Source organism: Pseudomonas sp. 50_B (genome assembly GCF_017491625.1).
Taxonomy (GTDB): Bacteria; Pseudomonadota; Gammaproteobacteria; order Pseudomonadales; family Pseudomonadaceae; genus Aquipseudomonas; species Aquipseudomonas danubii.
In genome coordinates, this window is record NZ_JAFGYX010000006.1 from 1 (window position 1) to 57,671 (window position 57,671).

A 57,671-nucleotide genomic window follows, 5' to 3' on the forward strand; every position below is an offset into this window, starting at 1 on the left:
AGCCCCATGAGCGATATCCCAGAGAACGACCAACACATGCCGCTGGTGTCGCACCTCACCGAGCTGCGTACCCGCCTGCTGCGCTGCGTAGCGGCGATCTTCATCATCTTCGCCGGGTTGTTCGCCTTCACCCAGCAGATCTACACCATCGTCTCCACGCCACTGCGCCAGTACCTGCCGGTGGGTGCGACGATGATCGCCACCGACGTCGCCTCGCCATTTCTCACCCCGCTGAAACTGACCATGATGGTCTCGCTGTTCCTGGCGATCCCGGTGATCCTGCATCAGATCTGGGGCTTTATCGCCCCCGGGCTGTACAAGCATGAGAAGCGCATCGCCGTACCGCTGTTGGTGTCGAGCATCCTGCTGTTCTACATCGGCATGGCCTTCGCCTACTTCCTGGTGTTTCCGCTGATCTTCAAGTTCTTCGCTGCCGCCACCCCGGCCGGCGTGGAGATGATGACCGACATCACCAGCTACCTCGATTTCGTCATGACCCTGTTCTTCGCCTTCGGCGTGGCTTTCGAAATCCCGGTGGCGGTGGTGCTGCTGGTGTGGATCGGCGTGGTCAACGTGGCCTACCTGAGGAAGATCCGGCCTTACGTGATCATTGGCTGCTTTGTGGTGGGCATGATTCTCACCCCGCCGGATATCTTCTCCCAGACCCTGCTGGCCGTGCCCATGTGGCTGCTGTTCGAAATCGGCGTGCTGTTTGGCGGGCTGATCAGCAAGCGCGGCGACCACCCGGACGATGCCCCGGCTGACGATCACAACGACCAGCCGCCAGCGACCCAAGCGTGAACCTGCTGCTTCTGGAAGAGGCCGACTTTATCGCGGCCGACCTGGTGGTGCTGCGCGACCGGCGCCTGACCCATATGCAAGAAGTGCATCGGGTAGCGGTAGGCGACAGCCTGCGGGTCGGGCGTATTGGCGGGCTGATGGGTTCAGCCCGGGTGCTGCGCCTGGAAGCCACCGAAGCCGAGCTGCAAATCACCCTGGACCAGCCCCCCCCGGCCAAGCTGCCGCTGACCATGGTGCTGGCCCTGCCACGCCCGAAGATGCTTCGTCGAGTGCTGCAGACCGTCGCCGCCATGGGCGTGCCACGGCTGGTGCTGGTCAACAGCTACCGGGTGGAAAAGAGCTTCTGGCAAACCCCGTTCCTGGAACCCGGTGCCATTCGTGAACAGCTGATTCTCGGCCTGGAGCAGGCTCGCGACAGCGTGCTACCTGAAGTGGTCATCGAAAAACGCTTCAAGCCCTTCGTCGAGGATCGCCTGCCGGCCCTCAGCGCAGGCACCCTGGGCCTGGTGGGCCACCCCGGCCAGTACCCGCCCTGCCCCCGCGGCCTGGATGAACCGGTCACCCTGGCCATCGGCCCCGAAGGTGGCTGGATCCCCTACGAGATCGATCTGTTGGCCAAGGCCGGCCTGCAACCGGTGCAACTGGGTGAACGCATCCTGCGGGTCGAAACCGCCGTCACAGCCCTCCTCTCTCGCCTGTTTTGAGCAAAGGCTCCGTGCCAGCCGGAGCTTTCACCCGCAATATCAATTAGCCATCTACCTACAGAATCCACCGCTCCCGCCGATAGCCTATGGTTAAGCCCATCTTGCTAAAAGGGAGTTCGCAGCATGTACCGTTGGCTAGCCAGGAACCTGGGAAATGTAAGCGTCAGCCGCAAACTCGGTATCGGCTTCGGCCTGGTACTGCTTCTGACCCTGTTGATCACTGCCACTGGCTGGACCGGCCTGGGCCGAGTGATCGACCGTGGCGACAAACTCGGCAACATCTCCACGCTCTATGGCATGACCAAAGACCTGCGCATCGCCCGTCTCAACTACGAGATGCACCATGGCGAGCAAGGCCCGGCCGCCGTCAACGACATACTCAAACAACTCGACGAAGGTCTGCGGGCCGCCCGTGTGCAACTGCAGCAACCTGAAAGCATTGCCATGCTGGATCAGCAACTGAGCGCCGTGGCCGAGTACCAGAAAGCCTTTGCCGACATGACCCGCGCCACTACCAGCCGCGAGGCCGCCCGGGCCCAGCTCGGCGCCAGTGCCGACAATGCCGTGGCCCGTGTGACCGAGGTCGAGAAGTCGCTGCTGCAAGGCGACAGCGTGGCTCAGTTCAACAGCGTCATCGACCTCTCCAAACTGATCCAGCAGGCACGCTTCCAGGTGCGTGGCTACACCTATAGCGCCAAGCCGGCAGCCAAACAGCCGGCTCTGGATGCCATCGATAACGCGCTGAACAACCTCACCAGCCTGCCGACCCGCCTGCCGGAGCAGCACATTGCCAACCTGCAGCAGGCCAGCGACTCGCTTAAAGCCTACCGAGCGGCCGTCAGCAACTTCAGCGACGCCGAAGAGGCCAGTGCCGCGGCCCTCCTGCGCATGGCTGCCCAGGGCGACCGGCTGATGACACTGAGCAACCAATTGACCAGCGTACAGACCGCCAAGCGTGACAGCGATGCCAGCCAGGCCAAGAGCACCCTGCTGATTGCCACGGTACTGGCGTTGGTGTTTGGCCTGATTGCCTCGTGGGCCATCACTCGACAGATCATCCAGCCGCTGCAACAGACCCTCAAGGCCGCCGAACGCGTGGCTGCCGGCGATCTCAGCCAGAACCTGGCAGTGGATCGCCACGATGAACTTGGCCAACTGCAGAAAGCCATGCAACGCATGACCCTCGGCTTGCGGGAACTGATCGGTGGCATCAGCGACGGCGTGACCCAGATCGCCAGCGCCGCCGAACAGTTATCGGCCGTCACCGAGCAGACCAGCGCCGGGGTCAACAGCCAGAAGGTGGAAACCGACCAGGTGGCCACGGCCATGAACGAAATGGCTGCCACGGTGCAGGAAGTCGCGCGCAATGCCGAAGAAGCCTCAGAGGCCGCTGTAGCCGCCGATCAGCAGGCCCGCGAGGGTGATCGCGTGGTGAACGAGGCCATTGCCCAGATCGAGCGCCTGGCCAGCGAGGTAGGCCACTCCACCGAAGCCATGGGCCACCTCAAGCAGGAAAGTGACAAGATCGGCAGCGTACTGGATGTCATCAAGTCGGTGGCCCAGCAGACCAACCTGCTGGCCCTCAACGCCGCCATCGAAGCGGCCCGGGCCGGTGAAGCCGGACGTGGTTTCGCCGTGGTTGCCGACGAAGTGCGCAGTCTTGCCCAGCGCACCCAGCAATCCACCGAAGAGATTGCCGAGCTGATCGTCGGCCTGCAAAGCGGCACCCAGCAAGTGGCCAGCACCCTGGACACCAGCCGCAGTCTCACCGACAGCAGCGTTGAACTGACCCGCCGGGCCGGGGGGTCGCTGGAGAACATCACCCGCACCGTGTCGGCCATCCAGGCGATGAACCAGCAGATCGCCGCGGCAGCCGAGCAGCAGAGCGCGGTAGCGGAAGAGATCAACCGCAGCGTGTTGAATGTGCGTGATGTGTCTGAACAGACTTCATCGGCCAGCGAAGAAACAGCGGCCTCCAGCGCCGAGCTGGCGCGGCTGGGGATTCACCTGCAAAGCCTGGTGGGGCGCTTCCGGGTCTGACCCGCTTCGCCGGTAATTCGGCTCCTGCATCCCCTGCAGGAGCCGAATTACCGGCGAAAGCCTCACAGCACCTGACGCAGGAAAGCCTGGGCCCGAGGGTCTTTCGGCGCAGCGAAGAACACCTCCGGCGCCGCATCTTCCAGCAGCTTGCCGTGATCGAAAAACAGCACCCGATCCGCCACTTCCCGGGCAAAACCCATCTCGTGAGTGACGCAAACCATGGTCATGCCTTCCAGGGCCAGGGTCTTCATCACATCCAGCACCTCGCCGACCATTTCCGGGTCCAGGGCCGAGGTCGGCTCATCGAACAGCATCACCTTGGGCTCCATCGCCAGGGCCCGGGCAATCGCCACCCGCTGCTGCTGACCGCCGGAAAGCCGTGAAGGAAACTCATGGGCCTTCTGCGCGATACCGACCTTCTCCAGCAGCGCCAGGGCCTTGGCCTCGCGCTCCTGCTTGCCCCGCTTGCGCACCACCTTCTGCGCCAGGCAGAGGTTTTCCAGCACGGTCATGTGGGGGAACAGGTTGAAATGCTGGAACACCATGCCGACTTCCCGGCGATAGGCGTTCACATCGGTCTTTGGATCGGCCAGTTGCAGGCCGTCGATGCTCACCGAACCCGAGTCGAACTCTTCCAGGCCATTGAGGCAACGCAGGAAGGTCGACTTGCCGGAACCGGACGGACCGATCACCACCAGCACTTCGCCCTTGGCCACCTGGGTGGTGACGTTATCCACCGCACGCACCACCTGGCCGCGGGTGTCGAAGACTTTTACCAGATCGCGGACTTCAATCACTTTGCGCGAGCCTCCGCTCAAGCCGACTGGCCATCTTCGACAGCGGCAGGTTGATCAACAAATACAGGCCCGCCACACAGAACAGGATCTCGAACGGCGAGAACGAGGTGGTAATGACTTCCCGGCCGCTCTTGAGCAGCTCGGTAATGGCGATCACCGACACCAGCGAAGTGTCCTTGACCAGGCTGATGAACTGCCCGGCCAGGGGCGGCAGCACTCGTTTGAACGCCTGAGGCAGCACCACGTGACGCATCGACTGGCCGGCGCTGAGCCCCAGGGAGCGGGCCGCTTCGTTCTGCCCGCGGGTGATGGACTGCACCCCGGCACGGACGATTTCCGCCACATAAGCCCCGGTAAACAGCGACAACGCAGCGATCCCGGCGAACTCCCGGGACAGGTTGAGCACCGTGCCGATGAAGAAATAGAAAATGAAGATCTGCACCAGCAGCGGCGTCCCCCGCACCAGCTCGACATAAATCGTCGACAGGTCGCGCAGGGTCGGGTTGCTGGACAGCCGGCACAGGCCGGTGCCAAGGCCGATGAGCAGGCCCAATACGCCAGACACCACCGACAGCCACAAGGTGGTCCACAAGCCCCACAACAGGGGGCCCGCCGCCCAATGCCGGGTCACGCCAATCACGTCGCCTTCGGCCACGTCATCGCCGCTAGCCACCTGCAGGCTGCCTTCATCGACACTCAGATGCTGCTCGGCACCCGAGTCACCGCGCAGGGTGACTTGAGCCTTGCCGCCCTGGCGCACAACCTCGGCGACGGTGGAGATCTCCGCCGCCCGCTGGGATTCTTCGGCCTGGTAAACGAAGTATTGGGGGACACGGTTCCAGCGCCATTCGTAGGACATCAGCGAGGTGGCGTAGTAGAGAGCGCCGGCCAGGCCGATCAGCACCAGCACGGTCAATACATGCCAGGGCCATTGGGCTTTTTTCTGTTTCATTGCTGTGCAGGTTCCGGAGTGGGTATTGCGAAATCAGACGCTTTCGCCGGCCAGCCGGCGCCTACACATGCCCCCGTAGGAGCCGGCTGGCCGGCGAAGGAGAACGGTGCGCGGTCACTGAAACGACCCGCACCGCCCAAGCAGCGTTACTCCATGTCCTTGAGCCACTCGGTGCTCTTGAACCACTTGTCATGGATGCGATCGTAGGTGCCGTCTTCGCGGATCTGGTGCAGGAAGTTGTTGATGAAGTTGATGCTGTCGTAGTCACCCTTCTTCAGGCCAAAGGCCAGAGGCTCATAGGTGAACGGCTTGTCGAGGAACGTCAGCTTGCCGTTGCCCACCTTGTTCACCGCCACCACGTTGTACGGGGCGTCGTAGATAAAGGCGTCGGCCTTGCCGTTGACCACATCCAGCACCGCTTCCTGCTCGTTGTCGTAGCCGTGGTACTTGGCCTTGGCGATCAGCTTCTTGGCGACCATTTCCCCAGTGGTGCCCAGCTTGGAGGTGATGCGGTAGTCGGCGCTGTTCAGATCCTTGTAGGACTTGATGGTGCCTTCCAGGTCTTTGCGGATCAGCAGGGTCTGGCCGACCACGATGAAGGGCTCGCTGAAGTTCAGGCGCAGGTTGCGTTCCTGGGTCAGGGTCATGCCGCTGCCGATCATGTCGAACTTGTCGGTGAGCAGGGCCGGGATAATGCCGTCGTAGCCAGTGGAAACCAACTCCAGCTTGACTCCCATGGACTTGGCCATGGCCTTGAGCAGGTCGACTTCGAAACCGATGATTTCGCCGCGCTTGTTGGTCATCTCGAACGGCATGTAGGTCGGGTCCATGCCGACCTTCAGCGTACCGCGCTTGACCGCGTCATCGATGGCGCCGGCCTGGGCGGTAGTGACCGCCAGCATGGCGGCGGCGCCTGCCAGCAGCAGCGAAAGATACTTCTTCATCTCAAGTCCCCTGAAGCCATTTTATTGTGGTGTCTGCACGCGGCGGGCCTGGAATGAAAATCTTCGGATATCAAGCCATTGTCGATCACGCACAGAAATTTGCGGGAGCGATGCTAACGCACTCGGCCGTTTGCACAAGGATTTTTGTTGTTACAAAGGGGGGATACGGGGCTATTGGCCGCGCAAAGCAAAACGCCCTTGAGTGGAGGCTCAAGGGCGTTGGCTTCAGGCCGGTTGCGGTGCCGCCATCAGCGGCTGCAATGGCAGCAGCGGCGCATGGGGATCAGCATCCACCGACTGGCGCCAGGCATCCAGCCAATCGCTGTGGCCCTCGCTCCAGACTTGCTGGTGCAAGCGTCCCAGGGCCACCGGATCGCTCAACAGCGCCAGGCGCTCGCTGTTGTTCAAGGCCGCCGGGCCGACTTTCAGGGCATGGCGCACCCGCTCCTGGCGCAGCCACTCGATCGGCTCGGCCTGGGTGTGGCGGGAGGTGGCCAGGGCACAGGCCAGAGCGTTCTGCTGCGGGTCGACAACGGCGCGGATAAAGCCGTCGTTGAGCGCATGCCAGCGGTTCTCGTGGGTGTACTGGTCGGTGGCCAGCAGCGCCTGGGGCGGAGCGTATTCCTCGGGAATCAGGAACAGGCTCTCGTCACGGGACTTCAGGCCCAGACCGACACGACTGGAGATCACCGACACCGGGATCGACAGCATCAGCGAACCGACAATCGGCACCAGCCACCAGAGGAAGCTGGGGTTCAGCCAGATCACCAGCAAGGCCCAGCAGAAGCCCAGCAGGGTCTGCGGACCGTGACGGCGCACGGCTTCGCTCCATGGCGTGGAGTCGTCGTCACGTTGCGGCGAGTTCCAGGTCGCGGCCCAACCGAGGAACGCGGCCAGGACGAAACGGGTGTGGAAAATCATCCGCACCGGCGCCAGCAGCATAGAGAACAGCATCTCCAGAAGCATCGACAGGGTCACCTTGAACTTGCCGCCGAACTCTTTCGCACCCTTGGCCCAGATCAGGATGATGCTCAACAGCTTGGGCAAGAACAGCAGCACGATAGTCGTGGAGAACAGCGCGATGGCTTTGTCCGGGTGCCACTGCGGCCACAGCGGATACAGCTGCCGCGGTTCAAGAAAGTACTGCGGCTCCATCAGGGTATTGACCGCCAGCAGAGCCGTGGACAGCACCAGGAAGAAGAACCACAACGGCGCCGACAGGTAGGACATCACCCCGGTGAGGAACACCGCGCGGTGCACCGGGTGCATGCCCTTGACCAGGAACAGGCGGAAGTTCATCAGGTTGCCGTGGCACCAGCGCCGGTCACGCTTGAGTTCGTCCAGCAGGTTCGGCGGCAGCTCTTCGTAACTGCCAGGCAGATCGTAGGCAATCCACACGCCCCAGCCGGCACGGCGCATCAGTGCGGCTTCGACGAAGTCGTGGGACAGGATCGCACCGGCGAAGGCACCTTTACCGGGCAACGGCGCCAGGGCGCAGTGCTCGATGAACGGCTTCATGCGGATGATCGCGTTATGGCCCCAGTAGTGCGACTCGCCCAACTGCCAGAAGTGCAGGCCGGCAGTGAACAGCGGACCATAGACCCGGGTGGCGAACTGCTGCATGCGCGCATACAGCGTGTCCATGCCCGAGGCCCGCGGCGCGGTCTGGATGATCCCCGCATCCGGCGTGGCTTCCATCAGGCGCACCAGGCTGGTCAGGCATTCGCCGCTCATCACGCTGTCGGCGTCGAGCACCACCATGTACTTGTAGTCGCCGCCCCAGCGACGGCAGAAGTCGTCGAGGTTGCCACTCTTGCGCTTCACCCGGCGCCGGCGGCGGCGATAGAAGATCTTGCCGAAGCCCTTGGCTTCCCGGCAGACATCCAGCCAGGCCTGCTGCTCGGCGACGCAGATATCACTGTCGTTGCTGTCGCTCAAGACGAAGAAGTCGAAGCGATCCAGATCACCAGTAGCCGCCACTGACTCGAAGGTGGCGCGCAGGCCGGCAAACACCCGCGGCACGTCTTCGTTGCAGATCGGCATCACCAGTGCGGTACGCGCATCCTTGGGAATCGGCTCGTTGCCGGCGCTGGCCCCGGAAATGCGGTACTTGTCGTGACCGGTCAACAGCTCCAGGAAGCCCATCAACGCAGTCCAGAAACCCGCCGACACCCAGCAGAACAGGATGCCGAAGAGGATCAGGATGCTGGTCTGCAGAGCATAGGGCAGCACTTGCTGCGCGGTCTGCATCAGCGGCTGGTGCATCACCTCTTCCAGGTCGACGAAGGACCAGCCCTGATACGGCATGATGCCTTTCATGTACCAGCCGGCGACGATGGTCTGGCCGAGCATCAGCACCAGCAGGATGTAGCGGCGGATCGAACCCACGGTGCGCCAGCGGGCCGCCGGAAGCACACGCTCGTCCTTCTTCGGCGCCGGCGGGTTGGTGCGCCCGGTCAGGCGCCGCCAGCCGCGCACCAGGATATTGGTGCGCCACGGCTCCGGTACCACCTTGGTGCGGCGGATCGGCGGCGTGGCCTTGAGGCAGACCCGACCTTCGGCGTCGACCGCAAGCATCTCCGCTTCTTCGAGTTCCGCGGCGGTGCTCAGGGACAGACGCTGGCCCACCGATGCCTGGGCGGCATCGGTTGGAGCGTCGAAGGTCGTTGACGACAGACGTTGGTGCAGTTCGCTGAAGGACTGGCAGCCCGCGAGCTCCGCGCGCTGCGCATCCGACATCGGCAAGTGCGCCAGGTACTCGGCAAGAGTCTCTGGCTGTAGTTGAGAGTTACTCATCGGCAGGCAACTGATAGCTCCAGGTCTCGGTCAGGACTTGTTCAGTTTTAACCGGTTCCGGTGTGGCTGGGGCCGCCTCGGCAGCAGGCTGCTTGGCGTCTTTGTGGTCCTTGGCGTTCTTGGCGTCTTTGGCGTCTTTGGCGTCTTTGGCCGGCTTGGCGTCAGCCTGCTTGGCCGCTGCCGCAGCGGCTTCCTTCTCCTTCTTCTCCTGTTGCTTGGCGGCGATCTTGTCGGCCTTGGCAACGGAGGAGTTGGAGTTTGGCGTCGAGGCCTTGGCCGGCTCGGCTACCGGGATGTTGCGCACCAGCGCGGCCCGCATCTCGGTGGCCTTGCTCGCATCCTTGATCTTCATCCGCAGAGTCAGGCGCCAGCCTTTGGTTTCCGGGTTGTAGCGAACGCTGTTTTCCACCAGCTCGGCGTTGTCGCCAACACTGACCTGGCTGCGCACTTCGGCGTTTTCCGGCAATGCCGCCAGGGATGGGCCCTGGAAGTCCACCAGGTAGGCAACGCTGCCATCGGGTTGACGAATCAGGTTGGATTGCTTGACGTCACCGGTGGAGCGCAGGGTTTGCTGCACCCAGGCGCTGTCAGGCGAATGCAGGGCGGCTTCGTCGATGGTCCAGTGCATACGGTAGGCGAAGTCCAGCGGCTGGCCCGGTTCAGGCTGCTTTTCCGGGCTCCAGAAGGCCACGATGTTGTCGTTGGTTTCGTCCGCAGTCGGGATCTCTACCAGGTCGACGGTGCCTTTGCCCCAGTCGCCCTTGGGCTCGATCCAGGCGCTTGGGCGCTTGTCGTAGCGGTCGTCGAGGTCTTCATAGTGGCTGAAGTCGCGGCCACGCTGCAGCAGGCCGAAACCACGCGGGTTCTCTACCGAGAAGTTGCTCACGGCCAAGTGTTTCGGGTTGTTCAGAGGACGCCAGATCCACTCGCCGTTGCCGGCATGGATCGACAGGCCGCTGGAATCGTGCAGCTCGCGGCGGTAGTTGAGGACTTTCGAGGGCTGGTTGGCGCCGAACAGGTACATGCTGGTCAGCGGGGCCAGGCCCAGCTTGCCCACCTTGTCACGCAGGAACACCCGAGCCTTGACGTCGACGACGGTGTCGGCGCCCGGACGCAGGGTCAGGCGGTAGGCGCCAGTGGCCCGTGGCGAGTCCAGCAGGGCGTAGATCACCAGGTGCTTGTCGGTTGGCTTGGGTTGTTGGATCCAGAACTCGCTGAAACGCGGAAACTCTTCGCCGGACGGCAGGGCGGTGTCGATCGCCAGACCACGAGCGGACAGGCCATAAGTGTGGCCTTTGCCAATGACGCGGAAGTAGCTCGCGCCCAGCATGGTCATGATTTCGTCTTGCTTGTCAGCCTTGTTGATCGGGTACAGCACACGGAAACCGGCATAGCCGAGCTTTTCGGTGGCCTTGGGATCGAACTTGACGTCGCCGAAATCGAAGCGACTCGGGTCGTACTTGATCTCGGAAACAGTGTTGGCGCTGATCTCGTTGATCTTCACCGGCGTGTCGAAGTGCATGCCCTGGTGATAGAACGACAGCTTGAACGGGGTCTTCTGATTGGCCCATTCGGCTTTTTCGCTGAGGAAGCGGATTTTCTGGTAGTCCGCGAACTTCATCTCACGGAACTCGTTCGGCAGGTTACTGCGCGGGGCCTCATACTTTTGCCCGGCCAAGTCTTTGGCCTTGGCCGACACATCATCCAGGTTGAATGCCATGAGTTGACCGGCGCCGAACAGGCAGACCAGCGCAGAGCCCGTCACCAGTGCGTTTCGTAACCGTTTGGCAAACAAGTTTGGTGCATTACAGGGACTAACAATCACGAGCAACCCTCGCCGAAAACAGATCTAAGAACCAACGGCCAGCTATCTATATGCCAGGTTGGCGAGCATTGTTCCGACTCCGATGGGGCTAAATGATTCCCCAAACGGCCGTGGACAAGTCTCTACTAAAGTCAAAATGGACCAACGAACGCTGATCCCCGTAGCGCGCGATTATCTAGTAGCCCGCGTTACAACGCATCAGGGGTAACAAAGTATTTATCGTGAAAAACAGCAGTTTCCGGCTCAAATCGGCGGAAAAAGCTGTTTCAGGCGTTTTCAGGTCTGTAACAGGAAGGTTACCGGGCCATCGTTGACCAGATGCACCTGCATGTCCGCGCCAAAACGCCCTGATGCCACTTTGCCATGCAACTGTTGCGCCTTCGCTATCAGGTAATCAAAAAGCTCTTCGCCAAGGGCCGGTGGCGCAGCCGTGGAAAAGCTTGGGCGCAACCCGCTCTTGGTGTCTGCCGCCAAGGTGAACTGCGACACCAGCAGCAGCCCGCCCTGCACATCCGCCAGGGACAGGTTCATCTTGCCCTCAGCATCGCTGAACACCCGATAGTTAAGCAGCTTGTGCAGGAGTTTGTCGGCGCTGGCCCGAGTGTCCTCGGGCTCTACCGCCACCAGCACCAGCAAGCCCTGGTCCACCGCACCGACTATTTCCCCGGCCACTTCCACCCGCGCGCCGCGCACGCGCTGCAACAGGCCCTTCATGCTTCTTCAGGCGGCAGGTCAAGCAGGCGGCGCGCCATCTGATCAGTGGCGCGTACCAGAGCGTCGGTGATGCCGGGTTCCGAGGCGGCGTGACCGGCGTCGCGTATCACCTGCAGCTCGCTGTTGGGCCAGGCCTGATGCAGCTCCCAGGCGTTGTCCAGGGGGCAGATCACGTCGTAGCGACCGTGGATGATGACCCCGGGCAGATGGGCAATCTTGCCCATGTCGCGGATCAACTGGTCCGGTTCGAGGAACGCGTTGTTGATGAAGTAATGGCATTCGATCCGGGCAATCGACAGCGCCCGCTGCGGCTCGGAGAAGCGATCCACCACCAGCGGGTTCGGACGCAGGGTCGCGGTGCGCCCTTCCCAACCCGACCAGGCCTTGGCGGCATGCATCTGGGCGATCTGGTCATTGCCGGTCAGGCGCTTGTGGAAGGCGCTAACCAGGTCATGACGTTCCTCCAGGGGAATCGGTGCCACGTAGTCCTGCCAGTAATCCGGAAACAGGCGGCTGGCGCCGCACTGGTAGTACCACTGGATTTCCTGGGGACGGGCCAGGAAGACGCCCCGCACGATCAGGCCCAGCACCCGATCCGGGTGGGCCTGGGCATAGGCCAGGGCCAGGGTCGATCCCCAGGAGCCACCGAACAACACCCATTTGTCGATGCCCAGGTGCTGGCGAATCCGCTCCAGGTCCGCCACCAGGTCCCAGGTGGTGTTGTTCTCCAGGCTCGCGTGGGGGGTGGAACGCCCGCAACCGCGCTGGTCGAAGGTGACGATGCGGTACAGGTTCGGGTCGAAATAGCAGCGACTCGCCCCATCACAGCCCGCCCCCGGGCCACCGTGAATGAACACCACCGGCAAACCTTCCGGTGAACCACTTTCGTCGACATACAGCACATGGGGCTTGTCGACGGCCAGATCGTGCCGGGCATAGGGTTTGATCTGCGGGTACAAAGTCTGCATTACGCGCTCCGTGGAGGTCGGGTTCATCCCTGCTGGGGACTTCATTTATGCTGCCGTTCGGCATCATAAACCCGAATTACGCAATCAGCATGTCCTTGAAGAAAACAGGGTTGTTCAAGGGATTGCAACGAGTTGCGCAGGGCGCTTGGCGAGCAAGCTCGCCCCTACATAAAGGCGTGCATCCGCAATAGGAGCCAGCTTGCAGGCGCAAGCAATGTCAGCGGTAACGCTCCTGCCCCCAGGCCAGCAGTCCCTGCAGCAATGCCTTGAGCACCACCTGGGTCGGTGCAGCCAGGTCCTCGCGATAGCGGAATGGCTCGAACTCCTCCATATAGGCGCTCTGCGCCAGTTCCAGTTGCACCGCATGAATGTGCTCGGCCGGGTTGCCGTAATGCCGGGTGATATGACCGCCCTTGAAACGACCATTGAGCACATGGGTGTAATCGCCGTGGGCGGCGCAGATGCTCTCCAGACGGCCGGCCAGTTGCGGATCGCAGCTGGCGCCGTTGAAGGTGCCGAGGTTGAAGTCCGGCAGCTTGCCCTCGAACAGATGAGGGATCAGCGAACGGATGGAGTGGGCATCGAACAGCAAGGCATAGCCGAACTCGGCCTTGAGCCGTGCCAGCTCCCCCTGCAGGGTGCGGTGATAGGGCCCCCAGACTTGCTCCAGGTACTGTTGCCGCTCTTCTTTGGACGGCGCCTGCCCTTCAACGAACAACGGCTCGCCATCGAACAGCGTCGCCGGGTACAGCCCGGTGGTAGCACCGACGTACAGCGGCTTGTCATCGGACGGCCGATTCAGGTCGATGACGAAACGCGAGTATTCGGCCGCCAGGGTGCTGGCTCCCAGCTCCTCGGCGAACTGATACAGCCGCGGAATATGCCAGTCGGTGTCCGGCAGGCTTTGCGCCTGTGGAACCAGCCCGGCCATCACTGCCGGGGTCAAGCGCGTACCGGCGTGGGGCATGCTGATCAGCAGGGGCACCCGGCCTTGTTTGAATGTCAGAACCTTATCCACAACCTGTCTCCTAAACAGTCACTTCAACGCCGTGTCGCACGACGCGTTTTTCCAGGTCGCCGCCCAGCCAGTAAGCCAGGTCGGCGGGACGATCGATCTGCCAGGCGACAAAGTCCGCCACCTTACCCACCTCCAGTGAACCATGGGTCTGCTCCATGCCCAGGGCCTGGGCCGCGTGCAGGGTGACCCCGGCCAACGCCTCTTCCGGCGTCAACCGCAAACAGGTGCAGGCCATGTTCAGCATCAGGCGCAGCGACAACGCCGGCGAAGTCCCGGGATTGAGGTCGCTGGCCACGGCAATCTTCACCCCGTGCTTGCGCAGGGCTTCCATCGGCGGCAACTGGGTTTCCCGGAGGAAATAGAAAGCCCCCGGCAACAGCACTGCCACGGTTCCCGAAGCCGCCATGGCCATGGCATCGTCCTCGGTCATGAACTCCAGGTGATCGGCGGACAGCGCCCGGTAGCGCGCCGCCAGGCTCGAGCCATGCAAGGACGACAATTGTTCGGCATGCAGTTTCACCGGCAGGCCGAGCTTCTGCGCGGCAATGAATACCCGCTCCACCTGCGCCGGGGAGAACGCCAGGTACTCACAGAAGGCATCCACCGCATCCACCAGCCCCTCGGCCGCCAGGGCCGGGAGCATCTCGCTGCAGATGTGCTCGATGTAGTCGTCGCTGCGCTGGGCATATTCCGGCGGCAGAGCGTGAGCCGCCAGGCAGGTGCTGCGCACACTGACCGGCAACTCCTCGCCAAGACGGCGGATCACCCGCAGCATCTTGCGCTCGCTGGCCAGGTCCAGGCCGTAGCCGGACTTGATTTCGACGCTGGTGACACCGTCGCGCAACAGGCTCAGCAGACGCTTGCGAGCGCTGACGAACAGCTCCTCTTCAGTGGCCGCGCGGGTCGCCCTCACGGTGCTGGCGATACCACCACCGGCCGCGGCGATCTCAGCGTAGCTCACGCCCTGCAGGCGCTGCTCGAACTCGCCGCTGCGGTTGCCGCCGAACACCGTATGGGTGTGGCAATCGATCAGGCCCGGAGTCACCCAGGCGCCGCCCAGGTCCTGGACCTGGTGGTCATCGGCGACCGGCGCCTGCTGGCGCCGGCCAATCCACTCGATGTGCGCCCCTGACGTCACGATGGCCGCGTCCTCGATGATCGAGTAAGTGCCCTGGGCCATGCTGGCGACGTTGCAGTGTTGCCAAAGAGTTCTCATCCAAGGCCTCCGTTAATGATCAGTAGGTAAAGAAGAATCGACGCGGATCTGCTGAGCCTGTCCCGCCGCCGGCTTGACCCACAGCATATAGGCCACCACCAGCAGAATGATCCACACCACGCCCACCATCAGCGCCGCTTGAGTTTTCGGGAAATAGCCCAGCACGCCGAAGATGAACAGCATGAAGGCAATCGCCGCTGCCGGCGCCCAAGGCCAGAACGGCACCTTGAACTGCAACCGGGCCACTTGCTCGGCGGTCATGGAGCGGCGCATCGCCACATGGGTCAACAGAATCATCAGCCACACCCAGACCGTGGCGAAGGTGGCCAGGGAAGCGATCAGCAGGAAGATGTTTTCCGGGATCAGGTAGTTCAGCACCACGCCACCCAACAGCGTCACGGCCATCACTACCACGGTCATCCACGGCACGCCGGCCTTGGAAATCTGGGCAAATCCCTTGGGCGCCTGCCCTTGCTGGGCCAGGCCGTACATCATGCGCCCGGCACCAAAGATATCGCTGTTGATCGCCGACACCGCCGCCGAAATCACCACGATATTAAGGATGGTGGCCGCCGAGCTGATGCCCAGGCTGTCGAAGATCTGCACGAAGGGGCTGCCCTGGGTGCCGATCTGCGGCCAGGGGAAAATCGACATCAGCACGAACAGGGTCAGCACATAGAACAGCAGGATGCGCAGCGGCACCGCGTTGATCGCCTTGGGGATGACCCGCTGCGGGTCCTTGGCCTCACCGGCGGTGACACCGATGATCTCGATGCCGCCAAAGGCAAACATCACCACCGCAAAGGAGGCGATCACCCCGCTGATGCCATTGGGCATGAAGCCGCCATGGGCCCAGAGGTTGCTGGCGCCGGTGGCCTGCTCGGTGAGCGCGCTGCCAATGCCGAACAGCATGATGCCGAAACCACCGAGGATCATGGCGATGATCGCCCCGACCTTGAGCAGCGACAGCCAGAACTCCATCTCGCCGAAAACCTTGACGCTGCACAGGTTCAACCCGCCGATGAGCAGGACGATGCCCAGCACCCAGATCCAGCGTGCCACCTCGGGAAACCAGAAACCCATATAGATGCCAAAGGCGGTGACGTCTGCCAGGCAGACGATGAGCATCTCGAACGCGTAGGTCCAGCCCAGGATAAAGCCCGGCAAGGGCCCCAGGTACTGGCTGGCGTACTGCCCGAAGGAGCCGGACACCGGGTTGTGCACGGCCATCTCCCCCAGGGCGCGCATCACCATGAACACCGCTGCACCACCAATCAGGTAGGCCAGCAGCACCGCCGGGCCGGCCATCTGGATGGCGGAAGCCGAGCCGTAGAACAATCCGGTGCCAATGGCCGATCCCAAGGCCATGAAGCGTATATGGCGGGCTGTCAGCCCCCGACGTAATCCTGTTTCTTGCGATTGCATGTCATCGTCCCTTTTATTGTTATCGGACAAGTGCGTTCCGCGCAGAAGCGCGGGGCGGCAGAAACGGGCGCTCCGCGCCCGTTTAGCAGGTACAGCGAACCAACAGGGGCCACCGATCTCGGCCGAGCGCGGAGTCATCTGGCGGCCCGGCGTGCATTACAGGCTCGGCAACAACTGGGCTGGCAGCAGCCCATTCAGGCAGCGCGAAGCCAACAACTCGCTGGCCGCGTTGATATCCGGAGCAAAGAAACGGTCCTTCTCGTAGTACGCCACCTTCTCGCGCAGGGTGGCGCGGGCTTTTTCCAGGGTCGGCGAGGTTTTCAGGCCTTCGCGCAGGTCCAGGCCCTGACAGGCCGCCAGCCATTCCACGGCCAGCACACCGCGGGTGTTCTCGGCCATTTCCCACAAGCGCTTGCCGGCGGCCGGCGCCATGGAAACGTGGTCTTCCTGGTTGGCGGAAGTGGGAATGCTGTCCACCGAGTGCGGGTGGGCCAGGGCCTTGTTTTCACTGGCCAGGGCCGCAGCGGTGACCTGGGCAATCATGAAGCCGGAGTTGACCCCGCCATTGGCCACCAGGAACGGCGGCAGTTGGGACATGTGCTTGTCCATCATCAGCGAGATACGGCGCTCGCTCAGGGACGCGATCTCGGCGATGGCCAGGGCCATGTTGTCGGCCGCCATGGCCACGGGTTCGGCGTGGAAGTTGCCACCGGAAATCACATCGCCTTCGGCAGCGAACACCAGCGGGTTATCGGACACCGCGTTGGCTTCGACCACCAGCACTTCGGCGGCCTGGCGGAACTGAGTCAAGCAGGCGCCCATCACTTGTGGCTGGCAACGCAGGGAGTACGGGTCCTGGACCTTGTCGCAGTTCTGGTGCGAGGCGGACACCTCGGTGCTGTCCCCCAGCAAAACGCGATAGGCCGCAGCGGTGTCAATCTGCCCGCGCTGACCGCGAGCGGCGTGAATCCGTGGGTCGAACGGCGAGCGCGAACCCAGCACCGCTTCCACCGTCAGGCCGCCGCACACCAGAGCACCGGCAAACAGGTCTTCGCCTTCGAACAGCCCGCGCAAGGCGAACGCGGTGGACACCTGGGTGCCGTTGAGCAGCGCCAGGCCTTCCTTGGCGGCCAGGGTCAGCGGCTTGAGACCGGCGACTTCCAGGGCCGCGGTCGCTTCCAGCCACTGGCCCTTGTAGCGCGCCTTGCCCTCACCCAGCAGCACCAGGGACATGTGGGCCAAAGGCGCCAGGTCGCCGGAAGCGCCCACCGAACCCTTGAGCGGGATATGCGGATAGACCTCGGCGTTGATCAGGGCGATCAGGGCATCGATCACCTGACGGCGGATGCCGGAGAAACCGCGGCTCAGGCTGTTGACCTTGAGCACCATGATCAGGCGCACCAGATCGTCGCTGATGGGCTCACCGACGCCAGCGGCATGGGACAGCACCAGGGAGCGCTGCAGGTTTTCCAGGTCGGCGCTGGCGATGCGGGTCGAAGCCAGCAGGCCAAAACCGGTGTTGATCCCGTAGGCAGTGCGGTTCTCGGCGAGAATCTGCTCGACACAAGCGACGCTGGCGTCGATCTGCGCCGAGGCGCTGTCATCCAGGGTCAGGGTCAGCGGCTGCTGATAGATGGCCCGCAGTTGGGCCAGGGTCAGTTGGCCGGGAATCAGGTTAAGCGCAGTCACATTCATGCTCCTTTTGAGAGTTTTGTAATAACTACCAGTCGCTCCGGAAGCTTCCGTTATCCGTCGTCATTCGCGGTTTTGCACGAGTGACGCCTTGGCACGCTGGTGATGGAAAAAACGGTTTATTGCACCTTGGAAAAGCGTTTGTGCAGCAGCAAAGGGTCCTTGAGCAGGGCCGCAGCGCTGGCAATGTCCGGCGCCAGCCAGCGGTCCTGGTCATAGGCCGGGACCCGCTCGCGCAGCAGGCACCAGGCGATACCGGTGCCGGTGCCGAAACGCTGCTCCTTGAGAAACTCGAAGGCCTGGGCCGCCAGCAGGTACTCGATGGCCAGGATCTGGGTGCAGTTCTCCAGCACCTGATGCAGCTTCAGGGCGGAATTGGTGCCCAGGCTCAGGTGGTCTTCCTGCAGGCCCGAAGTCACGTAGTTGTCCAGCACCGCCGGCTGGGCCAGCTGACGGTTCTGTGCGCACAGCGAGGCGGCCACGTATTGCACGATCATCATTCCGGAGTTGACCCCGGGCTCGCTGACCAGGAACGCCGGCAAGCCACTGACATGGGGGTTGATCAAGCGGTCCAGGCGACGTTCGGCAATGGAGCCGATCTCGGCCATGGCGATGGCCAGCAGGTCCGCCGCCAGCGCCACCGATTGCCCGTGGGGGTTGGCCTGGGACACCACTCGATAGTGCTCCGGGGTGCCCAGCAGCAACGGATTGTCGGTCGCGCCATTGAGCTCGGTTTCCACTTGTTTGACCGCATGGGCCAGTTGATCCCGGGCGGCGCCATGCACCTGGGGAATGGAACGGATACTCAAGGCGTCCTGGGTGCGGATGCCGCGGCTGGCGGCGATGACTTCACTGCCATCGAGCAAGGCCCGCAGATTGCTGCCCACCACCTGCATGCCGGGGTGCGCCTTGAGGGCAATGATCTGGGCATCGAAGGCGTCGATCTGGCCCCGCTGGGCTTCGAAGCTCATGGCGCCGATGACGTCGGCCCACTGCAACAGGCGACTGGCATCGGCCAGGGCCAGGCAACTCAGGCCCGTCATGCACGGCGTGCCGTTGACCAGGCACAAGCCATCCTTGGCCCCCAGTTGCACCGGCTGCAGCCCTTCTTCGGCCAGGGCCTGTTCGGCGCTGACAATACGACCGCGATAGCTGACCTGACCGACGCCAAGCAAGGCGATGCCAATGTGGGCCATGTGGGTCAGGTAACCCACCGAGCCCTGGGACGGCACCTGCGGAGTGATGCCGCGATTGAGCAGGGTCAGCAGCGCCTCGACCACTTGCCGGTGGATGCCGGATTTGCCGTGGCTGTAGTTGATGATGGCGGCGCAAAGGATCGCCCGGGTCTGCTCATCGGCCAGCGCCGGCCCGACACCGCAGGCATGGCTGAGCAAGGTGTTGCGCGACAGCTGGCTGAGTTGCTCACCGGCCAGCACCACGTTGCACAAGGCGCCCAGGCCCGTGCTGATGCCATAGGCGCGCTCGCCACTGTCCACCACCTGGCGGACGATGGCCTGGGCATTGTCGATACGCGCCCAGGCCTGGGCCGAAAGCGCCAGCTGCGCGCCATGACGGGCGACAGCGACAACATCCTGCCAACCCAGAGGGGCGTCGGCGATAACGATTTTTTCAGCCTGGGACATCGGGGACCTCTTCTTGCAAACCTTGGGTTGTCTGCCGCTTTGCCGGACCTTTGGCCGGCAAGCCGGCTCCTACACGGTGGCGGCGCGGCGCTGGACGAAACGATCGACGTACTCATCCGCCGGCGAATGCAGGATCTCCTTCGGCGTACCCACCTGGATCAGGCGGCCGTCCTTGAGGATCGCGATGCGGTTGCCGATGCGTACCGCCTCGTCCAGATCGTGGGTGATGAAGACAATGGTCTTGTGCAGGGTCTTCTGCAGCTCCAGCAGCTGGTCCTGCATCTCAGCGCGGATCAACGGGTCCAGGGCGCTGAAGGCTTCATCCATGAGGATGATGTCGGTGTCCGCGGCCAGGGCCCGGGCCAAGCCGACCCGTTGGCGCATGCCGCCGGACAGCTGGTGCGGGTACTTCTTCTCGTAACCCTTGAGGCCCACGGTGTTGATCCAGTGCAGGGCCCGCTCGGCGCACAGCGACTTGCTCTCGCCACGCACCTTGAGGCCGTAGGCGACGTTGTCCTGAACATTGCGGTGGGGCAGCAGGCCGAAGCTCTGAAACACCATGCTGATCTTGTGCCGGCGGAATTGGCGCAAGGCTTCCATGTCGTATTGCAGGATATCTTCGCCGTCCACCAGGATCGCCCCGCTGGTGGGGTCGATCAGGCGGTTGAAGTGGCGCACCAGGGTCGACTTGCCGGAACCGGACAGGCCCATGATGACGAAGATCTCACCGGTGCCGATGCTCAAGGACAGATCATTGACCCCCACCACGCAGCCGGTCTGGGCCAGTACCTGATCCTTGCTCTGGCCCTGGCGGATCATCGCCAGGGCGTCAGAGGGGCGGTTGCCGAATACCTTGAAGACGTTCCTGACTTCGATCTTGCTCACGGCAGCGCTGCTCATTTGCTCACCTCATGACGTGGACGACCGTAGGCCTGGGTAATGCGGTCGATCACCACCGCCAGAATCACGATCGCCAACCCCGCTTCCAGGCCGCGCCCGACGTTGAGGGTCTGGATGCCCACCAGCACATCCTCGCCCAGGCCGCGGGCCCCGATCATCGAGGCGATCACCACCATCGACAGGGCCATCATGGTGGTCTGGTTGATCCCCGCCATGATGCTTGGCAGGGCCAGGGGCAGTTGCACGCCGAACAGCTGTTGCCAGCGGTTGGCGCCGAAGGCGTTGATCGCCTCCATCACTTCACCGTCCACCTGGCGGATGCCCAGGTCGGTGAGACGAATCAGCGGCGGTGCGGCGTAGATCACCGTGGCGAAGATCGCCGGCACCTTGCCCAGGCCGAACAGCATCAGCACCGGGATCAGGTACACGAAGCTGGGCATGGTCTGCATGATGTCCAGCAGCGGCATCAATACCGAACGCAAGCGGTTGCTGCGAGCCGAGAGAATCCCCAGGGGAATGCCGATCAGCACCGAGATCACGGTCGCCACCAGCATCAGCGCCAGGGTCTGCATCAGCTTGTCCCACAGGCCGACGGCGCCCACCAGGAACAGCAGGCCGACAATCACCGCCGTGGTCAGCAGCTTGCGGGTGGAGTGCCAGGCAATGCCGCCGACAATCGCCAGCATCAGCCACCAGGGCGCCATGCGCAGCAGGCCTTCAAGGTTGACGATGGCCCACAACAAGGTGTCGGAAATGTGCCGGAACACATCACCGTAATTGGTCACCAGGGAGTCGACCCAGCCGTTGACCCAGTCGGCGATGGAAAAGGTGAAGCTTTCTGGAAACATAAGAAACTCTCGATCAAAGGAGGTTGTGGTCCAGCCTCCGACGGCTCTTGTGAACCGTCGGAAAAGCCCGACCTACAAGGCCGCGTCGATTTTCCTGGCAGCGTCGTCGCTGACCCATGGGTGCCAGACTTCAGGATGTTCCTTGAGGAAGAGTTTCGCCAGTTTCGGCGACTCGATGCGTTCGCGGGTCATGCGCGCCAGATTCTGGTTGAGCAGGTCGATGGGCAGGTTGGCCTTGGCTAGTACCGCCACCAGTTCAGGAGCTTCGTCATGGAAGGTCTTGGACAGGCCGACCTTGATGCTCACGCTCTTGTCGACGCCGGGTTTCTCCTCCAGCTTGACCAGATCCACCTGGCCCATGAGCGGGGTCGGCGACCAGTAGTAGAAGAGAATCGGTTCGCCACGCTTGTAGCTCGACAACACCGCCGCATCCAGGGCCGGGCCGGTGCCCGGGCGGAAGTTGGTGTAGCGGCTTTCCAGGCCATAGCTCTTGAGCATCTCGCTGTTGTCCAGCTCACAGGTCCAACCGGCCGGGCAGTTGTAGAAGCGGCCCTTGCTCGGTTCTTCCGGGTCTTTGAACACGCTGGCGTACTGGCCCAGGTCGGCGATGTTTTTCAGGTTTGGCGCCTTGGCTTCGAGCTTGCGCTTGGCGTCGCCCTCGATCACATAGCGCGGCACGTACCAGCCTTCGACGGCGCCCACCACCGGCGCGCCGACGCCCACCACCTTGCCGGCCTTCTCGGCCTTGTTCCACACCTCGCTGCGGCCCACCCACTCTTCGGCGAAGACCTGGATGTCATTGCTGCCCAGGGCGTTCTCCATGGTGATGGAGTTGCCCGGCAGGCTATCGGTCTTGCAGTCGTAGCCCTTCTCCAGGACGAACTGCAGGACGTCGGTCAGCAACATGCCGCTTTCCCAATTCAGGCCGGCGAACTTCACCGGTTTGCCCGACTCGCACCAGCCGGCCGCCTGGGCGCCGGAAGCGGCCAGCAAGCCCATGGACAGCAACGTGGTCAGCAGGGTCTTATGCATTTTCATTGTGTGACGCTCCTAATCATGAGTTGGCTTACGGCAGTTAAGAGGCATCCAGCCCTGTCCACGTCCCGTCAAGACTCACACCGCTGCAGCGCGACGGGCCTGACTCAGCTTTTGTTCGTTGGGCGCGTCCTGCTCTACCGGCAGGATCAGGTGCTCGGGCACCGCGCCATGCCACTTCTTCGCGCAGACGTAGTACAACGCCGCGGGTACCACCAGGCCGATGATCCAGGAGATATCGGTATCGCCCAGACTCGCCACCAGGGGGCCGGTATAGAAGTGGGTGGAAATGAACGGCATCTGGATCAGCACGCCGAACACATAAATACTGATGCCCATGGCATTCCAGCGCCCGTAGCGGCCGTCCGGATTGGACAGCGCCGGGATGTCATAGCGCTCTTTGGTGATGCAGTAGAAATCCACCAGGTTGATCGCGCTCCAGGGCGTGAAGAACGCCAGCAGGAACAGGATGAAAGACTTGAATGCGCCGAGGAACGAGTGCTGGCCCAGCAGCGCGATCAGGGTCGCGGCACCGACAATCAGCAACACCGCGATCAACCGCTGCAAGCGCGTCACTTTCAGCTCGCCGCGAAAGCCGCTGATGATGGTGGCGATACACATGAAGCTGCCGTAGGAGTTCAGCGTCGAGATGGTCACCTTGCCGAAGGCGATGCTGAAATAGAGCAACGCCGCTATGGCGCCAGTGCCGCCCAGGCCGACGATGTAGGCCACCTCACGACCGGCGAACTGGCCCTGGGACAGGGACGCGGCGAACACCCCGAGCACCATCGCCACCTGGGCACCGATCACCGAACCGGCACCCGCGGCGAGGAAGGTCTTCAATGGCGACGTCTTGCTCGGCAGGTAGCGCGAATAGTCGGCGACATAAGGACCGAACGCGATCTGCCAGGATGCGGCCAACGACACCGCCAGGAGGAAGCTGCTCCAGCTGAAGTGCCGAATCGCCAGCAAGGCGCTGACGTCGGTCTGGCTCAGCAGCCGGCTGAACAGGTAGAAAAAGGCGATCACGCCGATCACGCTGGCAACCCGGCCGATGTAGTGAATCACCCGATAGCCAAGCACCGTGACCAGCACAATCACGCTGGCGAAGATCAGGATGCCGATGCTGTCACTGACGCCGAACATCTGGCCCAGCGCCTGCCCGGAAAGCACCGTGCCGGTTGCGGTGAAACCCAGGTACATCAGGCACACCAGCACCATCGGAATGGCCGCGCCATAGACCCCGAACTGCACCCGGCTGGAAATCATCTGCGGCAGGCCGAGCTTCGGTCCTTGCGCCGCATGCAGCGCCATCACTGCGCCGCCCAGCAGTTGCCCGATCAACAGCCCGATCAACGACCAGAACACATCGCCGCCCAACACCACCGCCAGAGCGCCGGTGACGATGGCCGTGATCTGCAGGTTGGCACCCAGCCACAGGGTGAACTGGCTCAGTAGACGACCGTGTCTTTCCGCTTCCGGGATGTAGTCGATCGAACGCCTTTCGATCAACGGCTTGCTGCTTGCACGATCATTCGCTAAGGCCATGGACGTCAAACCTCTATGGGCACTGCAGACGATTTCCACTGTAGGAGCGAGCTTGCTCGCGAGGTGGTGCAGCTGATGCACCGTGGTGCTTGCTTCGCCAGCAAGCTGGCTCCTACAGGGAGAGTGGGGTGAACCGATACTCCGGTTACTTGCCGGTGATCATCGGCAGGTTCAGGCCCTGTTCCTTGGCGCAGTCGATGGCGATCTGGTAGCCGGCGTCGGCATGACGCATGACCCCGGTGGCCGGATCGTTGTGCAGCACCCGGGCAATCCGCTCGGCCGCTTCGTCGGTACCGTCGCAGACGATGACCATCCCCGAATGCTGGGAGAAGCCCATGCCGACACCGCCACCGTGGTGCAGGGAAACCCAGGTCGCACCGCTGGCAGTGTTCAACAGGGCGTTGAGCAGCGGCCAGTCGGACACCGCGTCGGAGCCGTCCTGCATGGATTCGGTTTCACGGTTCGGGCTGGCCACCGAGCCGGAATCCAGGTGGTCGCGACCGATGACGATCGGCGCCGACAGCTCGCCGCTGCGGACCATTTCGTTGAACGCCAGGCCGAGCTTGGCGCGCTGGCCCAGGCCGACCCAGCAGATCCGCGCCGGCAGGCCCTGGAAGCTGATGCGCTCGCGGGCCATGTCCAGCCAGTTGTGCAGGTGGGCATCGTCAGGGATCAGCTCCTTGACCTTGGCGTCGGTCTTGTAGATGTCCTGCGGATCGCCAGACAGCGCCGCCCAGCGGAATGGACCAACGCCACGGCAGAACAGCGGACGGATGTAGGCGGGCACGAAACCCGGGAAGTCGAACGCGTTTTCCACGCCCTCTTCCTGGGCCATCTGGCGGATGTTGTTGCCGTAGTCGAAGGTCGGGACGCCCATCTTCTGGAAGGCCAACATGGCTTTGACGTGCTCGGCCATGGACTGCTTGGCGGCCTTGATCACGGCAGCGGGCTCGGTCTTGGCGCGGTCGCGGTACTGCTCCCAGGTCCAGCCCTTGGGCAGGTAGCCGTTGAGCGGGTCGTGGGCGCTGGTCTGGTCGGTGACCATGTCCGGACGCACACCACGGCGTACCAGTTCCGGCAGGATTTCTGCGGCGTTGCCACACAGGGCGATGGAGATCGCGCGGCCTTCGGCGGTGTATTTCTTGATGCGTGCCAGGGCGTCGTCCAGGTCGGTGGCCTGCTCGTCGACGTAGCGGGTCTTGAGGCGGAAGTCGATGCTGGTCTGCTGGCACTCGATGTTCAGCGAGCAGGCCCCGGCCAGGGTCGCGGCCAGCGGCTGCGCGCCGCCCATGCCACCCAGGCCGGCGGTCAGGACCCAGCGGCCCTTGAGGTTGGAGTCGTAATGCTGGCGACCGGCTTCAACGAAGGTTTCATAAGTGCCTTGGACGATGCCCTGGCTACCGATGTAGATCCAGCTGCCGGCGGTCATCTGGCCGTACATGGCCAGGCCCTTGGCGTCCAGTTCATTGAAGTGCTCCCAACTGGCCCAGTGCGGCACCAGGTTGGAGTTGGCGATCAGCACCCGCGGTGCGTTGCTGTGGGTCTTGAACACGCCCACCGGTTTGCCGGACTGCACCAGCAGGGTCTCGTCGTCATTCAGCTGGGTCAGGGCTTCGACGATCTTGTCATAGCACTCCCAGTTGCGCGCGGCGCGGCCAATGCCACCGTAGACCACCAGTTCCTTGGGATTCTCTGCAACTTCCGGGTCGAGGTTGTTCATCAGCATGCGCAGCGGCGCTTCGGTCAGCCAGCTCTTGGCGGTCAGCTTGTTGCCACGTGCAGCGCGGATTTCGACGTTGCGGAATTGGGTGGGTTTGCTGTCAGTCACGGAAAAACTCCTCGGCGATGAGTCCAAGGTGCGAAGAGGATTCCATCGACTCTTACGCACACATATTTACTTGTACATACAAGCATATGCAATCAAGCGGCCAACTCGCTTGAGATGTACCTGAAAAACCTTGAGAGCAAACCGCAAGCCTTGCTGGACAAGGCTTTCAACAGGGCGAGAATTTTCCAGAAGAGATTTTTGGCCGCAGCGAAGCTGTTACCAAAACCCGGTTTTGCGCTGTGCTGGGGCGTTCGGTAACAAACTGGTGCGCGAGAGAAACAGCAATTGCAGGGAGATGTGCGCCAGTTCTGCACGGCAGTTGCGGGCTGGGGTTCCGGCGCAGCGAGGGAACGAATAGAAGCCGGTAGCAGGCCGTATCCCGGCCTGCGTCCAGCCACAATGATCAGATGGCGGTGAGTTCGATGACGCAGCAGCGTCCATCGGTGGCGATTTCCATAACCCCGGCATTGTCATCCAGGCGCAGGCAGTCATAACGCCCCAATGCCTGCACCGGGATGCTGCCCGTGTCCACCCAGGTCTGCTCGGCGACACTGAACACCAGCACGGTGTGCGCCTGGGTGAAGAAGCGTTGCTGACCATCGAACCACTGCAAGCGGGCGACGTAACGCTCAGGGCAATAGATCAGGTTGAAATCGCGGATCGCGCCCTCCAGCAGGGTGCAATTCACCTGGCTGGCACCGCTGAAGGCAAAGGGGTCCAGGGGCAGCAAGGGCCGTACCTCTTCGCCATCGACCGTCAGTTGCATGCCCGCACCCTGCAGCACGGTGATGATCCGCTGATAACCGGCAAAGCTGGAAAAGCCGCCGGATTCGCCGATATCGGCAATCGACAAGCGCCAGCCAAAACCTTCCAGGCCAGTGCCGGCGTCACGGGTGATTTCTTCGGTGCTGCCGCCGCCGTTTTTCCATGGCATGCGCGGGTAGTCGGCGGCGCGTAACAGAGTGGACTGGATCATTTATGAAAACGCCCTTCCAGACGATGACGGGAACCGGGGTGGATCAAGCGGGCGGCGGTCACCGGCTGGCGCCCGGACCAGGTGCGACGCCGAATCAACAGGCACGGCTCGCCACGCTCGATCTGCAGCAGCTCGCACTCTTCGGGCTCGGCGAGAATCGCCTCCACCACATGCTCGCCCTCGGTCAGGGGGGCGACCTGGGACAGATAGGCGTAAGGGGTTTGCAGGGTGAAGTCCTGCTTGAGGTACTCCGGCGCCACCAGGGCGTTGACGAAGCGATCCTCGATCTGCACCGGGATATCGTTCTCGAAATGCACGATCAGCGAGTGGAAGACTCGCTGCCCTTCGCGCATGTCCAGGGCCAGGGCGCGCTCGGAACCGGCAGCCTCTTCGCCCAGGGTGACGACCCGGCAGGTGTGGCGATGACCGCGGGAGGCGATCTCGTCGGCAATGTTGTGCACTTCGAACAAGGCCGATTGGCTCTTGGGTTCGGCGACGAAGGTCCCCACGCCCTGCATGCGCACCAGCATGCCCTCAGCGGTCATCTCACGCAGTGCGCGGTTGATGGTCATGCGGCTGAAGCCCAGCTGATTGACCAGCTCGCTTTCCGAGGGAACGCGGTAATGCGGCGGCCAGTTTCCGCTCTCGATCTGCTGGGTGATCATCTGTTTGACGCGGGCATACAAGGGCGCCGGACTATCGCCCAGATGGGCAGCCAACGGCGATTTGGCAGGCGGAGTCGGCACGGGAAATCCTTGTTGAGCAAAAAAGGTGACTAGCTTGCCGGAGTTTACCGAGCAGGCAAACGTCTGTATATGTATATACAAATAACACACACGATGGGGTGCTTGAACCATGTCCGCCTTCTTCGCCGAACGCGCGCTGCTGCCTGATGGATGGGCCAACCATGTACGTCTTGAAGTCAGTGCCGACGGCCTGCTGACTCACATCCAGGCCAACGCCAGTGCAGAAGGTGCAGAACAGCTCAAGGGCCCGCTGCTACCCGGCATGCCCAACCTGCATTCCCACGCGTTCCAGCGAGCCATGGCCGGGCTGGCGGAAGTGGCCGGCAACCCCAACGACAGCTTCTGGACCTGGCGCGACCTGATGTACCGCCTGGTGGGCAAGATCAGCCCTGAACAGTTGGAGATCATCGCCCGCCAGCTGTACATCGAAATGCTCAAGGCCGGCTACACCTCAGTGGCGGAATTCCACTATGTGCATCACGACACGGACGGCCAGCCCTACGCCGACCCTGCCGAGCTGTCCCAACGCATCAGCCAGGCGGCCGCGGCCAGTGGCATCGGCCTGACCCTGCTACCCGTGCTCTACAGCCATTCGGGATTCGGCGGCCAGGCCCCCAATGACGGCCAACGCCGCTTTATCAACAGCACGGAAAACTACCTCCAACTGCAACAGCACTTGCAGCCCCTGCTGGCGCAACAGGCCAACCAGCAGCTGGGCCTGTGCTTTCACTCGTTGCGCGCGGTCACGCCACAGCAGATCAGCGAAGTCCTGGCCGCCAGCGACCGCCAATGCCCCGTTCACATCCACATCGCCGAACAGCAGAAGGAAGTCGACGACTGCCTGGCCTGGAGCGGACGCCGCCCGCTGCAATGGTTGCATGAGAACGTCGCGGTGGATCAACGCTGGTGCCTGGTCCACGCCACTCACGCCGATCCGGAAGAAGTCAGCCTCATGGCCAAAAGCCGGGCCATTGCCGGCCTGTGCCTGACCACCGAGGCCAACCTGGGCGACGGTATCTTCCCGGCGGTGGACTTCCTCTCCCAGGGCGGACGCCTGGGCATCGGCTCCGACAGCCACGTGTCTTTGAGCGTGGTGGAAGAACTGCGCTGGCTGGAGTACGGCCAACGCCTGCGGGACCAGCGTCGCAACCGTCTGTACCGCGCGGACCAGCCCATGGTTGGCCGCACTTTGTACGATGCCGCGCTCGCTGGCGGCGCTCAGGCGCTGGGGCAACCCATAGGTACATTGGCCGTGGGCAAGCGCGCCGATTGGCTGGTGCTGGATGGCAACGACCCTTACCTGGCCACCGCGGATGGCGACGGGATTCTCAACCGTTGGTTGTTTGCCGGCGGCGACCGCCAGGTCCGGGATGTGATGGTGGGTGGTCAGTGGGTTGTGCGTAACGGACGTCACGCCGCCGAAGAAGACAGTAGCCGGGCCTTCACCCAAGTCCTGCGCGAGCTGCTCAACTGACCCCAAGTTCGCAGGAGCCGACGTGCTGGCGAAAGCATTCTCACGAACGCCTTCGCCGGCCAGCCGGCTGCTACAGGGGATGAATCTATTTCGAGGTCTTGGCCATGGCCGAGTCCGACACCCGCCAGATCAGTCGCGTGGTGTCGTAGCCCTGCTGACGCGCCTTGCTCAGCAACTCTTCACGCACCGTCTCATTGACCTCCTTGGTCCGCGACAGCAACCACAGGTAACGGCGGTTGGGATTGCCGACAATCGCGGTCTTGTAGTCATCGCTGACATACAGCACCCAGTAGTCGCCCTTGGTCGCCCCCGGCAGCAGCCGCGAGAACCAGTTATCGAACTCGACCCACAGCTTGTCGGTCTTGCCCGGCACCTGAGGCGTTGCCGTACCACGAGCCTCCTCCCACTTCCACTCCGGGGTCAGGCAGCGGTTGAGCACCGCCACGTTGCCCTCCGGCAACAGGGTGTAGCGGGCCTCGGATTGCGCACAGTTACGCTGGAAATACATCGGCAACCGCGCCAGCTCGTACCAGGTCCCCTGGTAACGCTTGAGATCGACGTGGTTGACGGTCTTGGGCGCCAGCGAATCGTCCCGGGACGTGGCGCAGCCGGCCAAGAGCAGGCCGACCAGAAGAGTGAAAACAAAACGCATCATTATTTTTCTCCCGTGGGCCCGAAGCCCCGGTTTTTTTTACTTCAGGCCTTGCCCGGAAAACATCAGAACCTTGTCACCGGCATACTGCACGCTGATAAAGCTGTTCTTGTCGCCCCAGGTGCAGCTGGACATGCCCAGCGCGCCCGAACAGTCAGTCGGCTTGCCCAGGAGTTGTTCAACCTCGGCCTTGGGCATGCCCGCCGAGAGCTTGGAATAGTTTTCCTGATTGACCTTGCTGCACGCAGCCAGCAGCACGCAGAACGACAACAGAGCGAGAGAACGCAGGGACATGGTGAACTCCTGGACGAAAGGGGGAAGGCCTGTCAGCCAACCAGAAGCTTAGAAGAGAAAACCCCCTTCTGGTTCCCCGCTCGGCCGGGTATTTCTTGCCCGCTGCTCCGGGCATTTTCCCGGTAAATCAAACACCTTTTCGCCTTGCCCTGCTGTTCGTCGGTTTTTCTCCACGAGGCCTCATCTTCAGTAATAGCCAGTCGACATAACTGCAGCGCAAAGCCCTCCACTGTGGCAAATTGACGCCCCTCGTTGACCAGCCCATCGCGGTAGTTCACTTAATGACCAGCAATATGAAATTCAGCCACAAGATCCTGCTTGCCGCCGCCCTTGTGGTGGCCGTCGCGTTCGCCTGTTTTATTCTGTTCAATGACTACCGACAGCGTGAGGCCCTGCGCAGCAGCACCGAGTCCACCATGCAGGAACTGGGCAGCCTGACCACCAGCAATATCCAGACCTGGCTGGAAAGCCGCATCCAGCTCCTGCAGTCTCTGGCCCAGCAGATCGCCGTGGACGGCAACGGCGCCGAGAGCCTGAAACGCAGCGTCGGCCTGCCCGCCTATACCAGCAACTTCCAGCTCAGTTACTTCGGCGGCCAAGACGGCGTGATGTTTTCGGTGCCGGCCGGCAATCGCGCCGCCGACTACGACCCCCGCGCCCGCGGCTGGTACAAGGCGGCCACCGGCGCGCAACGGACCATCGTCACCGAACCCTACATCGCCGCTTCATCCGGCAAACTGGTGATCACCGTGGCCACCCCGGTGCAGCATCAGAACCAGATGATCGGCGTGGCCGGCGCCGATATCGACCTGTCGAGCATCAGCGCCATCATCAACTCGCTGAACTTCGACGGTCACGGCCAGGCCTTCATCGTCAGCGCCGACGGCAAGATCCTCATCCACCCCGACAGCAAACTGGTGCTCAAGAGCCTCGCCGAAGCCTATCCCGCGGGTGCCCCGAGCATCAGCCCCGGCCTGAAAGAAGTGCAACTGAACGGCAAGACCCAGTTCATCTCCTTCACCCACGTCAACGGCGTGCCCTCGGCCGACTGGTACGTGGCCCTGGTCCTGGACAAGGACACCGCCTTCGCCGTGCTCAGTGAATTTCGCACCTCGGCGATCATCGCCATGCTGATCGCGGTGGTGATCATCATCAGCCTGCTGGGCATGCTGATCCGCATCCTGATGCAGCCGCTGCACGTGATGGGCCGGGCCATGCACGACATCGCCGAAGGCGAAGGCGACCTGACCAAACGCCTGGTGATCCATGGCCACGACGAATTCGGCACCCTGGGGGTGTCGTTCAACCGTTTCGTCGAACGCATCCACAGTTCGATCCGCGAAGTGTCCTCGGCCACCGGTCAGGTCAATGAAGTGGCCCTGCGCGTAGTCGCCGCCTCCAACTCGTCGATGTTCAACTCCGACCAACAGGCTTCGCGCACCAGCAGCGTGGCCGCGGCCATCAACCAACTGGGCGCCGCTGCCCAGGAAATCGCCCAGAACGCTGCCCTCGCCTCGCAGCACTCCAGCGAGGCCCGCAGCCTGGCGCAAGACGGCCAGCAAGTGGTGGATCAGACCATCGCCGCCATGCATCAGCTGTCGGCAAAGATCAGCAGCTCCTGCGACAACATCGAGACCCTCAACAGCAACACGGTGAACATCGGGCAGATCCTCGAAGTCATCACCAGCATTTCTCAGCAGACCAACCTGCTGGCCCTCAACGCCGCCATCGAAGCGGCTCGCGCCGGTGAGGCCGGACGCGGTTTCGCGGTGGTAGCGGACGAGGTGCGTAACCTCGCCCACCGCACCCAGGATTCGGCGCAGCAAGTGCAGAAAATGATCGAGGAGCTGCAAGTGGGCGCCCGTGAAGCGGTGGGCACCATGACCGAGAGTCAGCGTGAGAGCGAAAGCAGCGTCGGCATCGCCAACCAGGCCGGCGAACGCCTGGGCAGCGTGACCCAGCGCATCGGCGAAATCGACGGCATGAACCAGTCGGTGGCCACCGCCACCGAGGAGCAGACCGCGGTGGTGGAGTCGATCAACGTCGACATCACCGAAATCAACACCCTGAATCAGGAAGGGGTGGAAAACCTGCAAGCCACCCTGCGCGCCTGCGCCGACCTGGAACAACAGGCCAAGCGCCTGCAGCACCTGGTGGGCAGCTTCCGTATCTGAGGAGCAGCTTCGCCGGCAAGCCGGCTCCTACCACTCTTCCGTAGGAGCCGGCTTGCCGGTCAAAGCGCGCTTAAAAACGCGAACCAGGCTCGCGCAGGAAAGCCAGCTCCTCGGCAGTGGACTCACGACCGAGGATGGCGTTGCGATGGGGAAAGCGCCCGAAGCGGGCAATGATTTTCTGGTGCCGTTCGGCGTAGTCCAGCTGATCGGCGAACACCGGGCGATCGTCCTCCGGTTGTTCGTCGTGCAGGGCAGCAAAGCGGGAAACCCCTTCGTTCTGCACCGCCAGATGCTCGCAATGCTCGAACACCAGGTAGATGAAGCAGCGCTGCATGGCCGGCAGGCGCCGGTCAAAATCCGCGGCAATGCCTTGCGCCACCAGTGCCTGGGCACGGGTATCGCCGGAGAACGCCTTGGGCGTATCGCGATAGATCATCCGCGGCAACTGATCGAGCAACAGCACCAGGGCCAGCCAACCTTGGGGACTTTGCGTCCACTCGGTCAATCCGCCAGCCAGTGCCTGCTCCACCAGACCACCAAAGCGCTGGCGCGCTTCGAGGTCCTGGCTGTCGCGTTTGCCAAACCACAGCCCGCCCTTGGCAGCGACCACCTCTGCCGGCTTTTCGGCTGAACCGAACCACCAATCAAGCAGAGGCTGCCAGGACTGGGCCATGTCTTATTCCTTGTGGTAGCCCGTCACACGAGCCACTTCTTCCTTGGAACCAAGGAATACAGCAACACGCTGGTGCAGGCCTTCAGGCTGAATGTCGAGGATGCGCTGGCGACCGTCGGTAGAAGAACCGCCAGCCTGTTCGATGAGGAAGGACATCGGATTGGCTTCGTACATCAGCCGCAGTTTGCCCGGCTTCTCCGGCTCGCGGCTGTCGCGTGGGTACATGAACAGGCCGCCACGGGTCAGGATACGGTGCACGTCGGCGACCATGGCCGCGACCCAGCGCATGTTGTAGTTCTTTTTCAGTGGCCCGGTGTCGCCGGCCAGCAGCTCACTCACGTAGCGCTTGACCGGGGCTTCCCAGTGACGCTCGTTGGACATGTTGATGGCGAATTCCTGGGTGGATTCCGGGATCTTGATGTCTTCGTGGGTCAGCACGAAGCTGCCCATTTCACGGTCCAGGGTGAAGCCCTTGACGCCATGCCCCAGGGTCAGGATCAGCATGGTCTGCGGGCCGTAGATGGCGTAACCGGCAGCAACCTGCTGGGTGCCCGGCTGCAGGAAGGCCTTTTCGTTCAAGGCTTCGTTCTGGCTCAGGTACTCGTTCGGGCAACGCAGCACCGAGAAGATGGTGCCAACGGGCGCGTTGATATCGATGTTCGACGAACCGTCCAGCGGGTCGAATACCAGCAGGTAGGCACCTTTCGGGTATTTGCCCGGGATCTGGTAGGCATTGTCCATTTCCTCGGACGCCATGCCGGCCAGGTGACCGCCCCATTCGTTGGCTTCCAGGAGGATCTCGTTGGAAATCACGTCGAGCTTCTTCTGCACTTCGCCCTGCACGTTTTCCGTGCCCATGCTGCCCAGAACACCACCCAGGGCGCCTTTGGACACAGCGTGGCTGATCTCCTTGCAAGCACGCGCCACCACTTCGATCAGGAAGCGCAGATCGGCAGGAGTGTTGTTGCTGCGGGTCTGCTCAATCAAATAGCGACTCAGGGTAACGCGGGACATGGAAGGCTCCGGAGGAATGGGGGACTAAAAACCCGCGCAGTTTAACGCGAGTCGGGGCGCATTTCCTCCTCTCAGACAGGGAACCGGCAGATAGAGTTCAGGCACCGGTTTCAGCGTAGCCACAAAACCTCAGGCATGACTGGCCACAGCGCCCTCTGCCACCCCCGCAACCGCTCAGGATTTGACCGCCGGCTTGCGCAGCAGACTGAAGGCCATGCCGGCCAATGCCAGCACCCCCAGGAGCAGCACCGCCCACAGGCCGATTTTTTTCCAGTCCGGCCCGCTGGCCACGGCGACGTCCGGCGACGCCGCAGTGGACGTCGTCAATTGCGCCGCGCCTTCGACCTTGGCCTGGCCCAGTTCCTTGAGACGCTGCGGACTGTAGTCAGGAATCAGGGTGGCCAACGGCAGGTTGGCCGCTGTTGCGGTCGGGTTGCCCAGCGCCAGGGTATAGGGCCCGGCGCCACGAGCCAGGAACACCAGTTGCGTGCCGCGTACGGCAAATTGCAGAGTCGGAGCCTCCGCGCCCAGGCCGCCGCCACGCTCATCCACTGTCAATTTGAGCTGCTGCACGGTCTGCCCCGGCAATTGCAGTTCGTTCTGCTGCACGTCCTGGCCGTTCTGGGTCAGGCGGTACAGCAGGCCATTGCTCAGGGGCTGCCAGGGCAGGCTGCTCTCACGGCGTCCGTACAATGTTGCGGGCGCCAGACTATTGGCCTGTTTGAGCTCGACCCGCACGCGCTCGACATTCAGCCCCTTGGGCAACTGCCAACTGTACTCACCGGCCTTGGCGGCCGTGCCGCCCAGCGGTTGCGACCACACCAGCGGCGACGGCAGACTGCTGGTGGTGCTGCTCTGCAACTGCACGGAAGTGAGCACCGGCGCCGCCTGTGGGGTGTTCCACAGCAAGCGCAGGTAACGTGCCGACTGCCCGGGCAAAGCCACCTCATGCTGCTCGACCCGCTCGTCGGCAAACGACAGCCGTGCCACCTGGCCTTCTCCCCAGGATTGCCAGTGCTGCAGATCGTCACTGGCCTCGATGCTGAAACGCTGGAAACCGTCGCGCTCACTGGTCCAGTCCAGCACCAGTTGTTGCAGCGGCGCCTTGATGGCGCTGGCATCCAGCAACCAGCCTCGCAGGACTTCTTCACCCGCCTCCAACTCAGTGGCCGGCTGCACTTGAACCAGCGTACCATTGGCGTTGGACTGCACCCGCACACTGGGGATGCTGTCACCAGCTTGCGCCGAGTTGTACAGCGGGAACCACTTCACATCAGCAAGGCTGCGCTGCTCGCGAGTCTGCGCCTGCTGACGGGCCACGGCATAGGCCTGGGGCTCGCCGGCGGCGTTGAACACGCGAATATCCCGCAGATCGATCTGGCTGGCCTGGAGCTGCACGGCGAGCGGCAGCTCCAGGCGGTACCAGGGGCCTTCTCCGCTCAGGGTCAAGGGCACCTGGGACTTGAAGTCCCCGGGCTTGTCCTGGGCCACGGCGGACAATGCCACACACAGGCCCGCAGCCCCCCACCAGCGCAGGTTCAACTTCTGACTCAAGACGACACTCCTTCATTCAAGGGCTTGCCGGCTTCAGGCTCGGCCTCGACCCGCTTGGGCGGCAAGGGGGCGAAATAGCCCACCACCAGCAACAACACACCGACCCCGATGAAAGAGACGATCCGCGCCAGCCCGCCACGATTGCTCAATTCCACCAGGAACAGCTTGGCCACCACCACCGCGATCAACGCCGCGCCGATCAGCCAGACTTCGCGGCGATGGCGCACATGCCCGCCGATCATCAAGCCCAGGGCAATCAGGGTCCAGACGATGGACAGCCCGGCCTGGACCATCATCGACTCAAGCAACGCATCCGCCTGGAACGGCACGCCGCTCCAATGGTGAGCCGCGCGCATGACCAGCACGGTGAAGAAGGCGAACAGGGAAACCCCCGCCACCAACTGGGCGCCGCGCTCGGCGTAATCGCTCCGAAGCGCCAGCACCTGCACCGCGCTGCGGGACCACACATACACCCCGAACAGGGCAAACAGCAGCCCCAGCTCCAGGGGATTGAGCAGCGGCAAGTAAGGCAACGGCTCGGCACGGCCGTCGCTGAAGGTATTGGCCAGCCAGAACCAGCCCAGCATCAACACCGCCAAGGGCAGCGCGGCATACAGGCGGTACTCCCTGGAATGCGCGGCAACCGGCCACGGCCAATGGCGCGGCGCGGCCATGGCCACCAGATACAGGCTCGGCAGGATCGCCCAGCCCAGCCAGCGCCAGGCGTTGTACTGCTCGGACAACAGCAGCAAGGCGTAGCGCAGTTCCAGCGCCAACACCCCCAGCAGCAGCCAGCAACCCAGCACATGGGCGATGCTCAGGACCCGCGTCGGCAGCCATGCCGCCAGGCGCCGCAGACTGAAGAAGTGCACGGCGAACAGCAGGGTCCAGGCCAGCCAGCCCAGGTCCGCCGCCGGGTGATAACGCGGTGCCCAAGCCGCCAGCAGCACCAGGGCTCCCGCCGGTATCAGCAGGCTGCACACCAGGCCCAGGGACTTCCACTGCAGGCGCACCGCCAGTAGCGCGCAGAGCAGCATGCTGGCTGCGGTGATCAGCAGCAACAGGCTCGCCTGCCAATGGGCCGGGGCGAAGCGCAGTACTTCCTTGAGCCAGGTAAAGGCCCACCAGCAAGCACCCCAGGCCAACAACAGGTCGGACAGGCGCCCCAGGCTCAAGGCATCGAACGCCGAGCCATGATGGCCCCGCTGCAAGCGCCAGGCCCCTACCAGCGCCGCCAGAGCCAGGACCATCGGCGTCCAGAAGTCGCCATTGGCCAGGGGCCGCGCAGCGTCCGCCACCGCCACGAAATACCAGTCCGAACCGGCCAGCAGGAAGGTGCTGCCGCCGATCACCTGGAGCACCAGGCCAAAGACAAAACTGGCCCGCTGCTGCAAGTACAGGCTGAGCCAGATGATCAACAGCCCGCTGGCGGCCCAGACCCCGCTGGCAGTACGCCAAGGCAGCACAAACAGCACCGCCAGGTTGATCATCATCAAGCCTGCCAGCAGCACCACCGACAGCCCCCGCAACAAGCGCGGGTCCTTGCGCACCATGTCATTGCGGGCGGCCAGGAGCATGCCGCCAATGAGCGCCAGCCCAATCAGCGAGGCGCTCATCAGGCCGCTCCAGCCGGCGCTGAAGACTGCGCTGGCGTCGCCGTCCGCTCCTTGCAGGCGCATCAGGAACAAGGCCCCGCCGAACAACTGGATGCCGAATGCCGTGAACAGGAAGGCCCGCGATTGCAGGCGCAGGCCGACCCACAAGGTCGCCAGCCCGGCCAGGGCCCAACTGATGGCCGTGCCCTGGGTGAAGAAGAACAAGGGCGCCAGCAGATACAGGAAACCTAGCCCAAGCACCGCCAGGAGAGGCGCAATGCCCTGCTCCCAGGTCGAAGGCAAGGACTTATCGGCCCGTCGCAGTTGGTCGAAGCTGAACAGCAACGCGCCACCGAGCAGCAATGCCCCCAAAGGCGCACCGGCCAGCAGGCTGGTGTTCCCGGGACTCAATTCACTGAGGAAAGCCAGGGCCGAGCCCACCTGCAACAGCAAGGCGAAGGCCCGGGCCAATGGCCGCTGCTGACGCAGGCCGAGCCAGAAGATCCCCGCGCCCTCCACGGCCCAGGCCGCCGACGTCCAGCGCGCATCCAGGCCCAACGGAATGGCCAGGCTGGCGAAAATTACCCCCAGGGCCAGGCAGGTTTCCCCCAGCAACAGGGCGCGACCACCCATCAGCACCCGCGCCAGGACCATGTAGATCAAGCCCAGGGCCAGGGCACTGAAAGACGCCGCGAACTCCAGATGCCGGACCAGCGCCAGTTGCAAACCGAAAGCCACCAACGGCGGGCCGAAGAGCAGGCTGCCATCGACGTAGTCACCCTTGCGTGCGGACCAGTGCAGCAGCGCCTGACGATCGGCGTGCGCCGGAGCATCGGTCATTTCCAGCAGCTTGCGCCGGGTGAACAGCAGGCCAATGGCCAGGTACATGAGGAAGAACAGGATCAGGAACGGCTCGGTACTCCACAGCAGCTCCGGGGCATAGGAGCGCAGGCCCCAGGCGAAACCGATGCCGAAGGTGCCGACAAAGCCGATCAGGTTCAGCAGGCGCCAGGCCTTGAACCAGGCAATGCCGAGGATGCCGGCGTTGAGCAGGGCGAAGTAGCTGAACAGCGCCACATGGCTGCCGGCGCCGGTGGACGTCAGGATGGGCGCGGCAAAACCGCCCAGGGCGGCGGCCGCCGCCAGACCCAGGGCATCCTGGGTAATGGCCAGGATCGCCGAAAACACGGTCACGGCCACCAGCAGGCCCAAAGCCGCAGAAGGGTCGAGCAACGGGTGCAGGCGCATGGCCGCGAACACCGTCAGGTAGAGCACGGCGATGCCGGTGCCCTGCAGCATCAGCGCGTAGTTGCTGTTGCGTCGCCGCAGCCACCAACCCAGCCCCAAGAGGCCCAGGGAGCTGGCCGCCACTCCGGCATAACGCAATTCGATGGGCACCACCATGCCTTCTGTGGCATAGCGCAGGAGGAAGGCCAGGCCGAGGAACAACAGCACCACGCCGACCCGCAGCACGGTGTTGCCGCCAAACAGCCAGTTGCGTGCACCGCTGATGGCGCGTTCGATTAGGTTCGGTTGCAGGTCCACAGGGGCCGCAGCTGGCTCTGGCTCCCGGGACGACACCTGGGGCCCGGGTTGCCAGACCGACTCCGGCAGCGGCTGGCTGGCTTGGATTGCCGCGGCAGGGCGCACCGCAGCAGGCAGTTCCCAGACCAGCTCGGGGGCAGCCGGCTCCACAGGCTGGACTTCGTCAAGAATGAATTCAGGCAGGTCTTCGCGTTCCGCCGCGGCGCTCGTGCCTGCGCGAGCCTCGGCAAGCGGGGCATTGACCAGGGGCTCGGCCGCAGGTTCGGCGGCGGGGCTAGCGTTGCTTTCCAGCAGCGCAAGACGCTGGCCCAGGGTGGCCAGGGCCTTTTTCGCCTGTTCCAGCTCACGGTGCTGGTCGACAACCTGGCGATGCAGGGCGCCGAAGCGAATGGCCAGGCCGACAGCCAGGCCCAGCAGGGCACCGATCAGGGCATCACTGATGGACTCATCAACGATCCACCCCAGCACCAACCCCAACAGCATGAACATCCATTGCATGTGTCGATATCCCTAAGCGGTCCACTAAAGGACAGGTACAGCTGTGTTGACGCGTTCGCCGGCAAGCCGGCCCCTACGGAGATTGTAGGCGCCGGCTTGCCAGCGCAGGTCTGTCCCCGATTGGAAGCCGAGCGTGGCCCGAAAGACACCATCCGGGAGATAAAATCGGCGCTCAGTATATCGACCCGACCCAACAAACGTTGGGCCTTATGCACAGTTCGAGAATTCTCCCAAACGCCTCACTCCAGCGCCTTCCAGATCTGCGTGGCGTATTCACGAATGGTCCGGTCCGAAGAAAACCAGCCCATGCGCGCCGTGTTGAGCACCGCCGAACGCCACCATTCCTTGGCGTCGTGCCAACGCTCCTCGACCCGAGCCTGGGCACTCCAGTAGGCATCGAAATCGGCGCAGACCAGGAACCGGTCGTAGTCGATCAGCGAATCGATCAGCGCGGTGTAACGCGACGGATCATCCGGGGAGAACACCCCGCCACGAATCGCCTGCAGCACATCGCTGAGCCGATGGGAGGCGGCGATATCCGGCACCGCGCTGAATTCGCCATTGCGCTTGCGCGCCTCCACCTGCTGGGCGCTGAGACCGAAGATGAACATGTGTTCGGCGCCCACCTGCTCGCACATTTCGACGTTGGCACCATCCAGGGTGCCGATGGTCAGGGCGCCGTTGAGGCCGAACTTCATGTTGCTGGTGCCCGAAGCCTCGAAGCCGGCGGTGGAGATCTGCTCCGACAGGTCGGCGGCGGGAATGATGCTTTCCGCCAGGCTGACGTTGTAGTTGGGCAGGAACACCACTTTGAGCAAGCCACGTACAGTCGGGTCGCTGTTCACCGTACGGGCGATGTCGTTGGTCAATTTGATGATCAGCTTGGCCTGGTGATAACTGGCGGCCGCCTTGCCGGCAAAGATCTTCACCCGGGGCACCCAATCGGTTTCCGGCTCGGCGCGGATCGCCTGGTACAGCGCCACGGTATGCAGCAGGTTGAGCAACTGGCGCTTGTACTCGTGAATACGCTTGACCTGCACATCGAACAGCGCCGCCGGGTTGACCGCGATGCCCAGGCGCTCATGGATGATCGCCGCCAAAGCGCGCTTGCTGTGCAGCCGCTGTTCGGCGAACTGCTTGCGAAAGGCGGCTTTCTCGGCGAAGGGTTCCAGCCCCAGTAGCAGCGCCTCGGGATTGTCCAGCAGCTCGGGGCCCAGGACGTCCACCAGCATTTCGGTCAGTTGCGGGTTGGCCTGATACAGCCAGCGGCGGAAGGTGATGCCGTTGGTCTTGTTGTTGATCCGCTCCGGGTACAGTTTGTGCAGCTCGGAGAACACCGTGCTGCGCATCAACTGGGTGTGCAGGCCGGACACGCCATTGACGCTGTGGGAGCCGAGGAACGCCAGGTTGCCCATGCGCACCCGGCGGCCGTTGTCTTCCTCGATCAGCGACACGGCCCGCAGCACGTCGAAATCATGCAGGCCCTTGGCCCGCAATGAGTCGATGTGCTGGGCGTTGATCAGATAGATGATCTGCATGTGCCGCGGCAGCATGCGTTCCATCAGGCCCACCGGCCAGGTTTCCAGGGCCTCGGGTAACAGGGTGTGGTTGGTGTAGGCCAGGGTGTCCACGGTGATCTGCCACGCCGCATCCCAGGCGATGCCGTGCAGGTCCACCAATTGGCGCATCAGCTCGGCCACGGCAATCGACGGGTGGGTGTCATTGAGCTGGATGGCCGCGTGCTCGCCGAGGCTGAGCACCGAGTCGTGCATGTTCTTGTGGCGCCGCAGCAAATCCTGCAACGACGCCGAGACGAAAAAGTACTCCTGGCGCAGACGCAGTTCCTGGCCCGCCTCGGTGCTGTCGGCCGGGTACAGCACCCGGGAGATGCTCTCGGCCCGGGCCACTTCCGCCACCGCCCCCAGGTGGTCACCGGCGTTGAAACGCTCCAGGTGCAAATCCTCCATGGCCCGGGCCCGCCACAGACGCAAGGTGTTGACGCTGGCCCCACGCCAGCCCACCACTGGAGTGTCGTAGGCCACCGCCCTGACGATCTCCGCCGGCCGCCAGACCTGGCGAATGTTGCCCGCTTCGTCGGTCACGCTGTCGACGCTGCCGCCAAAGCCGATGGAGTAGATCACCTCGGGGCGCTCGAACTCCCAAGGATTGCCGAAATCCAGCCAGTGTTCGGTCTGCTCCTGCTGCCAGCCGTCGACAATCGCCTGGCGGAACAGGCCGTGCTCGTAACGGATACCGTAGCCGTGACCGGCCAGGCCCAGGGTCGACATGCTCTCCATGAAACACGCCGCCAGGCGCCCCAGGCCACCATTGCCCAGGGCCGCATCGGGCTCCAGCAGGCGGATGCGTTCCAGGTCCACCCCCAGATCGGTGAGGGCCTCGCGGGCCACGTCCAGCAGGCCAAGATTGCTCAGGCTGTCAAACAGCAAGCGACCGATCAGGAACTCCAGGGACAGGTAATACACCCGCTTCTGACCCTTGCGGTACATCTGTCGCGTGTGATCCATCCAGTGATCGACCATATGGTCCCGTGCCGCCAGGGCAATGGCCTCGAACCAGTCGTGGTCGAAGGCGTGATCCGGGTCTTTGCCAACCGCGTAGGTGAGTTTGGTCAAGACGGCTTCGCGAAAGGCGGCCACCTCAGCGTCACGAACAAGGGATTCCTGAGTCATCGATACGACCTCTGACGAGATACACAGTGAGCATGGAATGGTCTGAGCCTAGTCGGTCTGACACGGAGCGAAGGCTCTGGTTCGGCGCTGTCTCAAATGGCTCGACTCACGAGAGAGCCTTGCGCGCCTGCGGGGGAAAAAGATGCAGATGCCGTGCCGCCAGGGACTAATCGCAAGGCAGACAAGAAAAATCCGACCTAAAGTCGTTCAAAAATCCACCAGTCCCGGTATGATCGCGCGCCCTGGAACATGCCGGAAAAACCACCTTGATGAAGTCCAACCTGATCGCTGCCGCGGAAATCGACCGTCTCGATACCTGGGCCAAATACTCCGCGCCCATGTGCGGTTCCTGCATGTCCAGCTGCTGCACCCTGCCGGTGGAAGTGAAGATCAAGGACCTGATCCGCATTGGTATCGTCGACGAATTCGAGCGCGGCGAACCGGCGAAGAACATTGCCAAGCGCCTGCAGAAAGAAGGCATCGTCGAGCGCTACAACCAGAAGTCGGAAATCTTCACCTTGCAGCGCATGAGCAACAACGACTGCCTGTATCTGGATCGTAAAAGCCGCCTGTGCACCATTTATGACAAGCGCCCGGACACCTGCCGCAACCACCCGAAGATCGGCCCGCGCCCGGGCTACTGCGCCTACAAGCCCAAGCCCCAGGAGCGCCCGACCAATACCAGCAGTCGAACCCTGGAACGTTTCTGAGCCGCCGCGCCTCACCGCTACTACCACTGCTGTAGCCGCTGCCGAGCTTGCGAGGCTGCGACCGGCTGCGCAGCGGCCGTAAATCCAAGTGGCGCGTAATGCCTGAACGGCTGCAATGGCCGTCTTGCGGCTGCTTTGCAGCCGGTCGCAGCCTCGCGCTGCTCGGCAGCGGCTACATGAACAGGTTTTCTCCAGGCATAAAAAAACGCCCCCGGTCTCGCGACCGGGGGCGTTTTCATTCAGCCGGAACTAAAGACTCAGTTCTTGGCTTTCTTGGCAGCGCGGGTACGCTCGCCTTCGTCCAGGATCTTCTTGCGAAGACGGATGGACTTAGGAGTCACTTCACACAGCTCGTCGTCCTGGATGAATTCCAGAGCCTGTTCCAGGGTGAAGCGAACAGGTGGAACCAGGGCGATGGTTTCGTCTTTACCCGAAGCACGCATGTTGTCGAGCTTCTTGCCCTTGGTAGGGTTGACGCCCAGGTCGTTGTCACGGCTGTTCAGACCGACGATCTGACCGTTGTAGATTTCCTGGCCGTGCTCGACGAACAGCTTGCCGCGCGCCTGCAGGGTTTCCAGGGAGTAGGTCAGGGCCTTGCCGGTTTCTACCGATACCAGGACGCCGTTCTGACGGCCGGACATGTGGCCGGACTTCATCGGAGCGTAGCGATCGAAGATCGAGGTCAGGATGCCTGCGCCGTTGGTCAGGGTCAGGAACTGGTTACGGAAACCGATCAGACCACGGGCTGGAATGTTGTATTCCAGGCGTACACGGCCCTTGCCATCCGGAACCATGTTGCTCAGGTCGCCCTTACGCAGGCCCATTTCTTCCATGACCTTGCCCTGGGATTCTTCAGGGATGTCGATGGTGACGTTTTCGAACGGTTCCTGCTTCACGCCATCCACTTCACGGATGATCACTTCAGGACGGCCAACGCCCATCTCGAAGCCTTCGCGACGCATGGTTTCGATCAGTACCGACAGGTGCAGCTCACCACGGCCGGAGACCTTGAACTTGTCAGCCGAGTCGCCTTCTTCAACGCGCAGAGCAACGTTGTACAGCAGCTCTTTGTCCAGACGTTCCTTGATGTTACGGCTGGTCACGAACTTGCCTTCTTTACCGCAGAATGGCGAGTCGTTGACCTGGAAGGTCATGGAAACGGTTGGCTCGTCGACGCTCAGTGGCTTCATTGCTTCGACAACAGTCGGATCGCACAGGGTGTCGGAGATGAACAGCTCGTCGAAACCGCTGATGCAAACGATGTCGCCAGCAGCGGCTTCTTCAACGTCTACACGGTGCAGGCCGTGGTGACCCATCAGCTTGAGGATACGACCGTTACGGCGCTTGCCGTTGACGTCGATGGCCACAACCGGGGTGTTGGGCTTGACGCGACCGCGAGCGATACGGCCAACGCCGATCACACCCAGGAAGCTGTTGTAGTCCAGAGCGGAAACCTGCATCTGGAACGGACCGTCACGGTCAACGCTTGGCGCTGGCACGTTGTCGACGATCGACTGGTACAGCGGGGTCATGTCTTCAGCCATTTCGGTGTGGTCCAGACCGGCAATGCCGTTCAGGGCCGAGGCATAGACGACTTTGAAGTCCAGCTGTTCTTCGGTGGCACCCAGGTTGTCGAACAGGTCGAAGATCTGGTCCAGAACCCAGTCAGGACGCGCGCCCGGACGGTCAACCTTGTTGATCACCACGATTGGACGCAGGCCGGCTTCGAACGCCTTCTTGGTCACGAAACGGGTTTGCGGCATCGGGCCGTCTTGAGCGTCGACCAGCAGCAGTACGGAGTCGACCATGGACATTACGCGCTCAACTTCGCCGCCGAAGTCGGCGTGGCCCGGGGTGTCCACGATGTTGATGTGGTAGCCGTTCCAGTTGATGGCGGTGTTTTTCGCCAGGATGGTAATACCGCGTTCTTTTTCCTGGTCGTTGGAGTCCATCACGCGCTCGTCGTTGAGCTCGTTGCGCTCCAGGGTGCCGGATTGACGCAGGAGTTTGTCTACCAGGGTGGTCTTACCATGGTCAACGTGGGCAATGATGGCGATGTTGCGTAGATTTTCGATCACTTGTGTATCTCGATCAGAGGATTCGGTGTGCTGACAAATGCTGGCAGCGATTAACAATAGAGTCAGGCCTGGCCGTTACAGCTGGACGGCGGCGTCGGGGGGCCGGTGACGCAAGCCACAGGCGAACATCCCCGGGCACTTAGCTCGGTCTATAAACGCGCACATTGGCATGTCCCTCACTGAGCAGATGGTGAGCATGCAGGCGACTCATGACGCCTTTGTCGCAATACAGCAGGTACTGGCGCGTAGGGTCCAGTTCCTTGAAGCGGGCGTTCAATGCATAGAACGGCAGCGCTTGTACTTCGATGCCAGCAAGCTCCAGCGGGTCGTCTTCCTGGGCATCCGGGTGACGGATGTCGATGACGATCTGACCGGCCAGCGCCTCACTGACTTCTTCAATCTGCAAATCCTGGCCCAACTCGTCGATCACCCGATCGATCGGCACCAGCTTGGCCCGCTCGATCGCACGCTCGAGCACCGCCATATCGAATTCTTTCTCTTCATGCTCGACGCGATGGCGCTTGGCATGGGTCTTGGGGTTCACCGAGATGACCCCGCAGTACTCCGGCATGTGCTTGGCGAAGTCGGCAGTGCCGATCTCTTCGGCCAGGTCGATGATGTCCTGCTTGTGGCTGGCGATCAGCGGGCGCAGCACCAGCTTCTCGGTCACGCAGTCGATCACCGACAGGTTGGGCAACGTCTGGCTGGACACCTGGGAAATCGCCTCGCCGGTCACCAGCGCGTCGATGTGCAGACGGTCGGCGATGCTTGAGGCGGCACGCAACATCATACGCTTCAAAATGACGCCCATATGACTGTTGTCGACTTTGCCGAGAATTTCCCCGAGCACTTCCTCGAACGGCACGCTGACGAACAGCACCCGCTGGGAGCTGCCGTACTTCTTCCATATATAGTGCGCGACTTCCATCACGCCCAGTTCGTGGGCACGGCCGCCCAGATTGAAGAAGCAGAAGTGGCTCATCAGGCCACGGCGCATGACCTGATAAGCGGCGACCGTGGAGTCGAAGCCGCCGGACATCAGCACCAGGGTCTGTTCCAGGGCGCCCAGCGGGTAGCCACCGATACTGTTGTGCTGGCTGTGGATCACGAACAACCGTTGGTCGCGAATTTCCATCCGCACTTCGATTTCCGGCTCTTTGAGGGAAATGCCGGCGGCGCCGCACTGCCGACGCAGCTGGCTGCCGACGTACTTTTCCACGTCCATGGAGCTGAATTCATGCTTGCCGGCACGCTTGCAGCGCACCGAGAAAATCTTCCCGGGCAAGGCCTCGCCGAAGTGCTGCTTGCACTTGGCAACGATGTCGTCGAAGTCGCCCAGCGGGTACTCGTCAACCTGCAGGAAATGCGCGATGCCGGGCATGCAACTCAGGCGCTCGGTCAGCTCCTTCAGGGCCTTGGGCTCGCTGAGGGCGGTTTCCAGCTCGAGGTTGTCCCACACACCATTGACCACCACGGCCGGGTCCAGATCGCGGAGCACGGCACGGATGTTCTTGGCCAACTGACGGATGAAACGCATCCGTACCGGGCGGCTCTTGATGGTGATTTCCGGGAAAACTTTAACGATTAGTTTCATGAAAACTGCGCGCGCTGGGCCAGCCGAAAAAGGGGGGCGCGGATTATAGCGGAAATTGCTCAAGGTTTAACCAATTAATGTGCAGAAGGTTTTAGGTGCACCAAAACGGGTCATTTATCAAAGAAGACGCTACATTGCAGTGCGCCAAATGCCGGCATTACGCCAAATCCGCCGCACAAAGCGTGATTTTGGGGCAGAAAACCCATCTCGGGGCACTGGCATGCAATTTGCTCCCTTGTGAGGCAGGTTGCCATGGCAGAGTATTCGCGCCGGCATCACCCACATTCTAAGGGCACTCCAACACCAAGCCCGAAGCCACCCGGAGGACACTATGTCGAAGTCGGTTCAACTCATCAAAGATCATGACGTCAAATGGATTGATCTGCGCTTCACTGACACCAAGGGCACTCAACATCACGTGACCATGCCGGCCCGTGATGCGCTGGATGAAGACTTCTTCGAATCCGGCAAGATGTTCGACGGTTCCTCCATCGCTGGCTGGAAAGGCATCGAAGCCTCCGACATGATCCTGATGCCGGACGACGAAACCGCCGTGCTGGACCCGTTCACCGAAGAACCGACCCTGATCCTGGTCTGCGACATCATCGAACCTTCGAGCATGCAAGGTTACGACCGCGACCCACGCGCCATTGCCAAGCGCGCCGAAGAGCACCTGAAAGCCACCGGCATCGGCGACACCGTATTCGCCGGTCCAGAGCCAGAGTTCTTCATCTTCGACCAAGTGAAATTCAAGTCCGACATCTCCGGTTCCATGTTCAAGATCTACTCCGAACAAGGTTCCTGGATGTCCGACCAGGACATCGAAGGCGGCAACAAGGGCCACCGTCCAGGCGTCAAAGGCGGCTACTTCCCGGTTCCACCGTTCGACCACGACCACGAAATCCGTACCTCCATGTGCAACGCACTGGAAGAAATGGGCCTGACCGTCGAAGTTCACCACCACGAAGTGGCGACTGCCGGCCAGAACGAAATCGGCGTCAAGTTCAACACCCTGGTGAAGAAGGCCGACGAAACCCAGACCCTGAAATACGTCGTGCACAACGTGGCCGACGCCTACGGTCGTACTGCCACCTTCATGCCTAAGCCACTGTACGGCGACAACGGCTCGGGCATGCACGTGCACATGTCGATCTGGAAAGACGGCAAGAACACCTTCGCTGGCGAAGGCTATGCCGGCCTGTCCGACACCGCTCTGTACTTCATCGGCGGCATCATCAAGCACGGTAAGGCCCTGAACGGCTTCACCAACCCGGCCACCAACTCCTACAAGCGTCTGGTTCCAGGCTTCGAAGCCCCGGTCATGCTGGCCTACTCGGCACGCAACCGTTCCGCTTCGATCCGTATTCCTTACGTGTCGAGCCCTAAAGCCCGCCGTATCGAAGCCCGTTTCCCGGACCCGGCTGCCAACCCATACCTGGCCTTCGCTGCTCTGCTGATGGCCGGCCTGGACGGTATCCAGAACAAGATCCACCCTGGCGACGCCGCTGACAAAAACCTGTACGACCTGCCGCCTGAAGAGGCCAAAGAGATCCCACAAGTTTGCGGCAGCCTGAAGGAAGCCCTGGAAGAGCTGGACAAAGGTCGTGCGTTCCTGACCAAAGGCGGCGTTTTCAGCGACGACTTCATCGACGCTTACATCGCCCTGAAAAGCGAAGAAGAGATCAAGGTCCGTACCTTCGTGCACCCACTGGAATACGAGCTGTACTACAGCTGCTGATCCGGTAGCGCCGGCGCAAGCCGCGTGATCGAGAGGCCTCCTTCGGGAGGCCTTTTTTATGCCCGCGCATTTGCCCTGCCCGGGGTGGTTGCGTGCATCATGGGCGCCGCCCTTCTCTTATCTGCCGAGCCCGCCCATGACTTCGCGCCTCAACTTGTGCCTCGCCCTGACCTGCAGCCTGCTCACCACAGCCGCCTGCGCCACCGAAGCCCCCGCCGCTCTCGCCCCGTTGCTCGGCAGCATCGGCGAACGCCTGGCCATTGCCGATCAGGTGGCCCTGAGCAAATGGGACAGCCACAAGGCTGTCGAGGACCGTCCTCGGGAACAGCAGGTGATTGCCGGCGCCACGGCCCAGGCCGCCACCTATCACCTGAGCGAGGAAAGGGTTGGGCAGTTCTTCGCCGCCCAGATCGAAGCCAACAAACTGGTGCAGTACGCCAGGCTGTCCAGCTGGCACCTGCAAGGCCGGGCGCCAGACACCCCGCGCCAGGACCTGGCCGGACAGATCCGACCACAACTCGATCAGTTACAAAAACGTCTGCTGCAGCAACTGGCCGACTTCAGCCCCCATGCCGGCGATCGCCAATGCCCGCAATGGCTGGCCCAGGCCAATCAGGCCGCCAGCCGCGACCCGCTGCAGCGGCTGGCAATGGTCCGCGCCACCGCTGAGTTATGTGTGTTCAAAGGTTAACCGCGCCCGCGTCCAGCCTCGCGCCGCCCTATGCTGAGCCTTTCAACCGCGAACCTGTAAAGGGCTGGAATCACCGTGATGCGCGTCGCAGCTTTTTGCCTGCTGTGGATAACGGCGCTGCCCGCCAGCGCAGAACCTTACGCCCAACTGCAGTTGCAGGGCGTGCCAGAGCACGGCGCGCTGCGGGCCAACAACGGCAGCTTCAAGGTGCAGGTGGCGCTGGTGCCGGACTTGCAGCCGCAGCATCACCTGCGCCTGCTGCTGGACGATCAGGCGTATGGCGCCCCGAGCCGGGGCCCCGAGTTGCCGCTGGTGAATATTGACCGCGGCCAACATCGTCTGGCCGTGCAGGTCCTCGACGGCGCGAAGGTGCTGCAACAGAGTCCGAGCATCACCTTCACCCTACTGCGAGCCCATCGCCGCTGAGTGCAAACCTCAACCGCGCACCACCCCGCTGGCCAGCAGCTTGGCGATAGTCGGCTCATCCAGCCCCAGCCCCTGCAGTACCGCACGGGTATCCTGGCCCAGGGCCGGCGGAACCGTCCGATAGCTAGCCGGGGTTCGCGACAGCTTCACCGGCGAACCTATGCCGCGGTAACCATCGAGTTCCACCAGCAGACCGCGATGCCGGGCATGGGGATGAGTCACCACCTGATCCACCGTAGCAATCGAACCACAAGGCACTCCCAAGCCAATCAGCCGCGGTGCCAGCGAGGCCCCATCGTGGGCAACCAGATGCCGCTCCAAAGCCTGTTTCAAGGCTTGGCGATTGACCGAGCGCTGGCCGTTATCGGCAAAGCGCGGGTCTTCCAGCAACTCGCTGGCCCCCAGTTCCAGGCATAGCGTGGCGAACTGTCGATCATTGCCAACCGCGAGGAAAATCGGTTCGCCGGCAGTGCGATAGCTGTCGTAAGGGGCGATGTTGGGATGGGCATTTCCCGTGCGCTTCGGGGGCTTGCCGGAAGCGAAATAGTTCGGCAGATGGGGGTGCAGCAGGGAGACGCCGCAGTCATACAGGGAAATATCCAGGGACTGCCCAAGGCCGCTGCGCTGACGCTCGTTGAGGGCCAGGAGAATCCCCGCCAACGCATTCAGGCCAGTGACCATATCGACGATCGGCAAGCCGATGCGCAGTGGCCCGCCCTCGCCTTCGCCGTTGACACTCATCAAGCCGGCCATGGCCTGGATCACCGCGTCATAGCCGGGTAAGCCGCCCAAGGGACCATCGGCGCCAAAGCCAGAGATCGCGCAATGAATCAACCTCGGGAAACGCGGGCTCAGCACCTCCTGAAAACCGATGCCCCAGCGTTGCAGGGTGCCGGGCTTGAAGTTCTCCACCAACACATCGGCGCCTTCCAGCAATTGCATCAGCAGGGCCAGGCCCTCGGTGCGCGACAGGTCGACGGCAATCCCCCGCTTGTTACGGTTGATGCCGCGAAAGTATGAGGCGTCATCGCCTTCGAACGGTGGCCCCCAACCCCGGGTTTCATCGCCACTCAAAGGCTCCAGCTTGATGACTTCGGCGCCGTGGTCGGCCAGGGCCTGGGTACAGTAGGGACCGCCCAGCACGCGGCTCAGATCAATGACTTTCAGGCCCGCCAGGGCCCCTTGAGCAAGGTTCATCCAGATACTCCGCACATCGGAAAGGGCCGGCCAATCAGGCCGGCAGCAGTTGCATGGCCTCGGCTTGTGACAGCGGGCTCTCATTGGCCAGGCGCGCCAGCAGCTCGGCATCGATAGCCGACTCCAGGCTCAAGGGGTCCCGTGGCAGCACCTTGTGCGCCAGCACCAGATGAGCCAGGCCCAGGCGTCGATAATCCGGAGCCTGACGCACAGCTTCCCAGGCCATGAAAATCGCGCTGGTCAGGTGATACAGCACGCTGCCGAACTGACGCACCTGCTCATCCCGGCGTTGCTGCGCCACCGTATGGAAGCCTGTGACCGTGCGCAGCAGCGCCGAATCGAACAGCCTGCGGCTGGCGTCCGGCAGATCGGCCTCGGCCAGCAGTGCCGCCAGATAACCTTGCAAGGCTTCCAGCGCCTGCTCACGGGTCACCGCCCGGGCAATGTCCAGGGCGACGATATTGCTGGTGCCCTCCCAGATCGAACCCAGATGGGCGTCGCGCACCAGCCGGGCATCGCTCCACTCCTCGATGTAGCCAACCCCACCTCGCACCTCCATGGCATCGCCGGTGACCCGCCGAGCGTCGCGGCAGGCGCGGAACTTGATCAGTGGCGTAAGAATCCGCACACATTTACGCGCCGCCTCGTCACCGCGATCAGCCCGAGGCAGCAAACTGGCGATCTGCATGAACATCGAGCGCGCCTGCTCGGTGGGCAGCATCATCTTCAGCAACTGCCGCTGCATCAGCGGCATCTCGATCAGATGCTTGCCGAAGGCCCGGCGCTGGCGGGCGATGAACAGCGCTTCGTTGACCCCGCGGCGCATCAGCCCCGCTGCCCGCACGCCGTTGGACAGCCGCGACATGTTGACCATGTCGGCCATCTGCTGGAAGCCGCGGCCGACCTTACCGATCAGGTAGGCGCTGGCGCCTTCCAGGGTGATCTCGCCACTGGCCATGGAGCGACTGCCCAGCTTGTCCTTCAGGCGCTGGATCCGGTACTGGTTGCGCGAACCGTCGGCCAGGACTTTCGGCAGCAGGAACAGGGTGACCCCGGCCATGCCCGCGGGCGCCTGTTCCGGGCGCGCCAGGACCATGGCCAGGTCGGCATCCGGGTTGGAACAGAACCATTTCTCGCCGTACAACCGCCATTGGCCGTCTTCCAGCCGGGCGCGGGTTTCGGTGCGCGAAACATCGGAGCCAGCGGCCTGCTCGGTCATGAACATCGCCCCCTGGAACAACTCGTCGAAATCCTGGGACTGCAGTCGCGGCAGATAACGCTGCACCAGCTCAGGCGTGCCGAACTTGCGCAGGGTGCGGGCTAGGGAGTCGGTCATGCTCACCGGGCAGCACAGGCCGAACTCGGCCTGGACGAACAGATAGGTCAGGGCGTACTTGACCAGTGGCAGCGGGCCGTCAGGGCGATGGCTCATGGAGGCCAGGCCCAGCTCGGCGTAAGCCACCCGCTCCAGGGCGATGTAGTCCGGATGCTTGGCAATGCTCTGCAGGTTCTCGCCGCGGCGGGTGCGGGGCTGCAATACCGGCGGGTGCTTGTCGGCGGACAGGGCCAAGACATCGAGCTCGCCACCGGCCCGGGCCCCCAGGCGCTGCAAGGTCGGCAGCCACTGCTGATAGACCTCCGGCGGCAGGTAGACCTTGAGCAATGCGCCCAGGCCGGCGTCGCAGTCAAACAGGTTGAGGCCACGGCTATCAGGGATGTTCAGGCGGTCTTCAATAGGGCGGGGCTCGGCGGTCATGGCGCGTCTCCTGATTTTTGTAGGCCGAGACTAGAGCCGCCATCGATAAGTATCTAATACAAAATCCATCCACTACGATAAGAAAACCAGATCGTAGAAGGCAGGCTCCTCATGGACCTCAAACAACTGCGTTACTTCGTCGCCGTGGCCGAGGAGCTGCACTTCGGGCGCGCCGCGGAGCGTCTGTGCATTTCGCAACCGGCGCTGAGTTTCGACATCAAAAAGCTTGAAGGGCAACTGGATATCCAGTTGCTCAACCGCAACAACAAGTCCGTGAGCCTGACCAACGCCGGCCAGGTGCTGCTGGGCGAGGCGCGCTACCTGCTGCTGCGGGCCGACCAGGCACGACGCCTGACCCAGCGCTCGGCCGAAGGTTTTGCCGGGCGCCTGAGCGTGGGTTTCGTCAACTCGATCCTGCACCGCAGCCTGCCCCAGGCGGTCAAGGCCTTCGAGCGTGATCATCCGGACACCGAGATCGTGCTGATGGAAATGAACAGCGCCGCCCAGGCCCAGGCCCTGCAGCGGGGCCAGATCGATATCGGTTTCGTCCACGGTGGCACCTTCGCCGCCGGTATCCACAGCGAGATACTGCTGGCCGAACCCTTTCTCTGCTGCCTGCCCCAGGGCCACCGACTGGCCGGGCAGGCGCAGGTCGACCTGAGGCAATTGGCCCATGATGATTTCATCCTGTTTCCACGGGAGGTCTCGCCCCACTACCACGACCTGATCATCGCCCGCTGCGTGGCCGCCGGATTCAGTCCGCGCATTCGTCACGAGACTCGGCTCTGGCAAACCGTGGTGGCGATGGTGGCCCATGAGATGGGGGTGGCGCTGGTGCCCCAGACCCTGGCACTGCTCGGCCAGCCGGGGGTGAGTTACTGCGAAATCGAAGGCCGGGGGGCGCCTTCGGAGATTATGGCGATCCATCGGGCGGACAAACCTTCGGCCGCCGCCGACAGTTTCCTCGCCCTGTTCAGATCCCTGCTGCAAGCAGCCGCCACAGGGGCCTGAGCAGGGCGCGGCGATACGAAATCACGTATCAAACCATAAGATTTAATCATTATATTTTTCGATTCCTGCCTGTATAGGCTCCCAGCGGTCGGGTCTTGCATGAAGCCCACGCGCCCTGCACGGGTGCCCATAACAATAACAAGCAGGAGTTGCACATGACCGCCGCCCTGGAAGCTGCCGCCCACAAGAAAGCCCGCAAGGCGGGCATCGCCTCGTTCATCGGCACCACCATCGAGTGGTATGACTTCTACGCCTACGGAATCGCCGCCGCCCTGGTGTTCGGCAAAGTCTTCTTCCCCGCCGACCTGCCCCCGGGCACCGCTACCCTGTTGTCCTTCCTGACCCTGTGGGCCGGTTTTGTCGCACGCCCCATCGGCGGCATCATCTTCGGCCACATGGGCGACAAGATCGGCCGCAAGACCACCCTGGTGATCACCCTGATCATGATGGGCGTGGCCACCACCTGCATCGGCCTGCTACCCAGCTACCTGCAGATCGGCATCTGGGCGCCGATTGCCCTGGTGACCTTGCGCATCATCCAGGGCATCGCGGTGGGCGGCGAATGGGGCGGGGCGATCCTGATCGCCAGCGAGAGTGCGCCCAAGGGCAAGGGCATTCTCTATGCCGCCTTTGCCCAGCAGGGCTCACCGGCTGGCAACCTGCTGGCAACCCTGGTGTTCTTCGGCCTCAGCGCCCTGCCCGCGCCGGACTTCCTGCTCTGGGGCTGGCGCATTCCATTCCTGCTCTCGGCGCTGCTGGTGATCGTCGGCATGGTCATTCGCCTCAAGCTTGAAGAATCCGATGACATGCAGCGCCTGATCGCGCAGAAGAAGACCGTCAAGCTGCCGATTCTCGAAGTGCTGCGCAGTCACTGGCGCCTGGTGCTGCTGGGCGCCGGGGTGCTGCCGATCATCCACGTCACCTACTTCAAGAGCACCTTTGCCCTGTCCTGGGCCACCAGGGAGCTGGGCTACACCCAGAGCAGTTTTCTCAGCGTGATCGTCATTGCCCTGGTGGTGCAGTTCATCACCCAGCCCCTGGGGGCGGTGCTGGTGTCACGCATCGACATGCGCAAGGCCATGGTGCTGATGGTGGTGCCGGAGTTGCTGCTGATGCCGGCGATGTTCTTCGCCGTGGAAACCGGCAGCTACTGGATCGCCGTGCTCGGCATGTGCCTGGCCACGGTGCCGCATTCGATGTTCTATGGCGCGGTGGGCGGTATCCTGGCCCGGGCCTTTCCAACCCGGGTGCGCTACAGCGGGCTGTCGATTTCCTATCAGCTGTGCTCACTGCTGGTGGGCGGCGCCACCCCGGTGCTGGCCCAGAGCATCCTCAATGGCACCGGCAGCATCATCGGCGTGGCCATCGCCTCGGCCTGCTACGCCCTGGTTTCGCTGCTGTGCATGCTGGCGCTGCTCAAGCGCATCGGTCACAACGCTGCCGAGTTGTCCACAGCGGAGCAGGCGGATGCCGATGAACTGGCGCGCCAGACAGAGAACCAAAAACCGCCGCAAGGGCCTGTGGATAACTTTGCGCAAACCCGCCCGGGAACTTCAGGCAAGCCTCTACAGCCCGCTCACTGAATCGCCCCGGGGCTTGCCATGCGGCGCTCGTGCTCCAGCAGCCAGCGCTTGCGCCACAGTCCGCCGCCGTAGCCGGTCAGCGCGCCATCGCTACCAATGACCCGGTGACAGGCGATGACGATGGCGATCTGATTGGCGCCGTTGGCCCGGGCCACGGCACGCACCGCTGACGGCGAGCCGATCCGGCTCGCCACTTCGGCATAACTGCAGGTACTGCCCACAGGGATGGCGCGCAAGGCCTGCCACACCGTTCGGGTAAAGGGCGAGGCGTTCATCGCCAGGGGGGTGTGGAAACCGTCGGCTTCTCCGGCGAAGTAACGCTGCAACTCGGCCTCGATTTGATCGATAGGGGCGAAACGTCCGAACCCTATGCTGGAGCCGCTGCTCTTTTGCAGGTTTTGCAGCTCATTGGCCAGGGCCGGACGATCGAAAAACTCCAGCAGATGCAGGACCTGGGCGTCAGCCACCGCCAGCATCACGCCAATGGGGGTCTGCAGCCAGTCCACCTTGAGCAGCTCGCGCCCCCGCAGGTTCGACGGCGGCTGGCCGGCCAGGCGGGCAAAGGCACGGCGAAAGCCACTATCGGAGTCAAAGCCGGCGCTGATCTGCGCCTCGATCACCGACTCACCACAGGACAGCTGCTGCATGCCTTGGCCCATGCGTCGCAGGCGGGCCATTTCCAGGAAGGTCACCCCAAAGTAGCGCTTGAACGCGCGACGCACGGTGGACGGGTCCAGGCCCTGGCCGCTCAGGTCGTCTTCGTACCAGCGGCGTTCGGGATCGCTTTGCAACTGATCCAGCAGGGTTTGCACCCAGGGCTCCTGCACTCCGGCCCGCTCCAGGGGGCGACAACGCAGACAGGCGCGGAATCCCGCTTCGACGCAGCCCTTGATGGAGCTGAAAAACACCGTGTTCTCACGCTTGGGCTTGCGCGCGGCACAGGTCAGGCGACAGAACACACCGGTACTTTTCACCCCGACAAAGGCAAAGCCTTCATAGGCCGGGTCGCGATCCAGAAGGGCCTGGTAAAGGGTGTCGTCATCGGGGAGCTGGAACAGCAGAGGGACGTTTTCCATGGCCGCATCCTAAACCTTGAAGCATGGGGTTCGAGCACTTTAAACCCGCTCCCTGACAGCGACCGCTGAAAAACGGGCGTTGATTCCCACACCGTCGAGCACCGCGCAAGCACCATGCAGACTCATGCACTATATTGGTGCAGCAGGTTGCAACCGGAGACCATTCACAGCCCATTTTGGTTCGAAAGTACCCGCCTGGGCTGGCAAAGCGCCACGCAATCGAGCTTCAAACGGCTGTTTCAGGGCTTGGACGCTTCTTTTCGGAGCCTTGGTTTGGTTTTTGCATTTTCTCCACATCAGCGCCTTACCCGCGCGCGCAATTCGGGACCGGCCCCGGATTGTCTTGCTTCAAAAGAGGTCACCACTTACCCATGACCATCAGCGACCCACTGCACCGTCTGCTTCTGGACAACCTGACCACCGCCACCATCCTGCTCAACGCCGACCTGCGCCTTGAGTACATGAACCCGGCGGCGGAGATGCTCCTGGCCATCAGCGGCCAGCGCAGCCATGGGCAATTCATCAGCGAGCTGTTCACCGAATCCGCCGAGGCCCTGAGCTCCCTGCGCCAGGCGGTGGAACAGGCGCACCCCTTCACCAAGCGCGAGGCCATGCTCACCGCCCTGACTGGCCAGACCCTGACCGTCGACTACGCGGTGACGCCGATCCTCAGCAATGGCGATACCTTGCTGCTGCTGGAGGTCCACCCCCGCGACCGGCTGCTGCGCATCACCAAGGAAGAGGCCCAGCTGTCCAAGCAGGAAACCAGCAAGATGCTGGTGCGCGGCCTGGCCCACGAGATCAAGAACCCCTTGGGAGGGATTCGCGGCGCCGCACAATTGCTGGCCCGGGAGCTGCCCGAGGAAAGCCTCAAGGACTACACCAACGTCATCATCGAAGAGGCCGACCGCCTGCGGAACCTGGTGGACCGCATGCTGGGCTCGAACAAGCTGCCGTCCCTGGCGCTGACCAACATCCATGAAGTGCTGGAGCGGGTCAGCAGCCTGGTGGAAGCCGAAAGCCAGGGCTGCATCACCCTGGTACGCGATTACGACCCGAGCATTCCCGACGTTTTGATCGACCGCGAGCAGATGATCCAGGCGGTGCTCAACATCGTGCGCAACGCCATGCAAGCCATCAGCAGCCAGAACGAAATGCGCCTGGGGCGCATCACCCTGCGCAGCCGCACCATGCGCCAGTTCACCATCGGCCATGTGCGCCATCGCCTGGTGACCAAGATCGAGATCATCGACAACGGCCCGGGCATCCCTGCCGAGCTGCAGGACACCCTCTTCTTCCCCATGGTCAGCGGCCGCCCGGACGGCACCGGGCTGGGCCTGGCCATTACCCAGAACATCATCAGCCAGCACCAGGGCCTGATCGAATGTGACAGCCATCCCGGCCACACCACCTTCTCGATCTTTCTGCCTCTGGAACAAGGAGCCCATCGACATGAGCCGTAGTGAAACCGTGTGGATCGTCGATGACGACCGTTCTATCCGTTGGGTCCTGGAGAAAGCCTTGCAACAAGAAGGCATGACCACCCAGAGCTTCGACAGCGCCGACGGGGTGATGAGTCGCCTGGCACGCCAGCAGCCAGACGTGATCATCTCCGACATCCGTATGCCCGGTGCCAGCGGCCTCGACCTGCTGGCGCGGATTCGCGAGCTGCACCCGCGCCTGCCGGTGATCATCATGACCGCGCATTCGGACCTGGACAGCGCTGTCGCCTCCTACCAGGGCGGGGCCTTCGAGTACCTGCCCAAGCCATTCGATGTGGATGAGGCGGTGTCCCTGGTCAAGCGCGCCAACCAGCATGCCCAGGAGCAGCAGGGCCTGGAAGTGGCCCCGACCCTGGCCCGCACCCCGGAGATCATCGGCGAAGCGCCGGCGATGCAGGAGGTGTTCCGCGCCATCGGGCGCCTGAGTCACTCCAACATCACGGTGTTGATCAACGGCGAGTCCGGCACCGGCAAGGAACTGGTGGCCCACGCCCTGCATCGTCACAGCCCGCGGGCGGCTTCGCCGTTCATCGCCCTGAACATGGCGGCTATCCCTAAGGACCTGATGGAGTCCGAGCTGTTCGGCCATGAAAAAGGCGCCTTCACCGGCGCTGCCAACCTGCGCCGTGGACGTTTCGAGCAAGCCGATGGCGGCACCCTGTTCCTCGACGAAATCGGCGACATGCCGGCCGATACCCAGACTCGTCTGCTGCGGGTTCTGGCCGATGGC

45 protein-coding genes (1 of these 45 running past the window's edge) are annotated in these 57,671 nt (G+C 62.8%); 13 read left to right on the top strand and 32 right to left on the bottom strand.

The features are described from left to right. Window positions 1-6 precede the first annotated feature (6 nt). The 3 genes from tatC (at window position 7) to J5M73_RS10110 (ending at window position 3,545) form a co-directional block, all read left to right on the top strand. A complete protein-coding gene (gene tatC, locus J5M73_RS10100) occupies window positions 7-801 on the top strand; it encodes a twin-arginine translocase subunit TatC (RefSeq protein WP_102882096.1) in 795 nt (264 codons plus the stop codon). Continuing rightward, window positions 798-1,505 (top strand): 16S rRNA (uracil(1498)-N(3))-methyltransferase, encoded by a 708-nt coding sequence (locus tag J5M73_RS10105; RefSeq protein ID WP_102862779.1) that lies wholly within the window; start codon window positions 798-800, stop codon window positions 1,503-1,505. Before tatC ends, J5M73_RS10105 begins: the two co-directional genes overlap by 4 nt. A 123-nt stretch (window positions 1,506-1,628) precedes the next feature. After that, window positions 1,629-3,545, top strand: a complete 1,917-nt coding sequence (locus tag J5M73_RS10110; protein WP_102862778.1) for a methyl-accepting chemotaxis protein — start codon at window positions 1,629-1,631, stop codon at window positions 3,543-3,545. Between the two features lie 62 nt (window positions 3,546-3,607). Here J5M73_RS10110 and J5M73_RS10115 read toward each other — a convergent pair whose 3' ends face one another. The 19 genes from J5M73_RS10115 to hutC all read right to left on the bottom strand — a co-directional run bounded on the left by J5M73_RS10115 (window position 3,608) and on the right by hutC (window position 27,416). Then, window positions 3,608-4,342: an amino acid ABC transporter ATP-binding protein gene (locus J5M73_RS10115; protein ID WP_102862777.1), complete on the bottom strand. Its 735-nt coding sequence runs from the start codon at window positions 4,340-4,342 to the stop codon at window positions 3,608-3,610. After that, window positions 4,335-5,294, bottom strand: coding sequence for an amino acid ABC transporter permease (locus tag J5M73_RS10120; RefSeq protein WP_102862776.1), 960 nt, complete (start codon window positions 5,292-5,294; stop codon window positions 4,335-4,337). The genes J5M73_RS10115 and J5M73_RS10120 overlap by 8 nt, the downstream gene beginning before the upstream one ends. A gap of 146 nt (window positions 5,295-5,440) precedes the next feature. Beyond that, window positions 5,441-6,238, bottom strand: a complete 798-nt coding sequence (locus J5M73_RS10125) for a transporter substrate-binding domain-containing protein (RefSeq protein WP_102862775.1) — start codon at window positions 6,236-6,238, stop codon at window positions 5,441-5,443. A gap of 225 nt (window positions 6,239-6,463) precedes the next feature. Then, entirely contained in the window at window positions 6,464-9,034 is a 2,571-nt protein-coding gene (gene mdoH / locus J5M73_RS10130; protein ID WP_102862774.1) for a glucans biosynthesis glucosyltransferase MdoH, read from the bottom strand. After that, window positions 9,027-10,859, bottom strand: coding sequence for a glucan biosynthesis protein G (locus J5M73_RS10135; protein ID WP_207815525.1), 1,833 nt, complete (start codon window positions 10,857-10,859; stop codon window positions 9,027-9,029). Before J5M73_RS10135 ends, mdoH begins: the two co-directional genes overlap by 8 nt. A gap of 276 nt (window positions 10,860-11,135) precedes the next feature. Next, window positions 11,136-11,573 carry a D-aminoacyl-tRNA deacylase gene (gene dtd, locus J5M73_RS10140; RefSeq protein WP_102862773.1) on the bottom strand — a complete coding sequence of 146 codons (438 nt, stop codon included), beginning with the start codon at window positions 11,571-11,573 and terminating at the stop codon, window positions 11,136-11,138. After that, window positions 11,570-12,541, bottom strand: coding sequence for a prolyl aminopeptidase (gene pip / locus J5M73_RS10145; protein ID WP_102862772.1), 972 nt, complete (start codon window positions 12,539-12,541; stop codon window positions 11,570-11,572). The genes dtd and pip overlap by 4 nt, the downstream gene beginning before the upstream one ends. A gap of 217 nt (window positions 12,542-12,758) precedes the next feature. Beyond that, a complete protein-coding gene (gene hutG / locus J5M73_RS10150; protein ID WP_102862771.1) occupies window positions 12,759-13,559 on the bottom strand; it encodes an N-formylglutamate deformylase in 801 nt (266 codons plus the stop codon). A 10-nt stretch (window positions 13,560-13,569) separates the two neighbouring features. Beyond that, entirely contained in the window at window positions 13,570-14,775 is a 1,206-nt protein-coding gene (gene hutI / locus J5M73_RS10155; protein ID WP_102862770.1) for an imidazolonepropionase, read from the bottom strand. Window positions 14,776-14,787: 12 nt separating this feature from the next. Next, complete coding sequence (locus tag J5M73_RS10160; RefSeq protein ID WP_102862769.1) at window positions 14,788-16,200, bottom strand: amino acid permease; 1,413 nt, start codon at window positions 16,198-16,200, stop codon at window positions 14,788-14,790. 156 nt (window positions 16,201-16,356) lie between these two features. Further along, a complete protein-coding gene (gene hutH, locus J5M73_RS10165; protein ID WP_207815526.1) occupies window positions 16,357-17,895 on the bottom strand; it encodes a histidine ammonia-lyase in 1,539 nt (512 codons plus the stop codon). A 116-nt stretch (window positions 17,896-18,011) separates the two neighbouring features. Next, a complete protein-coding gene (gene hutH / locus J5M73_RS10170) occupies window positions 18,012-19,535 on the bottom strand; it encodes a histidine ammonia-lyase (RefSeq protein ID WP_102862767.1) in 1,524 nt (507 codons plus the stop codon). A gap of 69 nt (window positions 19,536-19,604) precedes the next feature. Continuing rightward, window positions 19,605-20,435, bottom strand: coding sequence for a glycine betaine/L-proline ABC transporter ATP-binding protein (locus J5M73_RS10175; RefSeq protein ID WP_102862766.1), 831 nt, complete (start codon window positions 20,433-20,435; stop codon window positions 19,605-19,607). Further along, window positions 20,432-21,283 (bottom strand): proline/glycine betaine ABC transporter permease, encoded by an 852-nt coding sequence (locus tag J5M73_RS10180; protein WP_102862765.1) that lies wholly within the window; start codon window positions 21,281-21,283, stop codon window positions 20,432-20,434. The genes J5M73_RS10175 and J5M73_RS10180 overlap by 4 nt, the downstream gene beginning before the upstream one ends. 72 nt (window positions 21,284-21,355) lie before the next feature. Further along, window positions 21,356-22,321: an ABC transporter substrate-binding protein gene (locus J5M73_RS10185; protein WP_102862764.1), complete on the bottom strand. Its 966-nt coding sequence runs from the start codon at window positions 22,319-22,321 to the stop codon at window positions 21,356-21,358. A gap of 75 nt (window positions 22,322-22,396) precedes the next feature. Further along, a complete protein-coding gene (locus J5M73_RS10190) occupies window positions 22,397-23,866 on the bottom strand; it encodes a cytosine permease (protein ID WP_102862763.1) in 1,470 nt (489 codons plus the stop codon). 145 nt (window positions 23,867-24,011) lie between these two features. Continuing rightward, window positions 24,012-25,694, bottom strand: coding sequence for a urocanate hydratase (gene hutU, locus J5M73_RS10195; RefSeq protein ID WP_102862762.1), 1,683 nt, complete (start codon window positions 25,692-25,694; stop codon window positions 24,012-24,014). Window positions 25,695-26,097: 403 nt separating this feature from the next. Further along, window positions 26,098-26,670, bottom strand: a complete 573-nt coding sequence (locus J5M73_RS10200; RefSeq protein ID WP_102862761.1) for a HutD family protein — start codon at window positions 26,668-26,670, stop codon at window positions 26,098-26,100. Next, entirely contained in the window at window positions 26,667-27,416 is a 750-nt protein-coding gene (hutC, locus tag J5M73_RS10205) for a histidine utilization repressor (RefSeq protein WP_102862760.1), read from the bottom strand. Before hutC ends, J5M73_RS10200 begins: the two co-directional genes overlap by 4 nt. A 109-nt stretch (window positions 27,417-27,525) precedes the next feature. Here hutC and J5M73_RS10210 point away from each other — a divergent pair, with 109 nt between their 5' ends. Then, complete coding sequence (locus J5M73_RS10210) at window positions 27,526-28,890, top strand: formimidoylglutamate deiminase (RefSeq protein WP_102862759.1); 1,365 nt, start codon at window positions 27,526-27,528, stop codon at window positions 28,888-28,890. A gap of 85 nt (window positions 28,891-28,975) precedes the next feature. On the opposite strand, the gene J5M73_RS10215 is transcribed toward J5M73_RS10210, so the two are convergent. From J5M73_RS10215 to J5M73_RS10225, 3 genes are read right to left on the bottom strand one after another with little or no spacing between them, the layout of a single operon-like run. Beyond that, window positions 28,976-29,545 (bottom strand): lipocalin family protein, encoded by a 570-nt coding sequence (locus J5M73_RS10215; protein WP_102862758.1) that lies wholly within the window; start codon window positions 29,543-29,545, stop codon window positions 28,976-28,978. 36 nt (window positions 29,546-29,581) lie between these two features. After that, window positions 29,582-29,836, bottom strand: a complete 255-nt coding sequence (locus J5M73_RS10220) for a hypothetical protein (RefSeq protein ID WP_011058771.1) — start codon at window positions 29,834-29,836, stop codon at window positions 29,582-29,584. A 32-nt stretch (window positions 29,837-29,868) separates the two neighbouring features. Further along, window positions 29,869-30,114, bottom strand: coding sequence for a hypothetical protein (locus J5M73_RS10225; RefSeq protein ID WP_102862757.1), 246 nt, complete (start codon window positions 30,112-30,114; stop codon window positions 29,869-29,871). 3 nt (window positions 30,115-30,117) lie between these two features. Between J5M73_RS10225 and J5M73_RS10230 the strand changes: the two genes are divergently transcribed. After that, a complete protein-coding gene (locus J5M73_RS10230; protein ID WP_207815527.1) occupies window positions 30,118-32,010 on the top strand; it encodes a methyl-accepting chemotaxis protein in 1,893 nt (630 codons plus the stop codon). A gap of 70 nt (window positions 32,011-32,080) precedes the next feature. Here J5M73_RS10230 and J5M73_RS10235 read toward each other — a convergent pair whose 3' ends face one another. From J5M73_RS10235 to J5M73_RS10255, 5 genes are all read right to left on the bottom strand, one after another. Continuing rightward, window positions 32,081-32,683 (bottom strand): DUF924 family protein, encoded by a 603-nt coding sequence (locus tag J5M73_RS10235; RefSeq protein ID WP_102862755.1) that lies wholly within the window; start codon window positions 32,681-32,683, stop codon window positions 32,081-32,083. 3 nt (window positions 32,684-32,686) lie between these two features. Continuing rightward, on the bottom strand, window positions 32,687-33,697 hold the full coding sequence (locus J5M73_RS10240; protein WP_102862754.1) for a class 1 fructose-bisphosphatase: 1,011 nt from the start codon (window positions 33,695-33,697) through the stop codon (window positions 32,687-32,689). A 174-nt stretch (window positions 33,698-33,871) separates the two neighbouring features. After that, complete coding sequence (locus J5M73_RS10245) at window positions 33,872-35,251, bottom strand: DUF3999 domain-containing protein (protein ID WP_102862753.1); 1,380 nt, start codon at window positions 35,249-35,251, stop codon at window positions 33,872-33,874. Further along, window positions 35,248-38,889, bottom strand: coding sequence for a DUF2339 domain-containing protein (locus J5M73_RS10250; RefSeq protein ID WP_207815528.1), 3,642 nt, complete (start codon window positions 38,887-38,889; stop codon window positions 35,248-35,250). The genes J5M73_RS10245 and J5M73_RS10250 overlap by 4 nt, the downstream gene beginning before the upstream one ends. A gap of 239 nt (window positions 38,890-39,128) precedes the next feature. Beyond that, window positions 39,129-41,579 carry a glycogen/starch/alpha-glucan phosphorylase gene (locus J5M73_RS10255; RefSeq protein WP_102862751.1) on the bottom strand — a complete coding sequence of 817 codons (2,451 nt, stop codon included), beginning with the start codon at window positions 41,577-41,579 and terminating at the stop codon, window positions 39,129-39,131. Window positions 41,580-41,845: 266 nt separating this feature from the next. Between J5M73_RS10255 and J5M73_RS10260 the strand changes: the two genes are divergently transcribed. Beyond that, on the top strand, window positions 41,846-42,289 hold the full coding sequence (locus J5M73_RS10260; RefSeq protein ID WP_180988553.1) for a YkgJ family cysteine cluster protein: 444 nt from the start codon (window positions 41,846-41,848) through the stop codon (window positions 42,287-42,289). Between the two features lie 257 nt (window positions 42,290-42,546). On the opposite strand, the gene typA is transcribed toward J5M73_RS10260, so the two are convergent. Together typA and thiI are read right to left on the bottom strand one after the other, a co-directional pair. Further along, window positions 42,547-44,367 (bottom strand): translational GTPase TypA, encoded by a 1,821-nt coding sequence (gene typA / locus J5M73_RS10265; protein WP_025130242.1) that lies wholly within the window; start codon window positions 44,365-44,367, stop codon window positions 42,547-42,549. Window positions 44,368-44,506: 139 nt separating this feature from the next. Beyond that, on the bottom strand, window positions 44,507-45,961 hold the full coding sequence (gene thiI / locus J5M73_RS10270; protein ID WP_102862749.1) for a tRNA uracil 4-sulfurtransferase ThiI: 1,455 nt from the start codon (window positions 45,959-45,961) through the stop codon (window positions 44,507-44,509). A 331-nt stretch (window positions 45,962-46,292) separates the two neighbouring features. On the opposite strand from thiI, the gene glnA reads away from it, so the two are divergent. The 3 genes from glnA to J5M73_RS10285 all read left to right on the top strand — a co-directional run bounded on the left by glnA (window position 46,293) and on the right by J5M73_RS10285 (window position 48,816). Further along, the gene (glnA, locus tag J5M73_RS10275) at window positions 46,293-47,699 is read left to right on the top strand and encodes a glutamate--ammonia ligase (RefSeq protein ID WP_016965623.1); all 1,407 of its coding nucleotides are present in this window, start codon (window positions 46,293-46,295) and stop codon (window positions 47,697-47,699) included. A 136-nt stretch (window positions 47,700-47,835) separates the two neighbouring features. After that, window positions 47,836-48,390: a chorismate mutase gene (locus tag J5M73_RS10280; protein ID WP_102862748.1), complete on the top strand. Its 555-nt coding sequence runs from the start codon at window positions 47,836-47,838 to the stop codon at window positions 48,388-48,390. Window positions 48,391-48,468: 78 nt separating this feature from the next. Then, window positions 48,469-48,816 (top strand): hypothetical protein, encoded by a 348-nt coding sequence (locus J5M73_RS10285; protein WP_243433754.1) that lies wholly within the window; start codon window positions 48,469-48,471, stop codon window positions 48,814-48,816. A gap of 9 nt (window positions 48,817-48,825) precedes the next feature. Here J5M73_RS10285 and J5M73_RS10290 read toward each other — a convergent pair whose 3' ends face one another. Together J5M73_RS10290 and J5M73_RS10295 are read right to left on the bottom strand one after the other, a co-directional pair. Beyond that, complete coding sequence (locus J5M73_RS10290; RefSeq protein WP_102862747.1) at window positions 48,826-50,013, bottom strand: CaiB/BaiF CoA-transferase family protein; 1,188 nt, start codon at window positions 50,011-50,013, stop codon at window positions 48,826-48,828. A gap of 34 nt (window positions 50,014-50,047) precedes the next feature. Continuing rightward, window positions 50,048-51,769, bottom strand: a complete 1,722-nt coding sequence (locus J5M73_RS10295; protein WP_102862746.1) for an acyl-CoA dehydrogenase family protein — start codon at window positions 51,767-51,769, stop codon at window positions 50,048-50,050. A gap of 111 nt (window positions 51,770-51,880) precedes the next feature. On the opposite strand from J5M73_RS10295, the gene J5M73_RS10300 reads away from it, so the two are divergent. Together J5M73_RS10300 and J5M73_RS10305 are read left to right on the top strand one after the other, a co-directional pair. Next, window positions 51,881-52,780, top strand: coding sequence for a LysR family transcriptional regulator (locus tag J5M73_RS10300; RefSeq protein WP_102862745.1), 900 nt, complete (start codon window positions 51,881-51,883; stop codon window positions 52,778-52,780). 155 nt (window positions 52,781-52,935) lie between these two features. Beyond that, a complete protein-coding gene (locus J5M73_RS10305; RefSeq protein WP_243433755.1) occupies window positions 52,936-54,363 on the top strand; it encodes an MFS transporter in 1,428 nt (475 codons plus the stop codon). On the opposite strand, the gene J5M73_RS10310 is transcribed toward J5M73_RS10305, so the two are convergent. Next, window positions 54,357-55,439 (bottom strand): trifunctional transcriptional activator/DNA repair protein Ada/methylated-DNA--[protein]-cysteine S-methyltransferase, encoded by a 1,083-nt coding sequence (locus J5M73_RS10310; RefSeq protein WP_115581422.1) that lies wholly within the window; start codon window positions 55,437-55,439, stop codon window positions 54,357-54,359. The two genes, J5M73_RS10305 and J5M73_RS10310, sit on opposite strands and share 7 nt — an antisense overlap. A 371-nt stretch (window positions 55,440-55,810) precedes the next feature. On the opposite strand from J5M73_RS10310, the gene glnL reads away from it, so the two are divergent. Beyond that, window positions 55,811-56,902, top strand: coding sequence for a nitrogen regulation protein NR(II) (glnL, locus tag J5M73_RS10315; protein ID WP_102862743.1), 1,092 nt, complete (start codon window positions 55,811-55,813; stop codon window positions 56,900-56,902). After that, a protein-coding gene (gene ntrC / locus J5M73_RS10320) for a nitrogen regulation protein NR(I) (protein WP_060842227.1) crosses the window boundary here: on the top strand, window positions 56,892-57,671 show its 5' portion. It continues 657 nt past the right edge of the window; the window shows 780 of its 1,437 coding nt (coding positions 1-780); the start codon lies at window positions 56,892-56,894; the stop codon falls past the right edge of the window. Before glnL ends, ntrC begins: the two co-directional genes overlap by 11 nt.

What these genes read in the sequence shown, in the direction of transcription:
- J5M73_RS10240 (WP_102862754.1), bottom strand. Translation starts at nt 33,697, where the DNA reads ATGTCCCGCGTTACCCTGAGTCGCTATTTGATTGAGCAGACCCGCAGC.
- J5M73_RS10235 (WP_102862755.1), bottom strand. Translation starts at nt 32,683, where the DNA reads ATGGCCCAGTCCTGGCAGCCTCTGCTTGATTGGTGGTTCGGTTCAGCC.
- J5M73_RS10280 (WP_102862748.1), top strand. Translation starts at nt 47,836, where the DNA reads ATGACTTCGCGCCTCAACTTGTGCCTCGCCCTGACCTGCAGCCTGCTC.
- hutH (WP_207815526.1), bottom strand. Translation starts at nt 17,895, where the DNA reads ATGAATGTGACTGCGCTTAACCTGATTCCCGGCCAACTGACCCTGGCC.
- mdoH (WP_102862774.1), bottom strand. Translation starts at nt 9,034, where the DNA reads ATGAGTAACTCTCAACTACAGCCAGAGACTCTTGCCGAGTACCTGGCG.
- J5M73_RS10290 (WP_102862747.1), bottom strand. Translation starts at nt 50,013, where the DNA reads ATGAACCTTGCTCAAGGGGCCCTGGCGGGCCTGAAAGTCATTGATCTG.
- hutH (WP_102862767.1), bottom strand. Translation starts at nt 19,535, where the DNA reads ATGTCCCAGGCTGAAAAAATCGTTATCGCCGACGCCCCTCTGGGTTGG.
- J5M73_RS10125 (WP_102862775.1), bottom strand. Translation starts at nt 6,238, where the DNA reads ATGAAGAAGTATCTTTCGCTGCTGCTGGCAGGCGCCGCCGCCATGCTG.
- J5M73_RS10180 (WP_102862765.1), bottom strand. Translation starts at nt 21,283, where the DNA reads ATGTTTCCAGAAAGCTTCACCTTTTCCATCGCCGACTGGGTCAACGGC.
- J5M73_RS10255 (WP_102862751.1), bottom strand. Translation starts at nt 41,579, where the DNA reads ATGACTCAGGAATCCCTTGTTCGTGACGCTGAGGTGGCCGCCTTTCGC.
- glnA (WP_016965623.1), top strand. Translation starts at nt 46,293, where the DNA reads ATGTCGAAGTCGGTTCAACTCATCAAAGATCATGACGTCAAATGGATT.
- glnL (WP_102862743.1), top strand. Translation starts at nt 55,811, where the DNA reads ATGACCATCAGCGACCCACTGCACCGTCTGCTTCTGGACAACCTGACC.
- pip (WP_102862772.1), bottom strand. Translation starts at nt 12,541, where the DNA reads ATGCAGACTTTGTACCCGCAGATCAAACCCTATGCCCGGCACGATCTG.
- thiI (WP_102862749.1), bottom strand. Translation starts at nt 45,961, where the DNA reads ATGAAACTAATCGTTAAAGTTTTCCCGGAAATCACCATCAAGAGCCGC.
- J5M73_RS10120 (WP_102862776.1), bottom strand. Translation starts at nt 5,294, where the DNA reads ATGAAACAGAAAAAAGCCCAATGGCCCTGGCATGTATTGACCGTGCTG.
- J5M73_RS10310 (WP_115581422.1), bottom strand. Translation starts at nt 55,439, where the DNA reads ATGGAAAACGTCCCTCTGCTGTTCCAGCTCCCCGATGACGACACCCTT.
- J5M73_RS10200 (WP_102862761.1), bottom strand. Translation starts at nt 26,670, where the DNA reads ATGATCCAGTCCACTCTGTTACGCGCCGCCGACTACCCGCGCATGCCA.
- J5M73_RS10160 (WP_102862769.1), bottom strand. Translation starts at nt 16,200, where the DNA reads ATGCAATCGCAAGAAACAGGATTACGTCGGGGGCTGACAGCCCGCCAT.
- J5M73_RS10185 (WP_102862764.1), bottom strand. Translation starts at nt 22,321, where the DNA reads ATGAAAATGCATAAGACCCTGCTGACCACGTTGCTGTCCATGGGCTTG.
- J5M73_RS10110 (WP_102862778.1), top strand. Translation starts at nt 1,629, where the DNA reads ATGTACCGTTGGCTAGCCAGGAACCTGGGAAATGTAAGCGTCAGCCGC.
- J5M73_RS10210 (WP_102862759.1), top strand. Translation starts at nt 27,526, where the DNA reads ATGTCCGCCTTCTTCGCCGAACGCGCGCTGCTGCCTGATGGATGGGCC.
- dtd (WP_102862773.1), bottom strand. Translation starts at nt 11,573, where the DNA reads ATGAAGGGCCTGTTGCAGCGCGTGCGCGGCGCGCGGGTGGAAGTGGCC.
- J5M73_RS10285 (WP_243433754.1), top strand. Translation starts at nt 48,469, where the DNA reads ATGCGCGTCGCAGCTTTTTGCCTGCTGTGGATAACGGCGCTGCCCGCC.
- J5M73_RS10190 (WP_102862763.1), bottom strand. Translation starts at nt 23,866, where the DNA reads ATGGCCTTAGCGAATGATCGTGCAAGCAGCAAGCCGTTGATCGAAAGG.
- tatC (WP_102882096.1), top strand. Translation starts at nt 7, where the DNA reads ATGAGCGATATCCCAGAGAACGACCAACACATGCCGCTGGTGTCGCAC.
- J5M73_RS10295 (WP_102862746.1), bottom strand. Translation starts at nt 51,769, where the DNA reads ATGACCGCCGAGCCCCGCCCTATTGAAGACCGCCTGAACATCCCTGAT.
- hutI (WP_102862770.1), bottom strand. Translation starts at nt 14,775, where the DNA reads ATGAGAACTCTTTGGCAACACTGCAACGTCGCCAGCATGGCCCAGGGC.
- J5M73_RS10230 (WP_207815527.1), top strand. Translation starts at nt 30,118, where the DNA reads ATGACCAGCAATATGAAATTCAGCCACAAGATCCTGCTTGCCGCCGCC.
- J5M73_RS10300 (WP_102862745.1), top strand. Translation starts at nt 51,881, where the DNA reads ATGGACCTCAAACAACTGCGTTACTTCGTCGCCGTGGCCGAGGAGCTG.
- J5M73_RS10305 (WP_243433755.1), top strand. Translation starts at nt 52,936, where the DNA reads ATGACCGCCGCCCTGGAAGCTGCCGCCCACAAGAAAGCCCGCAAGGCG.
- J5M73_RS10250 (WP_207815528.1), bottom strand. Translation starts at nt 38,889, where the DNA reads ATGCAATGGATGTTCATGCTGTTGGGGTTGGTGCTGGGGTGGATCGTT.
- J5M73_RS10215 (WP_102862758.1), bottom strand. Translation starts at nt 29,545, where the DNA reads ATGATGCGTTTTGTTTTCACTCTTCTGGTCGGCCTGCTCTTGGCCGGC.
- J5M73_RS10175 (WP_102862766.1), bottom strand. Translation starts at nt 20,435, where the DNA reads ATGAGCAGCGCTGCCGTGAGCAAGATCGAAGTCAGGAACGTCTTCAAG.
- J5M73_RS10220 (WP_011058771.1), bottom strand. Translation starts at nt 29,836, where the DNA reads ATGTCCCTGCGTTCTCTCGCTCTGTTGTCGTTCTGCGTGCTGCTGGCT.